Raw genomic sequence first — 57671 nt, 5'->3', positions numbered from 1 at the left:
TCAATGGCAGGCTGTCGCCGGCGCCATCGAGCAGCACCTGCAGGCGCCCGGCGCGCACGTCCTCGCGGAGATCCAGCCACGACTTGAACACGATGCCTTCGCCGGCCACGGCCCAGCGCCGCACCACGTCGGCATCGTCGCAGATCATGTTGCCCCGCACCGGCACCACCACCCGGCGGCCGTCCGCCTCGAAGTTCCAGCGGTCGTAGGCACGGCCGGCGAGCTGGTAGAGCAGGCAGTGATGGTCCTTGAGCGCCTCCAGGCTGGTGGGCGTGCCGTGCCGGGCCAGGTAGCCGGGTGCGGCCGCCAGCACCCGGCGGTTGCCGGGCAGCAGCGGCAGCGCCACGTAGCTGGCGTCATCGAAGCGACCAAGGCGGAAGGCGATGTCGACCGGATCGCGGAACACGTCGGCGACCTGGTCGGACAACCGCAGCCGCAGCTGCAGCTTGGGATGCGTGGCGCGGAACTCGGTCAACCACGGCAGCAGCAGGTGGCGGCCCAGGTCCGACGGCGCGGCCACCTGCAGTACCCCGCGAAGTTCGGCATCCTCGCCGCGCACCCGTGCCTGGCCTTCGCTCAGGGTGGCCAGCACATCCTGGGCGTAGGGCAGGTACAGCGCGCCTTCGGCGGTCAGGCGCAGGCTGCGGGTGGAGCGCACGAACAGCCGCAGATCCAGTTCGCGTTCCAGCCGCGCCACCGCCGCGGCAACCTGGCCGGGCAGCAGGTCGGCTTCGCGCGCTGCATTGGAGAAGCTGCCCAGTGCCGCGGTGCGGACGAACAGGGCCAGGTCGTCAACACGGACCATTTTCATTCCAGGAGTGAAAGTGCTGAACGATTTTGCGCCTTTTCCGGCGCGCCGGTGAAGCGCACGCTGTGCGCCTCTTTCCAACGGACCGCGCTTCGATGAAAGCCGTCGCCTACACCCAACATGGCCTGCCGATCAGCGACCCGCGCGCGCTGGTGGACATCACCCTCCCGCTGCCCGAGCCGGGGCCGCGCGATCTGCGCGTGCAGGTCCGTGCGATCTCGGTCAACCCGGTCGATACCAAGGTACGCAACGGCGTGGCCGTGGACGGGCCGCGGGTGCTCGGCTGGGACGCGGTCGGCATCGTCGACGCGGTCGGCAGCGAGGTCCGCCTGTTCCAGCCCGGCGACGCGGTCTTCTATGCCGGGGCGATCGGCCGGGCCGGCAGCAATGCCGAGTACCAGCTGGTGGACGAGCGCATCGTCGGCCGCAAGCCGGCCAGCCTGGACGATGCCGCCACCGCGGCGCTGCCCCTGACCGCGATCACCGCCTGGGAGCTGCTCTTCGACCGCTTGCGCATCGCCGAGGGCGATGGCGAGGGCCAGACCCTGCTGGTGGTCGGCGCGGCCGGTGGCGTGGGCTCGATCCTGGTGCAGCTGGCGCGCCAGCTGACCCGGCTCACGGTGATCGGCACCGCCTCGCGACCGGATACCCAGGACTGGGTATATGCACTGGGCGCGCACCATGTGATCGACCACACCCAGCCGCTGACCGAGGGCCTGGCGCGACTGGGCATCGCGGCGGTGGACCATGTGGCCAGCCTCACCCATACCGACCAGCACTACGACCAGATCGTGGCCGCGCTGGCGCCGCAGGGCCAGCTGGCCCTGATCGACGACCCCGGCCAACTGGATGTGATGGCGCTCAAGCGCAAGAGCCTGTCGCTGCACTGGGAGTCGATGTTCACCCGGTCCAGCTTCACCACGCCCGATCTGGAGCGCCAGCATGCGCTGCTCGACCGCGTGGCCGACCTGGTGGATGCCGGCGTGCTGCGCACCACCCTCGGTGAGCACTACGGCCGCATCAATGCCGCCAACCTGCGCCGTGCCCATGCCCTGATCGAGAGCCACCGCGCGCGCGGCAAGCTGGTCCTCGAAGGCTTCTGACCCCCTTGCCGACCCTGTACCGGACCCTGTTCCCATGACCCTCGCTTCTGTTGCCCTTCGCCGGCACACCACCAAGGCCTACGACCCCACCCGCACGCTGCCGCCGGCGGTGCTGGAAGACCTGCTCGAGGTGCTGCACCACGCGCCGTCGTCGGTGAACGCGCAGCCGTGGCACTTCCTGGTGGCGGGCAGCGCCGAGGCGCGCGCCCGCATCGCGCGCGCCACCCAGCCCAACCAGCCGTACAACACCGCCAAGATCACCGATGCCTCGCACGTGATCGTGTTCGCCACGCGCACCGCCATTGACGATGCGTACCTGGCGCAGGTGATCGAGCAGGAAGCCGCCGATGGCCGCTACCCGACGCCGCAGGCGCGCGAGGGCCAGCGCGGCGCGCTGCACCACTACGTGGACCTGCACCGCCACACGCTGGGCGATGTGCAGCACTGGATGCAGAAGCAGACCTACCTGGCGGTGGGCACGCTGCTGCTGGCGGCGGGGGTGCACGGCATCGACGCCACCCCGATGGAAGGGTTCGATGCGGCCGTGCTGGATGCCGAGCTCGGCCTGGCCGAACGCGGTCTGACCAGTGTGGTGCTGGTGGCGCTGGGATACGGCAGCGAGGCCAACTTCAACGCCCACCTGCCGAAGTCGCGGCTGCCCCGCGACCAGGTGATCACCCACCTGTAACCCGGCCGCGCCTGCGGTGACGGCTGCGGCCCGGTTCGCCGGGTCCGCAGCGGCGCAGCCATTGAGACCGGCACGGCCTACACTTGCCGGCATGCAAACCGAATTCCTTCTGCTTGGCGGCCTGCTGTGCGCCGTCCTCATCCTGCAGCTGATCCTCCTGCTGCGGCGTTCCCAGCACGGCGGCCTGGAGCAGGCCCTGCGCGATGAAGCCCGGGTCGGGCGTGGCGAGCTGCGCGAGCAGCTCGAAGGGCTGGGCCGGCAACAGGATGCGCGGCTGGAGAGCTTCGCCCGCGCGCTGACCGATCTGTCCACCCGCACCGACCAGCGCCTGGACCTGCTGCGCGACGCGCTGGGCGAAGACGCGCGCAAGGCGCGCGAGGAACATGGCCTGGCCCAGCAGCGCACCGGCGATCTGCTGGCGCAGCGGCTGCACGACGTGCGCCTGCAGCTGGAAGCGTTCGGCCAGCAGCAGCAGGCGCGCATCGACGCGTTCGGCCAGCAGCTGCTGGAGCTGACCACGCGCACCGATGGGCACATGGCCGCGCTGCGCCAGACCCTGGCCGAGGACGCGCGCAAGGGCCGTGAGGAGAACGTACAGTCGCAGCAGCGCCTCGGCGACACCCTGGGCCAGCGCCTGCAGGACATGACCCAGCGCAACGAACAGCGCATCGGCGAAATGCGTGCCACCCTGGAGCAACAGCTCAGGAGCCTGCAGACCGACAATGCCGAGAAGCTCGACCAGATGCGCGTGACCGTGGACGAGAAACTGCAGACCACGCTCGAAGCGCGCCTGGGCGCATCGTTCCAGCTGGTCTCCGACCGGCTCGAGCAGGTCCAGCGCGGGCTGGGCGAGATGCAGCAGCTGGCCACCGGCGTCGGCGATCTCAAGCGCGTGCTGACCAACGTCAAGAACCGCGGCAGCTGGGGCGAAGTGCAGCTGGACAACATCCTCGAGCAGACCCTCACCCAGGAGCAGTACGCGCGTGGGGTGAAGGTGCGTCCGGACAGCGGTGAGATGGTCGACATCGCCGTGCGCCTGCCCGGCCGTGGTCATGAGGACACCCCGGTGTGGCTGCCGATCGACTCCAAGTTCCCGCGTGAGGACTACGAGCGCCTGCTTGATGCCCAGGAGCAGGGCGATGCCGAGGGCGTGCGCGTGCAGGGCGCGCAGCTGGAACGCGCGATCCGAGTCCAGGCCAGGTCGATCTGCGACAAGTACATCGTGCCGCCGCACACCACCGACTTCGCGGTGATGTTCCTGCCCACCGAAGGGCTGTATGCGGAGGTGATCCGCCGCCCGGGCCTGGTGGACCTGCTGCAGCGCGAGCACCGCGTGGTGGTGGCCGGGCCGACCACGGTCACCGCGCTGCTCAACAGCCTGCAGATGGGCTTCCGCACGCTGGCCATCGAACAGCGCTCCAGCGAGGTGTGGAGCCTGCTGGGCGCGGTGAAGAGCGAGTTCGGCAAGTTCGCCGGCATCCTGGAAAAGGCCGAAAAGCAGATCAGTACGGTCGGGCGCAGCCTGGGCGAAGCCAGCCGCAAGACCCGCACCATCGAACGGCGACTGCGCGGCGTGGAATCGCTGGGCAGCGAGCAGACCGACCTGCTGCTGGCCGATGCGGCCGGTGATGACGACGACACCGGCGTGGACGACACCACGTCGGCACCGACATGAGGAATGCGCCGATGCGCAGTGTATTGATGATGTTCCTGCTGTGGGTGCTGGCCGGGTGCAGCAGTGCGCCACATGCCACCGGTTCCGGCGTGCCTGCGGCCAGCGTGGAGACCGCCGCGACGACCGCCCAGCGTGCCGAATGCGAGGCCGCCGGCGGTGACGCCAGACCGCTCGGCCGCCTGCAGCATGTCCACTGCGTGGTGCCCTATGCCGATGCCGGCAAGGCCTGCGGCGGCAAGGCCGACTGCAACGGCCAGTGCCTTGCCCCGGAGGGCGCCGGGCTGGTGGCCGGTGCCACCGCGCGCGGTGTCTGCCAGCGCGACATCAGCCAGAACTTCGGCTGCCACCAGCGCATCGACAACGGCGTGGCACAGGGCACGATCTGCGTCGACTGACCCGTCGCCGGCACGGGTATGCTGTGCCGCCAACCTGCCATTGCAAGGATCTCCCGTGAGCCAGACCGTCTACGACATTCCCGTCACCACCATCGAAGGCCAGCCGTCCTCGCTGGCCGATTACCGCGGCAAGGTGCTGCTGGTGGTCAATGTCGCCTCCAAGTGCGGCCTGACCCCGCAGTACGAAGGCCTGCAGGCGCTGTATGCCGAGAAGCAGCCGGCCGGCCTGGAAGTGCTGGGTTTCCCGGCCAACAACTTCCTGGCCCAGGAGCCGGGCAGCGAGTCGGAAATCCAGCAGTTCTGCCAGCTGGAATACAACGTCGGCTTCCCGCTGTTTGCCAAGATCAGCGTCGCCGGTGATGACATCCACCCGCTGTACCAGCAACTCACCGCCGCCCAGCCGGCTGCCACGGGCGAAGGCCCGATGCGCGAGAAGCTGCAGGGTGCCGTGGCCAAGTACCCGGATCTGGTGGTCAATCCGGCGCCGGCCGTGCTGTGGAACTTCGAGAAGTTCCTGATCGGCCGCGACGGCCAGGTCATCGCGCGCTTCGCCCCGGATGTGCCGGCCGATGACGCCCGTCTGGTGGCGGCGATCGACGCTGCGCTGGCCGCGTGATGCCCCTGCGTGCAGGCGCACCACGCGCCTGCACGCACCTTGCGCGCGGCACGCGCAGCAACGAGGATGATCGCCGCCGCGACGCGCGGTGTGCCGACAGGGGACAGGGCATGGAACTGCTGACGCTGGAACATTTTGCAGGCTGCGTGGATGAAACGTTCGCCGTGGACCTGCAGGGCATGCAGGTGGACTTCGTGCTGGTCGAGGCGCGGCCGCTGAAACACGCACGCCCCGATGCGCTGCGCGTGCCGTTCTCGCTGCTGTTCCGCAATGCGGCCCCGATCGTGTTCCCGCAACAGATCTTCGCGATGCGCCATGCGCGCGTGGGCGAGGTGGGCATCTTTCTGGTCCCGATCGCGCAGGAGCGCGCCGGCTTTCTTTACCAGGCCGTGTTCAACTGAGGCCGGACCAGCGCATCGCCACATGGGTCTGCTGGCCTGAATCGCCGCCGGCAACGAAGCCCAGCCGTTCGTAGAGTCGGCGTGCCGCCGGATTGTGGACCTGCACATGCAGGCGCAAGCCGCGTCCCCGCATCGCCGCGGCCTGCTGCAGCCGCCGGATCAGCGCCGTGCCCAGCCCGCGCCCACGCCAGGCCGGCAACAGGCTGATGTCCACCAGCAGATCATCCTCACCGCATTCGTCGAGATACACACGGCCCACGGCCTGCCCGTCGACGTCGATGGCCAGATAGTGCGCCTGCGGGTACTGGCCCAGGTAGTGCTGGTGCTGAGCCACGAACTGCTGGGCCAGAAACTGCTGCTTGACCGTCTCCGGCCAAGGCACGGGCTGCAGTTCCTGCGCGCGGGTGGTGGCGTACAGCGCCACCAGCCACGGCAGGTCGGCGCGGCCCAGCGCGCGCCAGGCCCACGTCGTGTCGCCGGCGACGCCGGCCAGTGCAGGGCGCCGTTCCGGCGGGAACGGCGCCAGGGTGTCCGCCTGGATCATTCGAAGTAGGGGAACTGGCCTTCAAGGGCGATGCAGAAATTGACCGCCAGGTACGGCTGCCGGTTCTCATGTGCGCCACCGCCGCCGCTGGGCGCCAGCATGTTGGGCGCCATTGACGTATTCGGCGGCGCACTGCTGAAGGACTTGATGGCGTTTGAGCCAGGCATCGACAGCGCGCCGTTGGCGACCGGCGTCGCCACGCGCTTCGCCGCGGCCTGCGCGTAAGCGACCAGGTCATGCGTGTGGGCGGGCAGCTCGTTGAGCGTCAGGCTGACGCCGGCGACGCCGAACGCCTCGCCCATGTCGCGCTGGGTCAGCCCGGGGCCGCTGCCCTGCGAGGTGGCCGCGCGGGTGGTCAGGTTGGGCAGTTGGAACGTGTTCTGCCCATCGCCGCCGAAGCGGGTGCCGATCAGGGAGTACAGGGCCGGATTCTGCCGGAGCGGTACCATCGCACCGTTGCAGAAGGCCCAGCCACTGGGGTTGTAGGGGAATCCGAACATCTGGATTTCGCCGAGGAAGCAATCGCTCATGGTGTGATCTCTGCGCCTTGCGAAGGAGGAAGTCAGCTCTGCGTCGGGTAGATGCCGAGGGTGGCAATGAAGTACTGCACGGTGAGGGTGGGCATGCAGTTCTCATGCGGCAGGTTGCCGCCTGCAGCGGTCACCGACGCTGGCGCCAGTGTCATTGCCAAGCCGCCGGTGGTATCGCTGACGTAATAGGTTTCGCCGCTGACAGAGCCGGGTACCACAGACGGCGAGGGCAGGTCGGCGGTGGCGGCTGCGGTGGTCAACGACAACGCATGGGTATGCGCGGGCATCTGCGCCTGGGTCAGAGTGACCTGCTCGGCGCCGCCCACCTGGCCGATGGAACGGGGCGTGAGACCGACACCGGTTCCCTGATGGAGGGGCAGGCGGCCACGCAGGTCGGGCAGGGCGAAGTTGGTGGAACCGTTGCCGCCGTAAGTGGTGCCCAGCAGCGTGTACAGCACTTCATTGTCCGCGATGGACAGGACGCGGCCATCGCAGGGCAGCCATCCGGCAGGAACGCGGTTGAATCCGAACATGCGGATTTCGCCGACAAAAGGCGTGGTCATCGGTGCGTGCTCCTGGAAAGATCAGCTGCGCGGCGGATAGATGCCCGCCTGCGCGCAGATGAAGAAGTTGATGACCGCGAACGGCTGCATGTTCGTGTGCGGCTGGGTGCTGCCGGCCAAGCCCACCGTTTCCGGGGCCTGCGCAACCCGCGTGTTGCCTGGAGCGGCATACAGCTTGGGGCCGGTACCGGTGCCGGCATAGACGCCGCCGGTCGGATTGCGGACGGTACCGGGGGCGTTCACACCAAGGACCGGGTGCGAATGGGCCGGCATCTGGGTCGAGAGCAGGGTGATGTTCTCCGCGCCGCCGCTATTGCCGGCCTGGAGAGGTTGCGGTTGCCAGGTGGCATCGACGGAAGGACCTGCCGACACCGGCACCCGGCCGCGAAGATCCGGCAGGCCGAAGGTCGTGCGTCCATCTCCCCCGTACTGGACGCCAAGCAGCGAGAACAGGGCCTGATTGGTCGAGATCGGCAGCAGCTGGCCGTTGCAGGGCAAAAAGGACCTCGGTGCAAAATTGAAGCCGGCCATGACAATCTGGCCCAGATAGTATTCGCCCATCTATTCCCCCTTGGATGGTGAGCGCGCGGCGCCGGACTGGCGCCCGCGTACTCTGAACGCCATTCAGGTTGTTCACAAGTCCCTGCCGTTGCAGCGATGCGACCGTACGTTGCACCTATCTTCCACGCCGGGAGTCTGTTCCAATGGCGCCAACGGGGGAGGCGTGGATGGCCTACCGCTGGCAGCGCCGGGGATCGGCAGGGGATTGGGTTCTCCGGAAGCACGCCAGTTGGGACGCGCACCTCGATGTTGTTCCGCATCCAGGTGGGATTCTTCTAAGGGGGAAGAGTCATGTCGTTCCTTTCCGGTACCGCGCGTTCCGCGCGTCTGTTCGCCTTTGTCTCGTTGTTGTCCTGCCTGGCCCTGTTCTGGCCCGGCGCGGCGCGCGCGGCCCATACCTCGCTGCTGTGCGGACCGCAGACGGTCCATGTGCCCAGCGGCGGCAGCGTGGCGATCAACGTCACCGCCTGTGCAGGCAGCAACATCTTTCTCGCCGGCGACGGTCCCGTGGACGGGCCAGCGCTGCCACAGCGCGGCAGCGCCATCCTGCGCATCGACGATCCCAACTGGTATGTGGACTACAGCCACAACGGCGTCAACACCACCGGCGATGTTTTCGAGTTCTCCGACACGGCCAACCGCACGGTGCGGGTGACGATGATCGTCGACCCGCCGGCCTCGTCGATCGTGGTCAGCCCGGCCACCCTCGACACGATGACCGCCGGCACGGCGTTTGCGCAGACCCTCAGCGCCACCGGCGGTACGTCGCCGTACACCTACACCACCAACACCGCGCAGCTCCCGCCAGGGATCACCCTCTCCAGCGCCGGGCTGCTGTCGGGTACCCCGTCCGCACGCGGTGCCTTCAGTTTCACCGTGCGTGCCACCGACAACACGGGCGCCGTGGTCGACAAGGCGTACGCGTTGACGGTGCAGAACCCCAGCCTGTCGCTCAGCCCGAGCTCGGCCACCGCCGTGCAGAACGTCCCGTTCTCGCTGACGCTGGGCGGCCAGGGCGGCGTGGCGCCGTACATCATCGCGCTGGAAAGCGGTTCCCTGCCCACCGGCATTTCGCTGGCCGGCGGCGTGCTGTCCGGCACGCCGACCGGTGCCGTACAGGGATACCCCGTGACCTTCCGGGTCACCGACAGCAGTGCCGGTGCCGCGCCTTACTACGAACTGGAGAGCTTCACCTTGACGGTCAGTTCGGCGCCGTCGGTCAGCATCGCCGTGGCACCGTCCAGCGTGCTCGAGGACAGCGGCCTGCCGCTGGTCTACACCGTCACGCGCAGCGCCAGCCTGCCCACGCCGACCACGGTGACTCTGGCCACCTCCGGCACGGCGACCAGCGGTGACTACACCGGTGCGGTACCGAGCGTGGTCATTCCGGCCAACGCCACCAGTGCCACGGTCAGCATCACTCCGGTGGCCGATACCGCAGTGGAGGCCAATGAAACGGTGATCGTGACCGTGGCGGCCGGTGCCGGCTACACCGTGGGCGCGCCGGCGTCCGCGACCGGGACCATCCTCAACGACGACCTGCCCGTTGCGAGCATCGCCGTCTCGCCCGCCTCGGTGGATGAAGACAGCGGCACGCCGCTGGTCTACACCGTCACCCTGGACCGCCCCAATCCGGTTCCCCTCACGGTGCCGATTTCGGTGGGCGGCACGGGTACGTTCGGCGTGGACTACACCGGTGTCGTGGCAGCGGTGGCGATCGCCGCCGGCAGCACCACCGGCACGCTCACGTTGTTCCCCATCGCCGACAGCGTGGCGGAATCCAACAAGACCGTCGTGGTCACTCTGCTGCCGAGCGCCGGTTACACGATCGGCACGCCGGGCAGCGCCACCGGCACCATCCGCGATGACGACCTGCCGGTGCTGCGCGTCAACGACGTCACCGCCACGGAAGGAGACAGCGGGGCCAGCGCCTTCATCTTCACTGTGTCGCTGGACGTACCCGCAGGCCCGGGCGGGGTGACGTTCGACATCGCCACCGCCGATGGCACCGCCACGGCCGGCTCGGACTACGTGGCGCGCAGCCTGGTCGGCCAGACCATTCCGGCCGGCGCCCAGAGCTACACCTTCGCCGTGCAGGTCAACGGCGACACGCTCTATGAGCTCAACGAGAGCTTCACGGTGAATGTGAGCAACGTCGTGGGCGCGACCGTCGCCGATGCGCAGGGCGTGGGCACGATCGTCAACGACGATCCGCTGCCGACGGTGTCCATCGCCGATCTCGCCCTCAACGAAGGCAACAGCGGCTCCACCCCCGCACTGCTGACCGTTACGTTGTCGGCTCCCAGCTCGCGGCCGGTCGCGGTCCAGTACGCCTCCGCCGACGGAACCGCCACGGCGTCCAGCGACTACACGGCCGTGAGCGGCATCCTGGTCTTCCCGGCCGGGACCACCACGATGTCGATCAGTGTCCAGATCCACGGCGATACCACCGTGGAGCTGGATGAGACCTTCCAGGTGAACCTGAGCAATCCGGTCAACGCCGTCCTTGGCGACGCGTCGGCCGTGGTGACCATCCTCAACGACGACCAGCCGGTGGTGCTCTCGCCCGGCAGCCTGCCGATGCCGACGGCGGGCGTTCCCTACGCGCAGGCGGTCTCGGCCAGCGGGGGTACCGCGCCGTACTCCTACGCCATCATCGCCGGCAGCCTGCCGCCCGGCATCAATCTCAACACCGCTTCGGGGGCCCTCAGCGGCACGCCCACCACCGTGGGCAGCTACGCATTCCAGGTACGTGCCACCGACAACAGCGCGGTACCGAATTCCAGCATGCAGCCCTACACGCTGCTCGTCGCCGCGCCCACGTTGACGCTGCCGGGCGCCGCCCTGCCGCAGGCGATCCGAGGCCAGTCGTTCACCAGCGACCGCGGCCCCGTCGATGGCGGCAACGGGCCGTACACCTTCAACGCCATCGGCGTGCTGCCGCCGGGACTGAGCCTGAGCCCGACCGGTGTGCTCAGCGGCACGCCGACCCTGGCGGGCAGCCATACCTTCACCGTCAGCGCGCAGGACAGCACGCTCGGGCTTGGTGCACCGTACCGCGTCAGCGAGACCCTCACGCTGACCGTGGCAGAACCGGTGCCGCTTGCGGGCAACGTCACGCTGCTGACCAGCTACAACGCCCCGGCCATCCCGGTGAACCTGGCGCTGTCCGGTGGTGCGGCCACCACGGTGACGGTGGCCACGGCCCCGTTGCACGGCACGGCGGTGATCATCAATGCCGGCGTGATCTCCTACCAGCCGACGACCGGTTACGCCGGCCCGGACAGCTTCACCTACACGGCCACCGGCCCGGGCGGCACCTCCACGCCGGGTACCGTCGACATCACGGTGGGCAACCCCGTCATCTCCGTCACTGCCAGCGGCAGTCTGGCTGCCGAGGCCGGCACGCCGTACAGCCAGACGTTCACCTGGACCGGTGGCGCGTTGCCGTATGGCAGCCACCAGGTGGCCAACCTGCCGGATGGCCTGTCGATCACCGCCACCAGCGCCAACAGCGTGACCGTCAGCGGCACACCGACCCGCTCGGGCAGCTTCTCCCTGGTGCCCAGCGCCACGGACAGCAGCACCGGCGCGGGCCCGTTCACCGTGGACGGCACCTTCACCCTGGTGGTGGGCAGCCCGGTGCTGTCGGCCACGCCGGCCGTCCTGCCTGCCGGCACCGCCGGCAGCGCCTACCAGCAGACGATCGCGGCCACCGGCGGCATCGCGCCGTACCAGGTGGCGCTGAGCGGCACGCTGCCGGCCGGCCTCAGCTTCAACGCCGCCACCGGCACCCTGTCCGGCACGCCGACCCAGTCGGGCAGCTTCGCGCTCACGGCCACCCTCACCGACAGCACGGCCGGCACCCCGGCCAGCCTGGTGCAGAGCTATACCCTGGTGGTGGCCAGCCCGACCCTGTCGGCCACGCCCGTCGCGCTCCCCGCCGGCACCGCCGGCAGCGCCTACCAGCAGACGATCACGGCCACCGGCGGCATCGCGCCGTACCAGGTGGCGCTGAGCGGCACATTGCCGGCCGGCCTCAGCTTCAACGCCGCCACCGGCACGTTGTCCGGCACGCCGACCCAGTCGGGCAGCTTCGCGCTCACCGCGACCGTCACCGACAGCACCAGCGGTACGCCAGCCAGTGTTGCCCAGGGCTACACCCTGGTGGTGGCCAGTCCGACGTTGTCGGCCACCCCGGCCGCGTTGCCGGCCGGTACCGCCGGCAGTGCCTACCAGCAGGCGATCACGGCCACCGGCGGCATCGCGCCGTACCAGGTCACGCTGAGCGGCATGCTGCCGACCGGCGTCACCTTCGATGCGGCCACCGGCACGCTGTCGGGCACGCCGCTGCAGTCGGGCACCTTTGCCCTGACGGCGACGATCACCGACAGCACCGGCGGCACCCCGGCCAGCACCACCCAGGCCTACAGTCTGGTGGTGGCCAGCCCGGTGCTGGTGGCCACGCCGTCGGCGCTCGCCGGTGGCACCGCGGGAACCCCATACCAGCAGGCGATCACCGCGACCGGTGGCATCGCGCCCTACCAGGTGGCATTGAGCGGCACGCTGCCGACCGGCGTCAGCTTCGATGCCGCTACCGGCATGGTGTCGGGCACGCCGCTGCAGTCGGGCACCTTCGCCCTGACGGTGACGATCACCGACAGTACCGGCGGCACCCCGGCCAGCGTCACCCAGCCCTACAGCCTGGTCGTGGCCAGCCCGGTGCTGGCGACCCCGCTGACGGCCCTGCCGGGCGGCACCGCCGGCAGCGTCTACCAGCAGGCATTCACTGCCACCGGCGGCATCGCGCCGTACCACGTGGCGCTCTCCGGTGCGCTGCCGGCCGGCCTGTCGTTTGATGCCGGCACCGGCACGCTGTCCGGCACGCCGACCCAGTCGGGGACGTTCGCGCTGACGGTCACCATCACCGACAGCACGGGCGGCACCCCGGCCAGCCTCACCCAGCCCTACAGCCTGGTGGTGGCCAGCCCGGTGCTGGTGGCGACGCCGGCGGCACTGGCGGCTGCCACGGCAGGCACGCCCTACCAGCAGGTGTTCTCTGCCACGGGCGGCATCGCGCCGTACCGCGTGGTGCTGTCCGGCGCCCTGCCGGCCGGCCTGTCGTTCGATGCCGGTACCGGTACGCTGTCCGGTACACCGACCCAGTCGGGCAGCTTCGCGCTGACCGCCACGGTCACCGACAGCACCGGTGGCACCCCGGCCAGCCTGGTACAGGTCTACACGCTGACCGTGGCCGCGCCTGCCCTGTCGTTGAGTCCGGTTGCGGGCGCGCTGCCGGCGTCCACCGCCGGCAGCAGCTACACGCTGGCCTTCACCACCCAGGGCGGGCTCGCGCCTTACCGCTACACGCTCGCCACCGGTGCACTGCCGACGGGCCTGGTGCTCGACGCGGCCACTGGCCGGGTCGCCGGCACACCGAGCGTGGCGGGCAGCTTCGCCTTCAGCGTGACCGTCACCGACGCCACCGCCGGCGGTGCCGGCTCGCTCACCCAGGCCTACACGCTGAGCGTGTCGGCACCGGCGCTCGTGCTCACCCCGGCCTCGCTGCCGGCCGGGCTGTTCGGCAACCGTTACGAGCAGGGCCTGACCGCCACCGGGGGTACCGCACCGTACCGCTATGCGGTGAGTGCCGGTGCGTTGCCGGAAGGGATGACGCTGGAGGCTGCCGGACTGCTGGCAGGCACGCCGACCGCAGCGGGCGCGTTCGCGTTCACCGTCACCGCCACCGATGCGCTGGGCTTCACCGGCAGCCAGAACTACGTTGTGCAGATCGCCCAGCGTCCCGATCCGACCCGCGATCCGGAAGTGCGGGGTCTGCTGACGGCCCAGCGCGATGCGGCACGCCGGTTTGCGCACTCGCAGATCGAGAACTTCCAGCAGCGCATGCAACGCCTGCACGGCGCCAGCGGCAGCAACGGGTTCAGCAACAGTCTGAGCCTGTCCTACGCACCGCGCCGCTGCGAGCCGATGGTGGGCAACGTGCCGGGGCCGGACTGCGACGCGCAGCGCCGCCAGCCGTTCGACCGCGAGACCGGGCTGGAGCAGCCGGCATCCCGCGTCGATACCGGCTCGCAGGCTCCGTTGGGGCTGTGGGTAGGCGGCACCCTGCGCTCCGGCCGCAGCGAGGGCGGCCAGCGTGCCGGTACCGACTTCGAGACCGATGGCGTCACCGTCGGTAGCGACCTGCGGATCAGCGAAGCCTTCGCCGTCGGCGCCGGGCTCGGCTACGGCCGCGATCGCAGCGACGTCGGCGAAAGCGGCAGCCGCAGCGATGGCCAGGCCTACAGCATGGCGGTGTACGCCAGCTACAGCCCGGGCCGCAGCCTGTTCGTGGACGCCCTGCTGGGCCACCAGCTGCTGGACTACAGCCTGCGCCGCTACGTGACCGGCGACGGCGGCTTCGTGCATGCACGTCGCAACGGCAGCCAGTGGTTCGGTTCGCTCGCCTTCGGTGCCGATCTGGCCCGTGGCAACTGGCAGTTCACCCCGTACGCCCGCCTGGATGCATCGCAGGGCTCGCTGGACCGCTACGTGGAGCAGGGCAACGACCTGTTCGCGCTGCGCTACGGCGACCAGGACGTGGACGCCACCACCGGCAATGCCGGCCTGCGCGTGGAAATGCGCCAGACCGCCACATGGGGTGCATGGACACCGCAGCTGCGCGTGGAATACCAGCACGACTTCAGCGGCAGTGGCCTGGCCACCCTGCAGTACGCCGATCTGGTCGACGTGCCGTTCTACCGCACCCCGCTGGACGGGTTCGACCGCAGCCGCTGGATGCTGGGTGCCGGGGTGATGTTCGACGTCGGCCGCACCTGGGGTCTGCGCGTGGACTACCGCGGGTTGGTGGGCAGTGGCAACGACCGCGACCACGGCGTGCAGATCAGCCTGGACAAGGAGCTGTAAGGAGTACAAAAAAAAACCCCGCCAAGGCGGGGTTTTTTACTTTCTTCAGTTGCTCCAGTCCGGCATCGGCATCGCATCGACCGGGATCGGGGAGGTGTCGTCGGCATCCTTGCCGCGCGCGTGCTTGCCGCGCAGGTCGTTCTCGATCTGGTAGTTGCGGCGCTGCAGCCAGGCATCCCGGGTCAGGGCGTACTCGTCCACCGCGTTGTCGCGGATGTCGTCCAGCGCCATCAGCTGCGAGCGCATGTCCACCAGCTGCAGACCCTGCAGGCCGATGCGGACCTTGTCCTCTTCGATCGTACGGATCGGCGAGAGCGGGATGTCGCCGGCCAGGCCGAACACATCGCGCACGGTACGCGGCCCGAAGAAGGGCAGCTCCACGTAGCGCGACCGGCGCCAGCCCCAGGCACCCAGGGTCTGGCCGAAGTCTTCGCTGCGACGTGGCACCAGCGCTTTGCTGGCCGGATCGAACAGGCCACCGATACCCAGCGTGGTGTTCATCAGGAAGCGGCCCAGGGTGTCCCACGCATCGTCCGCGCGCCCCTGCAGCAGCTGGTTGGTCATGGTGACCGGTGCACGCAGGTTGCTGAAGAAGTTGGTCACGCCGGTACGGGCGAAGCGCGGCACCACCTTGGTGTAGGCCGTGGCCAGCGGACGGGCGACCGCGCGGTCGACCACGTTGTTGAAGCTGTGCACGCGGCGGTTGAACGGTTCCCACGGATCGTACGGCGCGCTGGCCGCCAAGGTGCCATCGGCGCTCGGCGCCGGGCCGCCGTACAGCGCGGCGAAGTCGTCTTCGGCATCGGTCGGGGCCGTGCCGCCCGCGCTGGCCGGCGACGTGCCGTCGGCTCCGGACTGCGCCGGATCCCCGACGGCATCGGCCGGCACCGGCGCCGGCACTTCGGATTGCGGCAGGGCGTCGGCGGGTGCGTCGAGCGCTGCATCGGCGGCGGTCGGTGTCACCGGCACGCTGGTCGGCGCACTGTCGCGCGCGGGCTTGCCGGCACACGCGGTCAGCGCCGTGGCGAGCACAAGGAGGGGAAGGGTGCGTAGGACGTTCATGTCAGCTCGCCGCAGAAGGGGCATTGAAATCCAGGGTGGGCGCCAGCCGGTAGGCGGCACACAGTTCGTTGAAGCCGGCCGGCGAACCGACGATGGTCGGCGCACCGCCGCGGTCGCGCAGACGCGCGGCCAGTTCGGCCAGCAGCGCCACACCGGCGCTGTCGACCCGCGTCACCGCGGTCAGATCCAGCTGCAGCACGCCGTCGAGCGAGGTCAGCGACGGCCACAGGGCCGTTGCCGCCGCGCGGTCGAGCACCCCGCTGAACACCAGCGCGGTGCCGTCGCGACGGGCGCTGGCCGCATTACTTGCCACGGGGCGCCTGTCCGGCCTGCATGGTGCCGTTGCGCAGTTCGGCAGCCACCTGCTGGATGGTCTTCTGGCGCAGCGGGGCGTCGAACTGGGTCTTGAACGTCTGCACGTAGGAGATGCCCTCGATCATCACGTCGAAGATCTTCCACTGGCCGCTCACGTTGCGCATCAGGTAGTCGACCGGGGTCGGCTCGCTGCCGGCGCGGATCAGCTCGGTGGACACGCGCACGCCCCGGTTGCCGGGCAACGGGGACTCGGACTTCAGGCGGAACGTCGGCTTGCCCTGGATTTCCAGCAGGGCCGAGCCGTAGCGCTGCATCAGGTTGTCGGCCATCGCGTCGGCAAACAGCTTCACATCGGCATCGGACGCGCCGCGGCCGTGCACGCCGAGGACCAGGCGCGCGGCATAGTCGCGGTCGAAGGTCTTGTTCAGCTCGCTGTTGATGAAACCGCGCAGCGCGGTCGGATTGCCGCGGAACTCGGTGCGGCGCGCCTGCAGCGTGGTCAGGATGCGGGTGCTGGCGTCGAGTACGGCGCTGCCGGCCTGGCCCTGCTGGGCGCCGGCGGCGGCCGGGGCGGCCTGGGCCATCGACAGCGACGGCAGCGAGGCGAGCAGGGCCGTGGCGAGCAGGGCGGGGATCAGTCTGGTTTTCATGGTTGCGGTTCCTTTGCAGGCGCCTGTGCGCCATTGCCCTCGTGGGAATCAGCGCCGCCGGCGTTGCCCGGGCCACTGAACATGTATTTGCCGACCAGTTGCAGCAGGTCTACCGCCGGCTGGGTGAAGACGATCTCATCGCCGGACTTGAGCACGTCCGGATCGCCGCCCGGCTGCAGACCGATATAGCTCTCGCCCAGCAAACCGCTGGTGAATATGCCGGCGGAGGTGTCGGCCGGCAGGTCCTTGAACTTGCCGTCCAGCGTCAGGGTGACGATCGAATCGAACTTGGTCGGATCCAGCTCGATCTGCGCGACCTGGCCGACGGTGACGCCGCCGATCTTGACCGGCGCCTGTTTGCGCAGCTGGCCGATCTGGGTGAAGCGCGCCTTCAGTTCGTAGCCGCTGCTGCCCAGCTCCCACCGCTGGTTGGTGGACGCCACGGCCAGCACCAGCAGCGAGGCCAGCGCCAGCAGCAGGAACGCGCCGACGGAAAATTCGAGTCTGGGACCGCGGATGGCCATGTCGTGTCTCACTGTTCTTTGTCAGGTGCCCGGACAGCTCGCCGGGCGGGAGGATCTGCATGCGTGAAGCAGTACCGGCCGGTTCAATGGCCGGTGGGTATCTACTGGAACATCATTGCCGACAGCACGAAGTTGAACATCAGCACCAGCAGCGAGGCGTTGACCACCGCACGCGTGGTGGCCACCGAAGTACCTTCGATGGTGGGCTCGGCGTTGAACCCCACGTACGAGGCCACCAGCGCCGCCGTGCCGCCGAAGATCGCCGACTTGAGCATCGCCACGCCGAAGTCGTCCCAGAAATCCACGCTGTTGCTCAGCGCCGACCAGAACACGCCGTTGTCCAGCCCGAGCACGTGCACGGCCTCGAAGTAGCTGGCGCTGATCGCCAGCGAACAGAAAATGCCGGTCAGCAGCGGCACGGTCAGCACCGCGGCCCAGAAGCGCGGCGCCACCGCCTTGGCAATCGGATCGATGGCCATCAGCTCCAGCGCCTTGATCTGGTCGGTGGCACGCATCAGGCCCAGCTCGGCGGCGATGGAACTGCCCGCGCGGCCGATGAACAGCAGCGCGGTCAGCACCGGGGCCAGCTCGCGGTACAGCGACAGGCCGAGCAGCGTGGACAGCGCATCGGCGGCACCGAAGGTGGTCAGTGTGCGATAGCCCTGCAGGGTCAGCACCAGCCCGACGAAGGCGCCGCCCACGGCGATGATCGGCAGCGAACGCGCACCGATCTTGTAGATCTCGCGGGTCAGTTCGGCGAGGAAATCGGCGGTCGGCACCGAGCCGCGCAGTACCGTCAGGGAGAACAGGCCGGCGCGGCCGAGCGAACGGGTGGCTTCAACGAACGGCATCAGGCAACCCTCGCGCGCGGTGCGGCATCGAATGGAATCGGGCCATCCGGTTCGCCGTGCAGGAACTGGCGCAGCAGCGGGTCCTGGCTGGATTCCAGATCGGCCGGGCTGCCCTGGAACACGATCCCACCGTTGGCGATCGCGATCACCTGATCGCAGATCGGCAGGGTCTCGTGCACATGGTGGCTGACAATGATGCTGGTCAGCCCCAGGCTGTGGTTGAGGCGCTGGATCAGGCTCATGATCACCCCGCTGGCGATCGGGTCCAGCCCGGTCAGCGGCTCGTCGTAGATCATCAGCGGCGGATCCAGAGCCAGCGCGCGGGCCAGCGCGACGCGGCGCGCCATGCCGCCGGACAGCTCGCGCGGCCAGGCATCGGCGGCGGCCAGCAGGCCCACCGCGTGCAGCTTCATCTGCACCAGGCGGCGCAGCACCGGCGTCGGCAGGCGGGTATGGGTGCGCAGCGGCAGCGCGACGTTTTCGGCCACGGTCAGGTCGGTGAGCAGGCCATTGCCCTGCAGCAGCACGCCGACGCTGCGGCGCATCTCGCGCAGCGCGCTGCTGCCGGTGGGGATCGGCTTGCCGAACAGCGTGACGCTGCCGGCCACCGGACGCAGCTCACCGGTCAGCGCGGCCAGCAGGGTGGACTTGCCGCTGCCGGACGGGCCAAGCACGGCGGTGATGCTGCCACGGGGTACGGACATCGAGACGTCGCGCAGGATCGTGCGCCCGCCGCGGTCGATCCGCACGTTGGACAACTGCACCAGATCATCTTCGGAAGCCGTCATGGGCACCATTAACAAATTTCCAACGTTGTAAGATCGTGGTGAACGGCTGAACATAACCGAACTGGACCGTGCAGTATTGTCGCACGCCCCCATGCCGGAACAACGGCCGTGGCCCTGACGGGCGCTGCAACACACCGTGTCGGCCGGCGATGGAACACGCCATTCCTCCTCCGTGCGTGCCGCCGCGCTGCGTCGGTGCGCCCGCTGCGGCACACTCCTGCGATGACCCACGCTGTTTCCGATTTCCGCCTGTACCACTCCAACGCGCTCGATGTGCTGGCCGCCCTGCTGGCTGCCGAAGTGCGCACGCCGGTACCGGGCCAATCCGTGCTCGAACCGGAGGTGGTGCTGATCCCGCAGGTGGCCATGCGCCGCTGGCTGCAGTCCACGCTGGCGGCCGAGTATGGCATCGCCGCCAACCTGACCTTCCTCACCCCGGGTGAGTTCGTGGCGCGCGCGCTCAACGCCAACGTGCCGGGCGAACACGACGATCTCAACGCCGAAGGGCTGCGCTGGCGGCTGTACGCGGCGCTGCAGGACGCCACGCTGATGGCGCGCCCGCCGATGCGCGCGCTGCAGGCGTACCTGTCGGCGGCCGATCCGCTCAAGCCGTGGGCGCTGGCCGGCGAGCTGGCGGCGGTGTTCGAGAAGTACCAGGCCTGGCGTCGCGATTGGCTGCTGCGCTGGGAAGCCGGTGCCGAACCGAACGATCCGCAGGCCATCCTGTGGCGGCACATCGCCAGTGGCGAGCAGTACCGCGCGCGCCGCATCCACGCCTACCTGGAGCGGTTCGAGGGCGCAGGCAAGCCGGTGCCGCAGGGCCTGCCCGCGCGCGTGTTCGCCTTCGCCACGCTCAACATCTCGCCGGACGTGCTGCGGGTGATGGCGACCCAGGCGCGGGTCGGCACGATGCATTTCTACCTGCCCACGCCGACCCAGGCGTACTGGGGCGACCTTCAGACCCTGGGCGAGAAGCTGCGCAGCGGCGCGGCCGATCCGTTCGGCGGCAGCGCCGGCGAGAACCGCCTGCTGCAGGCGTGGGGTGCGGCAGGCCGCGACTTCATGGCCGTGCTGGGCAGCTACGAGGTGGTGCACCCGGCCGGTGAGATCGCCGCCTACGACGATCCCGAGGAAGATACCGGCCCCACGCTGGACCAGGGCGGGCTGTCGGACAGCCTGCTGCATCGCCTGCAGCGCGACCTGTTCCACCGCCGCGGCGAACCGGCCGGCCCGCGTCGCCAGGCGCTGCGCCATGACGATCCCAGCCTGCAGGTGCATGCCTGCCATACGCGCCTGCGTGAACTGCAGGTGCTGCATGACCAGCTGCGCGGCCTGCTGCAGGACAACCGGTTCGATCCACCGCTGCAGGCCCGCGACATCGCGGTGCTGGCCCCGGACATCGACCCCTATGTGCCGTACCTGGAAGCGGTGTTCGGCGGGCGCAGCGGTGGCGAAGAGCACATTCCCTATGCGCTGGCCGATACCAGCCCGCTGGCCGGTGAGCCGCTGGCCGATGTGTTCGTGCACCTGCTCGGCCTGCCGGTGTCGCGCTTCGGGGTGAACGAAGTGCTCGACCTGCTCGCCAGCGCGCCGCTGGCCGACGCCGCCGGTCTGGACGCAGCGGCGTTCGACCGCCTGCACGACTGGCTGGACGCGGCGGGCGCGCGCTGGGGGCTGGATGCCGCGCACCGCCGCGAGCACCAGGCACCGGACGATGACGCTTTCACCTGGCAGTTCGCGCTCGACCGGCTGCTGCTCGGCCATGCCAGCGGCAGCGACGACGACATCGCCGGCGTGGCGCCGTGGCCGGAGCTGGAAGGCAGTGCGCTGGACGCGCTGGACCGGCTGCTTGGCCTGCTGCGCGTGCTGGCGCGCTATCAGAAGGCGCTTGGCCAGGCGCTGTCGCCGGCGCAGTGGCGCCAGCGGTTGCTGGCCATGCTGGATGCGCTGCTGCCCGACCCGCCGCAGGCGGCCAACAGCCAGCGCGCGCTGGAGCGCCTGCGCAAGCTGATCAACGACTTCGCCCGTGACGCGGCCACCGCCGGCTATCAGGGCGAGGTGCCGCCGGAGGTGGTGCGCGCGCACTTCGCCGGCGCGCTGGCCCAGGCCGATACCCGCGCACCGCTGCTGACCGGCGGCGTCAGCTTCGGCCGCATGGTGCCGATGCGTCTGCTGCCGTTCCGGGTGATCTGCGTGCTGGGATTGAACGACGGCGACTTCCCGCGGCGCGATCCGGCCGCCGGCCTCAACCAGCTCACCGCCGAACTGGGCACGGACAAGCGCCGGCATGGCGACCGATCGCTGCGCGAGGATGACCGTTTCCTGTTCCTGCAGCTGTTCGCCTCGGCGCAGGACGTGTTCTACCTGAGCTACCTTGGCGCCGACCCGCGCGATGGCAGCGTGCGCGAACCGTCGGTGCTGGTCAGCGAACTGATCGACGCGGCGGCCGAGTACCACCAGGCGCCGGCGACGGTGGCCCGGCAGATGACCGTGCGGCATTCGCTGCAGCCCTTCGCCCCGGCTGCCTTCGGCGGCGGCGATGAGCCCCGGCGCTTCAGCTACCGCCAGCAGTGGCACCCCGCGGCCGGGTCGCTGGGCGGTACCCGCCGCGCGCTGGCGCCGTGGTTCGCCCAGGCGCTGCCGCCGTCGGAGACCGCAGGCCTGGAAGCCGACCTGGGCCTGGACGCGCTGCGCCGCTTCCTCACCGATCCGGCCAGCCAGTTCCTGTCCCAGCGCCTTGGCCTGCGCCTGCCCGACGAGGTGGGCAGTGCCGACGACGTCGAGCCGCTGGTGATGGCGTCGCGTGGCCACGACAAGGTCCACCTGCAGCACGCGGTGATCGCCGCCACGCTGGCCGGGGACGAAGCGCCGTTGTATCCCCGCCTGCGCGCCCGCGCTCTGGTGCCGTCCGGCGCGCTGGGCGAGCGCCAGTTCGCGGCGCTGCAGGCGCAGACCGAACCCTATGCAGACGCGTTGGCGGCCTGGCAGGCCGGCAGCGTGGCCGACAGCCGCCGCTACGAGGTGGACATTGATGGCATGCGCCTGCACGGGCGCGTGGATGACGTGTACCCGCATGGGCTGGCGCGCCTGCGCGCGGATCGCCTGAACGGTCGCGCGGCCATCCGCCAGGGACTGGACTGGCTGCTTGCCAACGCGGCGGGCGATGCGTTGCCGCTGGTCCAGTTCCACGATGCCGGCGACGAGGGGCTGGGCCCGCACGTGCTGGCGCCGCTGCCTGCCGACCAGGCACGCGCCGCCCTGCGCCGCCTGCTGCAGCTGCGCAGTGAGGGCCTGCGTGCGCCGTTGCTGTACGGCCCGTCCACCGGCTGGGCGCTGTACACCGCCGCGGAGGCCAAGCGTGCCACCGAGGGCTATGCCAAGTGGCATGGCAGCGAGCGCAGTTGGGCCGAATCCAGCGGCGCCAGCTACCAGCTGGCCCTGCGCGGTCGCGATCCGTTCGCCACCGCCGACAGTTACCGCCAACTGCTGCACACCAGCTTCGTGGTGTTCACCGCGGTGCGCGAAGGCCGGGTCTTCCCGGGCTTCGATGAGGAAGGAGCCGCGCAATGAACGACCACACCCTGCTCGATGATCCCTACCTGGCGCTGCCGCTGGACGGCGTGCGCCTGATCGAGGCCAGTGCCGGCACCGGCAAGACCTTCACCCTGGCCACGCTGTTCACCCGCCTGGTGGTGGAGAAGGGCTGGCGCATCGGCCAGATCCTGGCGGTGACCTTCACCGATGCGGCCACCCAGGAACTGCGCAAGCGCATCCGCGAGCGGCTGGCCCTGGCGGCCCAACTGGTCGAGCGCGCGCCATCCCCCGACGACGGCCCCGACGTGGTGCTGACCCGCGCCCTCCTGCAGCGCCAGCTGGCGCGCGGCGAGGAAACCCCGGCCGCACTCGCGCGGCGGCTGCAGACTGCGGCCGACGAAATCGACCTCGCCGCGATCTTCACCATCCACGGCTTCTGCACCCGTGTGCTGCGCGAGCACGCCCTGGAGAGCGGGCACACCTTCGACCCACCGACGCTGCTGCCGAGCGAACGCGAGCTGCACGACGAACTGGCGGCCGACCTGTGGCGCGTCCATGCCAACGACCCGGCCACCGTCGAGGCGCTGACCTGGCTGTGGTCCACGCCCGATGCGCTGGCCGGCGATCTGGCGACCCTGATCAAACCGTTGCCGCTGCTGCCGGCGGCACCGACCCAGACCTGCCCCGATCCCGCGCCGCAGCTGGACGCCGCGGCCGCCGCGCTGGCCGAGGCGATCCCGGCGCATGCAGAAGACGCGCAGGCGCAGATCGCGAGCGCCTTCGACCGCAAGGTGTTTGATGGCCGCCGCGCGAAACGGCCGAGCTTCGACAAGGCCTTCGGCGAGCTGTTCGCCGGCGTGGCCACGCAGCACTGGGCCCGCGGCGACAAGACCCACCTGGGCAAGCTGCTGCCGGTGAACCTGCTGGCGTTCTGCCGGGACGCCGAGCAGGGGCAGTGCCCGAGCTCGCCCCTGTTCGACGCGCTGCAGCGCTGGTGGCATGCCGCCGATGCCCGTGAACAGTGGCTGCGGCAGGCGGCCATCGTGTTCCTGCACGCGTTGCGCGCCGAGGCGCGCGCGCGCCTGGCCGAGCTCAAGCGGATCGGCCGCGTGCAGACCTACGACGATCTGATCGAGGGCGTGGCCGATGCGCTCGACGGCCCGCACCGCGCCACGCTGGTGCGGCAGCTGCGGGCGCAGTACGCGATCGCGCTGGTGGACGAATTCCAGGATACCGACGATCGCCAGTGGGGCATCTTCCAGCGGGTGTTCGGCCGCTCCGAGGAGACGGAGGACGCCGGACTGGCCCCGGCGCTGTTCCTGATCGGCGATCCGAAGCAGGCCATCTACGGGTTCCGCGGCGGCGATATCCACACCTACCTCAAGGCCAAGCGACAGGCGGACGCCGCCCCCGCGCTGGACCGCAACTTCCGCTCGCGTCCGGCCGTGCTGCATGCGATCGAAGCGCTGTACGCCCATGCCGGCGAGCGCGCGTTCCTGGAAGAGGACATCGCCTTCGAACCGGTGCACCCGGGCAGCACCCGCAGCGACGACGACTTCCTGCGTGACGGCGCGCCCGCACCGGGCCTGACCGTGCGCGTGCTGCACAACCCCGACGGTGGCGCGCTCAAGGCCGATGCGTCGCGCCAGCAGGCCAGCGATGCCTGCGTGGCCGAGATCCACCGCATTCTCGTCCAGGCGCGGCAGGGCCGCGCGCTGCTGCGTGGGCATCCGGTACAGCCCGGCGACATCGCCGTACTGGTGCGCTCGCACAAGGAAGCCACGCGCATCCAGCAGGCGCTGGGCGCGGTTGGTATTCCTGCCGTGGCCGCCGGCAAGCAGAGCCTGTACGCCACCGACGAGGCCCACGAACTGCGCCTGCTGCTGCTCGCGCTGCTGCAACCTGCCGATGAAGGGCGCCTGCGCGCGGCGCTCTCCACTGTGCTGCTGGGCGAAGACGCACAGGCCATCGACGCGATGGAACGCGAGGGTGAGTCGCAGCGCACCTTCCAGCTGCGCCTGCTGCTGTGGCGCGAGCGCTGGCAGCGCGGCGGCCCGTTCGCGGTGATCGCCGATCTGTGCGCCGAGCACGCCGAGCGTCTGCTCGGCCTGCTCGATGGCGAGCGTCGCCTGACCAATTACCTGCAGCTGGGCGAACTGCTGCAGCAGGCGGCCGGGCACACCCTGGGCATGCATGGCCTGCTGGACTGGCTGCAGGTCCAGATGGCGCACGCCGACCAGAACGACGAGCAGCAGCTGCTGCGGCTCGAATCGGATGCGCGCCGCGTGCAGATCATCACCCTGCACAAGAGCAAGGGCCTGGAGTATCCGCTGGTGTTCCTGCCGTTCGTGGGCATCGATGGCGGTGGCAACCGTGCCGATTCCAACTGCACCGTGCACGCCAACGGCCGCCGCGAGCTGCACTGGAAACTGGACCACGACGAGGCGTGGAACGCGGCCGTCGAGCGCGCCGCGCTGGAGCAGAACGCCGAAGACGCGCGGCTGCTGTACGTGGGTCTGACCCGGGCCGAACACGCGCTGTGGATCGCCGCCGGCGACCTCACCGGCCTGGCCAGAACCCGCCTGGCACCGATGCTGTCGGACCTGGATGCGCTGCGTTCGCACCCGGACATCGCTGTGGTCGAGGGACCCGCCGAGCCGCGCCCGGCCCAGCTTGCGTTCGTTGCCGAGGGCGAACTGCCGCCGGTGCGCGCGCTGACCCGGCGCGTGCCGCACGATTGGTGGGTGTACAGCTTCACCCAGTTGGCGCACGCCGACGCCGGGCACGACACCGAAGCCGCCGCGACCGAAGCGCCGGCGCCTGCGGCAGACGAACCGGCCGGCATCGACCCGGCGGTCGAGGCCGGGCCGGACACCGTCGCCGGCGCGGACCCGGTCGACCCGCGCTTCACGGGCAGCCGCTTCGGCAATGTCCTGCACGATGCGCTGGAGAACACCGACTTCGCGCGCTGGGCGGGCTGGCAGCCCGGGCAACCGGCGCCGGAAGAGCAGGCGCAGGTACTGCGCGATGCCCTGGCGCAGGAAGGCTATGCCGACGAAGACCTCGACGATGGCGTGGACATGCTGACCGCACTGGTGGGGCAGACGTTGACCGTGGCCCTGCCCGAGGGGGGCGCGCTGCACGACGTGCCTGCCGACGCGCGCCGCGCCGAAATCGAGTTCCACTTCGCCATGCAGCCCACCGCCGTGCCGGCACTGCTCGACCTGCTGCACGCGCACGGCCTGGTGCGCGAGCGGCGGGGCTTCGGCACGCGGCGCCGGCTGGAGGGCCTGATGACCGGCAAGATCGATCTCACCTACGTGCGCGATGGCCGCTGGTACGTGCTCGACTACAAATCCAACCGGCTGCCCGGCTACGACCCGGCACGGCTGGCCACCGCCATGCAGCACAGCGAGTACGACCTGCAGGCGCTGATCTACACCGTGGCGCTGCACCGGTGGCTGCGCTTCCGGCTGGGCGCGCAGTATGACCTGGCGCGCGACATGGGCGGCATCCGCTACCTGTTCTGCCGTGGCCTGGATGCCACCCGCGCCGACAGCCCCGGGGTGTATGCGCACCGATTCGACCCGGTGCTGGTCGATGCGATGGACGCCCTGTTCGCCGGGGGCGAGCATGCCCAGGCACGCATGGCTGCACGCGCACGGGGGGAGGCATGAGCCTGCTCGCCGCGCTCTACCGCAGCAACGCGCTGCGTACCCTCGACCACGCATTGGCGAACAGCCTGCGCCGGCTGCGTCCGGACACCCCGGACAGCGTCCTGGCGGCGGCCGCGCTGGCCTCGCTGGCGGTGTCGCAGGGCCACGCCGGCTTCGACCCTTGCTGTCCGCAGCGGCTGGTGGACACGCCCGCCGATTGGCCCCCTGCAGCGGCATGGCTGGCGCAGCTGCGCGCCTCGCCCTGGGTGGAGGTGCCCGACACGGCCGATGCCGACGCGGGCGATGTTCCGCTGGTGCTGGAGAATGGGTTGCTCTACCTGCGCCGCTACCGCGAGTACGAGCGCCGCCTGGCCACCGGCCTGCAGCGCATCGCCTCGCACACGCTGGCCACGGACGAACCGGCCGCGCTCGCGGCGCTGTTTGCCCAGCTGTTCCCGCAGGCGCACGATGGCATCGACCACCAGGCGCGCGCCGCCGCCATCGCGCTGCGCCACCCGCTGGTACTGGTCACCGGTGGACCCGGTACCGGCAAGACCACCACCATCGCGCGGCTGCTGGTGCTGCTTGCCGCACAGGCCGTGCAGGCCGATCGACCGGTGCCGCGCGTGGCCCTGGCGGCACCGACCGGACGCGCCGCCGAGCGCATGGCCGAGAGCCTGCGGCTGGCCGTGCAGCGCCTGCGCCTGGTCGGCATCGCACCGGCCCTGTGCGACGCCATGCCCGCGACCGGCACCACCCTGCATCGCCTGCTCGGCGTGATCCCCGATTCGCCGCGCTTCCGCCACCACCGCGACAATCCGCTGCCGTTCGACGTGGTGGTGGTCGACGAAGCGTCGATGATCGATCTGCCGTTGATGACCAAGCTGGTCGACGCGGTGGCCTCCGGCACCCGGCTGGTGCTGCTCGGCGATCCGGACCAGCTGCCCTCGGTGGAAGCCGGCGATGTGCTCAGCGCGATCCTGCGTGCCAGCGGCGATGGCCTGGGCACCCAGGCCGACGATGCGCAGGCCCTGCGCACGCTGCTGGCACCGGCCGCCCTGCAACCGCTGGCGGCGGCCACGCCGTTTGCCGGCCGCCGCGTGCAGCTGCAGCGCGGCTACCGTCAGACCGACGCGCTCGACCTGGCACCGCTGGCACATGCCGTGCGCGAGGGCGACAGCGCCACCGCCGTGGCGCTGCTGCGCGGCAGCGCGCTGGCCGGCGTGCACTTCCACGACGACCAGAGCGATCCCCTGCAGCACCACCGCGAGCACCTGCTGGCGCATTGGCGCGGGCTGGGTGAGGCGGCCGACCCCGGCCAGGCGCTGGCCAATGCCGGTCGCATCCGCCTGTTGACCGCAGTGCGTGAGGGGCCGCAGGGCGCACGCGGGCTCAACGCGCGCATCGAAGCGATGCTGGCCGGCGTGCCGCGCCCGGGCGCGGCGCCCGGCTACTTCCACGGCCGCCTGCTGCTCATTACCGAGAACAGCTATCGCCACCGTCTGTTCAACGGCGACATCGGCATCTGCCTGGGCGACCGGCATGGCGCGGTGACGGCCTGGTTCCCCGGCGAGACCGCCGACCAGCCACGCGGCTTCCATCCCGGTGCGCTGCCGGCGCACGAGAGCGCTTTTGCGATGACCGTGCACAAGGCGCAGGGCTCGGAGTTCGACGAGGTCTGGCTGCAGCTGCCGCGCCGCGACAACCGCGTGCTCTCGCGCGAGCTGATCTACACCGGCATGACCCGCGCACGCCACGCCCTGCACGTGCTGGGCAGCGCAGAGGTCATGGAGGCGGCACTGGCGCGGCATGCCAGCCGCCTGTCGGGGCTGGCAATGCGGTTGCAGGGAGAGAACACCGATACGGCGGCGGTGCCACCGGGACAGCATGCCGAGCCGCCGCCGTCACAAGGCGCGTTGTTCTAGACCGACGGCTTACGCCGGGATCAGGGTGGTGCCATCGGGATACACGATGGCACCGTCGCCACTCACGTCGAAGAAGCCCAGGCCGTGCTGGTGGGCAAGTTCCTGCACCCGGCCGTGCGCATGCTCGGCCACCGAGTGCGCGAAGGCGGCGTAGATCACCTGGCGGCCGACGCTGTAGTCGGTGACCTGCGGCCGATCGTCGTCGTCATCGGCGAGCGGTCCGTTCATCGGCGGATACTCGGTGGTGATATCGGTGTACCACGCCTGCAGCGCCGGCGCACTGACCGATGCGTCGTCGTAGTCGTGGTCTTCATTCCACTCGGCCTGGCGTTCGAACCAGGCGATGAAGGCGGCCACCTCGCGCGGGGCGGCTGCGGGATCAAAAACCATCACGTCATAACTCATGGGGCGTCCTTCACATCGGAGAATGCGGCGGCGTTGGTCCGCCGCCGCGCAAGCCTAGCTGACGGCGGCGCCTGCGCCCATCGTGCGCTGCAGTGATGCCTTCACAACGCCTGCGATCACGCGAGGCGCGCCCTTCTTCACAGAAGCAAATGTGCTGAAATGCGCACTTCACAGGTGCTCTGCATCACAAATGATGTCAGGGCCTCGCGATGCAGATACCCAAAGCCGATCCAGTATCGCGGCGGATCTGCCGATAAAGAAGCGCCTGCAACGATCTGACAAGTATCTGCAACGCGTCGCCAAATCTGCGAACGCCGCTCCGGTTACACCGGTACTCAAGGAACTGCGATGTCGTTTTCGACGCACTCGCAGTGGGGATCCCGCGTAGTCGCGCATGCCCGGACGCGCCATCGGCCGCCCGTGAGCGGGGTCCGTCGATACACCGGCCCGGCTTATCAGCAGAAGGAAGCGGCAATTCTATGGACGTGATCGAGCGTGGATTGAATCTCCCCGACAGCAGCGCGACGCCCGGTGCCGGGTACGTGGACGGGGCCGATGATGGGGATGGTCATCTGCTGGCGTGGAGCCTGGCGCTGCTGACCCGCATGCGGCACTGCAGTTGCCACGGCACGTTGGGCGAAGGCGTGGGAGGCAGTCGCGAAGAGGTGTTGGCGCGTGCACGGATCCGGCCGCAGGGCGCTGCGGCGTCGCGCCTGGTCGAGCGTGCCCGCGACTGGATCGAACGCCACATCGATGATGAAGACCTGTCGGTGGACCGGCTTGCCTTCGCGCTGAACATGTCGCGCACCAGCCTGCATCGCAAGCTGGTGGCGAGCATCGGCCATCCGCCGGGAGAGTTGATCCGGCTGGTGCGTCTGCAGCTGGCGCACCGGCTGCTGCGCGATGGCGAGGGCAATGTATCGGAGGTGGCCTACGCGGTGGGCTTTGTGAGCCTGTCCGGTTTCAGCCGCGCCTATCGCCATCACTACGGTGAGCCGCCCTCCAGCATGCGCGGCGGCTGCTGCGCGCGACCGGCACCGCGTCGCGCCGTTGCAACGGACGGTTGAACCCCCGCAACACCGCGCCGCGCGTGCGCGCGGCCTGCCCGCTATCAATAACCCTGTGGCTTCGCACTGCCATCGCATCACCGCGGTGGGCAGTGCGCCACGACCAGGAGCAGAGGCGAAATGAGCCGGACCATGTCGTTCCACACATTGATCGAAGCGCTGGCCGGGGCCGTCATCGAGGCCCAGGACAGCGTGGAGATGCATCAGATTTCCCATCTGCGCCATTACTTCGACGAAGACAACCGGCCCCGGAGCGTCACCATCCGCCTGCCCTCGCTGCACCCGCAGGCCGAGGAAGGCGATGAAGACCTGTACCGCGCACCGCTGTTGCCGCTGGTCTCCACCAACACCCTGCGCATCCGGGAAGTGGAGATCAGTTTCGACGCGGACCTCGCGGACCTGGGCCACGAGGACCCTGAAGCGCCTGCGCCGGGCGCGACGGAGGCCTGGGAGTCGCCGCGGCCGGCGGCGCGACACGTTGGACTGGATACCGGCCGTGGCAAGGGCGTGGGCAACGTACACGTGCAGCTGCGTGTCGAAGGAACCGAACCGACCGATGGCGCGGCGCGGTTGATCAACCACCTGGCGCAGTGCCAGGGGGTGTTCAAGACCATCAAAGCCACTTGACCCACACCGCCAACCAACAGGAGTAATCCGCAATGAGCGACCTGGTCAATATTTCCAGTCAGTTCAAGGGCCTGCCGATGGGCGATCTCATCGGCGGCCCGCTTACCGCCGCCTGCGATTCGCAGATCAAGCTCGCCCAGGCCACCGCCAGCTTCATCCGCTCCGTCGGCTTCCTGCCGCCGGACCCGGCCAACACCGATCCCAACGCAGTGGGGGCCACCCGCACCGCGCTGTTCCGCTTCAAGCGTCCGGTCGACAACCTGGACCCGGCCACCAAAGCCGCCCAGCCGTTCGCCGAGGAAGAAGTGGAACTGGAAGTGCCGCTGCTGGCGATCGTCAAGGTGCCCAACCTGAGCATCCAGAAAGTGGACATCAACTTCGAGATGGAAGTGAAGTCCTCGTTCTCGACCAAGGAATCCAGCGACTACGCGGCCAGCATGCAGGCCGAGATGAAGGTCGGCTGGGGCATCTTCTCGGCCAAGGTGAACATCCAGGGCTCGGTGGCCGCGCACAAGGAAACCGCGCGTGCCTCGGACAACTCGGCCAAGTACACCGTGTCGGTGCTGGCCGAGGATCGCGGCATGCCCGAAGGCCTGGCCCGGGTGATGGACATCCTGCAGACCGCGTCGGCACCGCGCAAGGTGGGCGCTCCGGTTCCGGTGTGAGGCCGGCGTCGCCCGGCATGGCAGCGTCATGGCCCGTCGTGTCGCGATGATGCGGCGGGTCCGTTTGTTCCATCGCAGCGGAGTCTTCCATGTTCGACCTCAACGACGTCAAGTTCGTCAAACGCATCGTGGTGGGCAGCAACAACCCGACCCAGATGCTCACCGACGATGACCTGGCCAGCGCCCAGGACCTGCTCAACCGCTGCCTGAGCGACACGCCCAAGGGGGCCATCCTCGGCATCGAGCGCAGCTTCACCATCCTGCAGATCGGCGAGCACCAGGTGGTGCTGCAGTGGCTGGCCTACCACGTGGGTTTCCCGCGCAAACCGATCTGGATGGTTGACTGACCCTACCTGGAGCATGCGCATGGCCGACCACCGGCTGGATGATCTGATCGAGACCCTGGCCCACGCCCTGGCCCGCACCCGCGGACGCTGCGCGCGCGAGCACCTGCACCGCCTGCAGCAGCGCTGGGGCGCACGCGGCCTGGACGTGGCGACCCTCGTCGATGGGCACTGGGAGCAACGCACGCTGCCGCTGGCCGACCTGGTCAAACCGCGCGGCATCATGGCGATGGCGCTGGAAGTCCAGATCGACTGCCGCATCGAAGAACTGCGCGGCACGCGCGGCCAGCCGCCCGGACTTGCCCTGTGCCCGTGCAGCGACCGGGCCGACCACCGCCTCACCATCTGTCTGCAGGGCGGCAACCCGATGCATGGGCAACTGCTGCTGGACGGGCAACCGCTGCGGACCTTCAGCGTGCCCCTGGATACCGGCGGGGCGGCCTGACCGTGGCCCGCCGCGACCGGGTGCGCCTGCTGCTTTCCGCTGACGACACCCAACAGGTGCAGCAGTGGCTCGGCCCGCTGCTGGCGCGCCGCCGTGCCGCCGCCCGGCGCCGCCGCCAGCGCCTGCTGGCCACCTTGTGGCTGACCGCGCTGGCGGTGGCGCTGCTGACCCGCGGCTTCTGAGCCGCCGTCCCTTCACCCTGGAGCACCTGATGAACACAGTTCTTTCCTCACGCGTGTGCGGCCTGCTGGCACTGCTGGCCCCCGCGCTGGTCACGGCGCAATCATCCTCGCCCCCTCCACTGACCTGGGTCGGCACCGATCTGGTGAACGGGCGGCCGTCGTCGGTGCGCTTCACTGCGGCCGATGCCGCCGCGCCGACACTGATCGCGTTCGGTGCCGGGCGCGCGTGCCGCCTCGAGGCACGCTTCGTCACCCACGATGGCAACCAGTTCCACTACGACGTGACGGCCGGCAACGGCGGCTGGTGCGATCGGTTCCAGCCGGGACGCGTAGTGCTGCGGGTTGACGGCCGGAAGGCGACGCTGCAGGTGCGAACCCAGGGCGCGCCCCTGCAGGTGGCGATGTGGCCGGTGGGCGATGCCACGCGCGCGCCACCGCCGCGCGGTACGTGGACCGGTCTGGCCAATCCGGCCGATCCGGACGCGTCGCTGGCGTCGCTGCAACTGGCCGACCACGATCCCGGCGACACCCGCAGCCGCCTGGTGTTCGGCAGCCCGGACAGTTGCCGGCTCAGCCTGCGCTACGAAGGCGCCACCCCCGCCGGTGCGTGGTACGCGCCGTTGCCGGGCAATGGCGGCGCCCGCTGCGATCGCCTGCTGGATCAGTGGGTGGTCGTGCGCGAGGCCGGGGATGCCGCCACCGTCCATGTCGAACCGACACCCGGCGACTGTGCCGACGGCTGTCGTTGGACGCGGTCGTCGCGTTGAGGTCGCGTGCCGCCACGGTCGCGTATGACCGTGGCGGCACGCAGGGCCTCACCAGTGCGCGTAGCTGCCGCTGTCGTACATGCGCCATTCGGCGGCGCGCCGGTTGACCAGGCCCTGCATCACCTTGCCCTGCGAGCGGGTCCAGGCCATCCACGCGGCCTGCAGGCTTGCGTAGGACGTCGGGGCCTGCGGGCGGTTGATCATCCGCACCACCGAAGACGCCTTGAAGCTGCCGCCGCCGATGTTGAAGCACAGGATGGTCAACGCATCGAACTGGCATTGGGTCAGCGTGGTGCCGATGCAGCCGCGCACGGTCGCCTCGAACGGCGCCAGGTCCTGGCGCAGCAATGCCTCTGCTTCCTCGAGCGTGATCACCCTGCCGAGCGTCTTCCATTCGGTTGCCACGATCAGATGGCCGTAGCCCACGGTGGCGCCGGGTACCCAGGCGGTGATCGCCTTTCCGGTCTGGTCGTCATAGGGTTGCAGACGTTGGCCTTCCACCCGCTTGAGCCAGTCGATTCCCTGCTGGCTGAGTGTCATCGTGTTCATCGTGGATCCTCGTGTGGTCTGGGTGCATCCAGGGGGAGGGGCCACGCCGGGGGGCGCGGGCTCATGTGCGGTCGGGGAACTTGAAGCCGATGTAGGTGCCCGAGCTCAGGCCCATCAGCCCCAGCAGCGTCGGGCTCAGCTCGGGCATGCTCAGGTTGTTGTAGACGTCGGCGATGAAGATCACGCCCAGAATCAATGTGAACGCAAAGATCTGGAAGCGATCGAAGCGGTAGCCCTGCGTGTCCGAGAGCAGGTCGTGCAGCAGCCCCTGCGAGCGGGCCGGCGGTGGTGTCGGCACCGGCGCTGCCGCGGGCGGATCGGCAGCAGGGTCGGTGTGCTGTGCTGACCGGCGCTGCGCGCTGCCGGCATCGATCATCGCCTCGCTGAGCGCGGTGCCGGCACTGATGCCCAGCAGAGCCAGCAGCGAGGCGTGGATGGTGTCGGTGGCGTCGGTGACCAGCCAGATCGCGGTGTAGGACACGTAGATCAGGAAGAACCAGACGGCCATCTGGAAGCGCCCGAGGTCGTAGGGCTGGTGCGGGCCCGGGCCCGGCTTGCGGATGATGCTGGTGGTGCGCGCCAGGTGCACGAAGACCGCCAGCATCAGCACCACCAGCACCAGCGCGATGGTGCCGTACACCGGGGAGATCACCGTCAGCAGCACGCGCTGGCTGGCATCGTGGTGAGTGTCGAACGGCGAGCCATCCACACGTCCCACACTGAACGTCACCGGGCGCCGCAGTCCGGCCGGCGAGCCAAGCAGATCCATCCACACCGCGCGGTTGTCATCGGTGATGCGCAGGTGGAACAGCAGCCGCCCGTGCGCCAGGTCGATTGCCTCGGGCGCGTTGCCGGGCAGGGCGCGTCCATCGATGTACGGCACCAGGTGGCGCGGGTCGTTGTGCTCGGCCCACGCCGCCAGGTTGTCCACGTGTACTTCCACGGTGTAGTCCAGCTCCAGGTGGCCATGCAGGCGGGTGACGCGGGGCAGGTCGTCGGCGTGGGCCGGCGCGGGCGGCGCGCACAACCCGAGCAGGACCGCGCACAACAGCGCGGCGATGCGTACCAGCGCCATCCGCACGAACGCGCGCCGCCGGCGCGCGGCATCCAGGGTGTCGGCGGGCGTCGGGTTGGCGGGCAATGGCATCGCGGCACTCCTTGCGGAAACGGATTCGGTGCGCCTGGCGTGCGCCAGCACAGATATAGGGCGCCGCCCAGCGCCGCGCCGGTCGTCGTGTTTCAGGGGTTTGCCGCGTCGTTCCAGCGGCGTGCGCGACGGGGCGTCGGCGTGCTCGCGGCGGGCATGGACCGCGCCGGCCGGCTGTCGGAGAGGATCACCACACTGGCCGCGCTGTACGGAAACACGCCCAGGTCGGAGATCTCGTCCGGGCCGGACTCGGGAAACACCTGGCGGCGTCGCCCGGCGATGATGCGCTCGACGGTGATCTGGTCAGCCATTGCGCCCATCTGCAGCGGCTGGGTGAACACTTCCACGGTGATGCCCAGCCGTCCGTGGCCCTGCACCGGCTGGGCGAACACCAGGTCCACCGAACGCCCCGGGTCGATGACGTGCCAGCCCGACGACTCCGCACCGAACGCGAAACGCGCGCTGCGCCCATCCCGCCCCGCTTCCAGGTGGAAGGGACGCAGTCCGATCGGCAGTGCGCCGGGTGTTTCCTGCAGCAGCGTGCTCTGCAGCCACGGCGCCTGCATGCCGTCGGCCAGCAGCAACCCGATCTGCACATCAAGCACCGCAAAGCTCAGCTCGCCCACGTTGCTGATGGTGATGGTGTGGCGGGTGTCGATCCCGGTGGCGTCCTCGGCCTCCAGTTCGCTGGCGATCGACAGCGACGCCAGCGCGCGCTGGTGCTCCCACAGCACCGGCCGCGCCGCCAACCATGCGTCGAGCGCGATCACGAACGAGACGCCGGCGATGGTCAGCGGCAGCGCCTGTTCGGCGACCAGATGCACCAGCCGCAGCAGCCGCGCGCGCCAGACCGACGGCGTGCGCCCGCGCCGCCCGGATGGCGGCCTCGCACGGCGCGGCGCGCTCATGCAGTCGCGTCGGGCAGGAGGTGGGCATCCACCCCGAGGATCATCCGATAGCCCTCGAACGCAGCCGCATCGGCATGGATCGTGCTGACCTCGTGCCACCAGGGCGAGCGCGTGTCCGGCTGGAAAATGCCTTCGCCTTCGGCCAGCGCGCGTTCCAGGTGCACCGGGCCGGTCGGACCGCGGCGCACCCGCGACACCCCGCCGTGAATGCCGCGCCGGCGCACCACCAGCGCCGACACGATGAAGTCCGCCCCGTCCTGGTGGATGCCTTCGGGGGCGGGTTCGGTGCCGCCGGCGAGGCCGGCGACCGTCAGCATCTGGTGCACCACCAACCGCAGCCGGGTGGCGGCGCGGCGGGCATGCACGGTTTCGGCGACGCAGGCGAGCAGCCGCAGCAGGCCCGGATGGTTGCTCAGCACGGGCGAGAGCGGTGCGAACTGCCGGCGCGCGATGCGATCGGCATTGCCGGGTTGCTCGAAGACCGTGTCGGGCAGAGGTTGCAGCCACCAGCTGCCGTCCACACGGCGGTCGGCCAGATACGTGCGCATGGCCCGTCGCCGGTGCGGTGCGACGCGGCGCAGGGCGTCGGCGAGGATGCCCGGCAACCCGTCCAGCAGGACCGGCCAGGCCGGGTGGCCGGCATCGCCATCGCAGGCATCAAGCAGGTCGCGCTGCGGCGCGGCCAGAATGCAGCGGTAGCGCTGCAGGACACGGCGCCGCCGCACCTGTACGTCGTAGGGATCCCAGCACAGGCTGTCGGCGTGGCTGGCGACGTCATCCAGAAACGAAGCGGGCAGGCCGAGCGTGTCCAGGGTGAACAGCTGTGGGCCCGGCGCGGCCGGCAAAGGCGCGGCCAGGCAATGCGCCGCGCGCAGCGGCGGGGGAGCGGGAAGCGGGACGGCGTGCATGCGCAGGTCTCCGGAAAGAGTCGCATCGCAGGCAGCGCGGTGCCCGATGCACCTGCTGTATAGCCAGCCCACGGCAGCGCCGGCGGGCAGGGCGTTGCACGCCGTTGTCGGCATCTGCCAACCCGTGCCGGTGACTCAGCGTGCGGCGGGTACCGCGCCCACCGGCGGCGGGGCCGGCACCGGCATGCGTTCGGGGAACAGGCCGTAGCGCAGGCCCAGCACGCCCATCAGTGCCTCGTCGCGGGCCTTGCCCGGGTCCACGGTCTGCACGCGCTTGAGCGAGGCATCCAGGCGCGCCTGCAGGCCTTCCGGCGCCGGCAGCGGACGCCGCTGCGCCACCTGCGCGCGGTAGTGCGCGGCCACATCGTCCAGGATCGCCTCGATCGCCTGCGCGCTCGCCTCGGGCAGGCCATGCCGGGCGCGGCGCAGCTGCAGGATGTTCAGGCCGACGCGCGCTTCGGTGAGCATATCCACCGAGGCGATGTCGCTGCCCTCCGGCGTGGCGGCCAGGCGCGGGGCGAGCAGGCCCAGCAGGTCCAGCATGCGTGCGGCAAACTGCTGGCGGTCCTGCTGGCCGCGCCCTTCGGCCGCTTCGGCCAACGTACTCCAGCCCTGGCGGACCAGTCGTCGTGCGGTCCATTCGGCACCGACGGAGCGGAACAGGCGGGTCATCACCACCGCGAACCCGATGCCGATGAACATCGCCACCGAAGAGTTGATGAAACTCTGGATGTTGGCGTTGTAGGTGTTCTGCACATTGAGCAGCGCCACCAGGTTGACCGTCAGCGGCAGCCCGATCAGGGCCGTCTGCGGCCGGTGCAGCAGCAGCCCCAATGGCAGGAAGATCACCGCCAGCACCAGGGCCAGGCTGCCGAAGTCGTGCACCGCCGGGAAGATGCCGAACAGGTACACGCCGGCGACCAGGCTGGCCACGATCGCCCACAGCAGGAAGGACAGCATGCTCGGCGCGGGGTCGTCCTGCGCGGCGAAGAAGGCGGCGGCCACCGCGGCCATCATCGCGCCGTTGCCACCGCCCTCCCAGCCCAGGCCGATCCACAGCGCGCAGTAGGTCATCAGCGCCACCCCGGCGCTGGTGGCCGAGAACAGCGCCATGCCGTAATCGACATGGCGCGCATCGCCGCCACGACGCGCACGGATGCGGTAGTGGGTGGCGTCGCGCGGCGCGCTGCCCGCTTCGATTGCCTGCTGCAGGGACGTGCAGTCCTGCCACAGGTCCACCAGCTCCTCCAGCCGCAGCAGCAGCGTGACCAGCAGCAGGTGGTCCAGTTCGCCGTCCACCGCCGGCTTCAGCGCGCGGATGCGCTCGCGCAGCGCCGCATACCCGCTGGCGCTGGAGCGCTCGGGGTGTTCCAGCCACTGCGCGATGTCGTCCACCAGCGGTTCCAGGCCCGGCGGCAGCGCGCGCCCGCCGGCGCGCAACGCGCCCAGCCGGTCGGCGATGGATGACAGCACCGGCAGCATCAGCAGCATGCGCTCGCGCAGGCGCTCCATCGACACCGCAGCCCCCGCGTGGCGCGGGTCATCGCGGCGCAGGAACTCGATCAGCGCCTCGAACTGCACCAGGTCAGCCGCCAGCCGGTTGCGTGGCGCATGCGCGTGCCCCCGGGTGAGGATCTGGCGGCACCATTGCGCCGCATCGCCCATCCAGTTGCCGATCCGCGAGCGCAGCATCGGCCGCACCGACGTCGGGAAGAACAGCGAAGCGAACAGCACCGCCACCACCGTGCCCAGGATGATCTCCTCGCTGCGCGCCACCACGGTGTCGAAGATGGTGTCCGGCGAGGTCACCGCCGGAAAACCGATGAACGCCGTGGTGTAGCCGGCCAGCAGGAACGCGTAGCCGCGCGGGCCCCGGTTGAGCAGGGCGATGAACAGGCAGGCCGACAGCCACAACGACATCGCCGCGCTCAGCAGCAGCGGCGTCTCCACCAGGTGCGGCAGCATCCACAGCGTGGCCGCGCCGGCGATCAGCGTGCCGACGATGCGGTACACGCCCTTGGCACGCGTTGGCCCGAGCATCGGCTGGGTCACGATGTACACCGTGGCCATCGCCCAGTACGGGCGCGACAGATTGCCGGCCAGGCCGATATAGAGCGCGGCGAGTGCGGCCAGGAAGGTCTTTACCGAGAACAGCCAGGCTTGGCGGTCGAGCAGCAGCATGGGTCAGTCCTGCCGACCAGCAACCGGCGCCTGGGCTACCGCATCGGCGTTCCAGCCGCCACCGAGGACCAGGAACAGCTGGATCTGGTCGCGCGAGACCTGCGCCTGCTGCTGTGCGAGCGTGGCGTCGGCCGAAACCAGGGTGCGGTCGGCGTCCAGGCTGGACAGGTACGGCGTGCGCCCGCCCTGGTACAGCCGGCGGTTCTGCTCGGCGGCCAGCGCCGCCTGGGCCTGCGCCTGCTGCAGCGACTGCAGGCGCTGCAGGTCGTGTGCGTAGCGGCTCAACGCGGTCTGGGTTTCGCGCAGCGCCTGCAGCACGCTGTGGTCGAACTCGGCCAGCGCCGCATCTGCCCCGGCTTCGGTGGCGTGGATGCGCGCGTGGGTACCCGAGGACGGCAGCGTCCACGAGATCAGCGGGCCGAACGACCACTGCCGGGTCAGCGGCTCGCCGACATCGGCGAGCAGGCCGGCCGCGCCAAGCGACGCGCCCAGGCGGATGTCCGGGTACAGCTCGGCGGTGGCCACGCCGATCCGCGCGGTGGCCGCAGCCAGCTTCCGTTCGGCCTGGCGGATGTCGGGGCGGCGCTGCAGCAGCGCGCGGCCATCGCCCACCGGCAGCGGCTGGGCCAGGGTCGGGGCGTGGTCGCACGCGTCCACGCCCTCGGGCAGCTGGCCCGGGGTGCGGCCGAGCAGGGCGGCCAGCTGATACTCCGAGGCCTGGCGGTGCGCGCGCAGCGGCGGCAGCGCCGCCTCCAGCATCGCGACCTGTGCGTTGGCGCGGGCCAGCTCCGGCGGCGTGCCGCGCCCGGCGCTGATCAGCCGCTGGGTCACCTCGCGGCTGCGCTGCTGCAGCTGCAGGGAATGTTCGGCCACGTGCAGTTCGTGGTTGGCGTGGCAGATCTCCACGTAGCTGCCGGCGACCTGGGCCACCAGCGAGACCCGTGCCAGGTCCATCGCCGCGGCCACCGACTGCTCATCGGCCCGCGCCGCTTCGGAGGCGCGCTTGAGCTTGCCGAACAGGTCGAACTGGTAGGACACCGCGAATGTGCCGTCGGCCAGGTTGATCGGCGGCAGCTCGTGCTCGAGCAGGAACGATTCCGCCGACAGCTGCGCGCGGCTCACCCCGGCCTCGGCTTCGTACTCGAAACCACCGGCATCCAGCGCCTGCTCGTACACGGCCGCAGCGCGACGCAGGTTGGCATCGGCGACCTTCAGTTCCACGTTGTCGCGCAGCGCCTGTTCCACCAGTCCATTGAGCGTGGCGTCCTGGTACAGCTCCCACCAGCGTGCCGGCAACTCGGCGCCAGGGGCCACCTGCGGGTTGGCGGTGTCGATGAACGCTGCGTTGGCCTCGGGGCGCTGGAAAGCCGAACCGGCCGGTACCGCGTAATCCGGGCCGACCGTGCGGCATGCCGCCAGGCTGCTGGTCAGCGCCAAGGCGAAGGCGATGCGGTGCAGGGCCGGGCGGTTCACAGTGCCGCCCGTGCCGGTTGCGCCGGGGTGGGAGTGGCGACGTCCGGCTCGATGGTCACCGTGGCGGTGCGCCCGGCGATCAGGTTCACGCCGGCCGGCACGCGGTCGATATGGATGCGCACCGGGATGCGCTGGGCCAGGCGTACCCAGTCGAACGCCGGGGTGACGTTCGGCAGCAGGCTGCTGCCTTCGCTGCGGTAACGGTCCTCGATGCCGGCGGCGATGCTCTGCACGTGGCCCTGCAGTGGCTGTGCCTCGCCCATCAGGCGGATATCGACCTTCTGCCCGGCATGCACGCCGCGCAGGCGGGTTTCCTCGAAGTAGCCGTCGATGCGGAAGGATCCGGTGTCCAGTACCGCCATCACCGGTCGCCCGGCAGTCACGTAGTCGCCGGCGCGCACGGTGCGGTCGTTGACGTGCCCGTCGCTCGGGCTTCGCACCTCGGTCCGGGCCAGGTTGAGCCGGGCCAGGTCGACGGCGGCCTGCGCGGTGGCCATCGACGCCTGCGCGGCCTGCAGCCTGGCGCGGCGCACTTCGGCGTCCTCGGCGGCCACCAGGTCGGCCAGGCTGCGGTCGCGGGCGATCTCGCGGCGCAGCTGTTCCAGCGTCGCGCGGCGTTCGCCGAGCGCGGCCTGCGCCTGTTCCAGCGCGATCCGGTAGCGCGCCTGGTCAACCACGAACAACACCTCGCCGCGCTTTACCGGCTGGTTGTCGGCCACCTTCACCGCTTCCACCAGCCCGGACACGTCCGGGGCCACCTGCACCACATCGGCGCTGACGTGCGCATCGCGCGTCCACGGCTCATCCATGTAGTACGCCCACAGATGGCGCAGCACCAGCACGGCGGCGAGCACCGCCACAACGGTCAGCACGACCGGGAAAGCACGCTTGAGGGTCTTGTTCACGATTGCATCCAACGCATCAGGGAGAACAACCCGCCAAGCACGATCACGTACACGGCCAGGTTGAACAGGGCGGGGTGCCAGATGTGGCGGTAGGCGCCGGTGCGCTGCAGAACCAGGCGCAGCCCGCTCTTGAGCAGGTAGGCCAGCAGCATCAGCCCGAGCAGAGTCGGGACGAACACACCATAGAGACTGAATTCACCGTACATCGAGGCAAGGGATTCGCAGGGAGAGCGGAAAGGGGATTGCCCGGCGTCGCAGGACGGCACCGGGCGGCACAACGGGGAAAGCGGCTTACGTCACGCGTTCGGCGGCATCGGCCAGCAGCTGCCAGAGCTTCAGCACGGTGCGCAGTTCGTCCATCGACAGCGCACCGAACACGTCCTCGCGCAACCCGATCAGCTGCGACTCCAGCTCGCTGACCAGGGCCTCGCCCTTGTCGGTCAGCCACAGCAGGTTGGCGCGGCGGTCGCTGGCATCGCATTCGCGGCGCACCAGATCGCTGGCTGCGAGTTTGTCCAGCAGACGCACCAGTGACGGGCCTTCCATGCCCAGTTGCTGGGCCAGCGTCACCTGGCGGATACCCCCACCGGCGCGCCCGATCATCAGCAGCGGCATGGTGCACGCGGCGGAAATGCCATAGCTGCCCAGGGCCTGGTCGGCCAGACGCTGCCACTGCCGCCCTGCGTAGAGCAGGCCGGAGCTGAGCTGCATCTGCAGCTGGGTACGTTCGTCGAGGATGCGTTTCATGGCAGATAGATAGGATACTACTAATTTCCATCCTATCAATAGCCGTGCCCCAACCGCCGCCCAACGGCAGCCCACCGGAACCGGGCGCCGGCGGCATGGCGGGGGACGCCCGAGGGGTCTCTCGGGTACGATGCTCGCCCCCCTTCGGGTGCTGTATGTAATGAGCGAAAAAGACAACGACGCCACCCCGGTCACCCAGGCCGATGCCGAATCGGCCGTGCGCACGCTGCTGCGCTGGGCCGGTGAAGACCCCACCCGCGAAGGCCTGTTGGATACGCCGCGGCGTGTCGCCGAGGCCTATGGCGACTGGTTCAGCGGCTACCGCGACGACCCGCGCGCCTACATGGAGCGTACCTTCGAGGAAGTGGCCGGCTACGACGAACTGATCGTGCTGCGCGACATCGAGTACGAAAGCCACTGTGAACACCACATGGCGCCGATCATCGGCCGCGTGCACGTCGGCTACCTGCCGGCGGGCAAGGTGGTGGGCATCAGCAAGCTGGCCCGCGTGGTCGAGGCGTATGCGCGCCGCTTCCAGGTCCAGGAAAAGATGACCGCGCAGATCGCCCAGTGCATCCAGGACGTGCTGCAGCCGGTCGGCGTGGGCGTGGTGGTGGAAGGTGCGCACGAGTGCATGACCACCCGCGGCATCCACAAGCGCGGCGTCAGCATGGTCACCTCCAAGATGCTGGGCAGCTTCCGCGAGGACGCGCGCACCCGCGCCGAGTTCCTGCGCTTCATCGAAGTGGGCGGCAAGCGCTGAACCTGCCGCGCGCCCGGCACCTTGGTGCCGGGCCGGTACCCTTCCTGCTGCGCGGCGTCTGGCTGCGCGGTGTTCTTCCGGATGTCCTGGCTGCATGAAGCACCGCGAACGCATCACCCGTTACCGCGCCCTGCGCGAACAGCCCCAGTGGAAGCTGCTGGCCGCTGCCAACGCCCCGGAGATCATCGGCCTGCTGCAGAGCCTGCTGATGGACGGCGAACGCACCCTGCCGGCGGCCGCACTGCATGAACGCCTGCAGCGCGCGCTGGACCAGCTCAACGGCGAGGAGCTGTCGCGCGAGCTGCCGCGTACCGCCCAGGCCTACATCGCCCATTGGCTTGCCCAGGGCTGGCTGGAGCGGCGCCTGCCCGACGGCGCCGACCAGGAGCAGTACGAACTGTCCACGCAGGCACTGCAGGCGATCCGCTTCGCCGACAGCCTGGAACAAAGCCGCGTGGCGGCCACCGAAAGCCGCCTGGCGCTGGTGATCGAGCAGCTCTCGCAGCTGGCCGCCCAGACCGAATCCAATCCCGATGCGCGCCTGTCGGCGCTGCGCGACGAACGCGACCGCATCGATGCGGAGATCGCACGGGTGGGTGAGGGCCGGGTGGTGGCCCTGGACGGCAAGCGCGCGCTGGAACGTGCGCGCCAGATCATCGGCCTGGCCGACGATCTCACCGAGGACTTCCGCCGCGTCCGCGATGATTTCGAGCGCCTCAACCGCGAGTTCCGCGAACGCATCATCGACGATGAAAGCGAGCGTGGCGACGTGCTCTCCAAGCTGTTCGAGGGCGTGGATGTGATCGGCGACAGTGATGCCGGGCGCAGTTTCCAGGCCTTCTGGCGGCTGCTCAACGACGCCGAGCAGAGCGCCCAGCTCGATGCCGCGCTGGAGGCGGTGCTGGCACGCGGCTTTGCCCGCAAGCTGGACCGCAACGAGCGCGCCTTCCTGCGCGGCTTCACCGGCACCATGCTCGACCGCGGCGGCCAGGTCCACGATGTGCTGCAGCATTTCGCGCGCAGTCTGCGCGGGTTCGTACAGAGCCGTGGCTACCTCGAGCAGCGCCGCCTCAACCAGCTGCTGAAGCAGGCACAATCGGAGGCCCTGGCGCTGCGCGATGATTTCGCCGCCCAGCGCCCGATCGGCCGCGATCTGCAGCTCACCACCAGCCGCCTGCGCTCGTGGTCGCAATGGAAGCTGCACGACCCGCGCAGCGCGCAGGTGGACGGCAGCGTGCAGCGCAACGACGCGGCCAGCATCAGTCTGGAAAGCGTCGGTGACCTGGTGGCGTCGTCGGAAATCGACTTCCGCACCCTGCGTCGCGACCTGCACGAACTGCTTGGCGCGCAGCCGCGGCTCAGCATCGCCCAGGCCCTGTCGCAGCGCGAGGCGCCGCAAGGGCTGGGCAGCGTGATCGGCTACCTGTCGCTGGGCACCCGCCACGGCACCGTGGTGCACGGCGAACAGGAAACCGCCCATTGGCGTGGCGGCGATGGACAGTGGCGACGCGCCCGCATCCCGCTGGTTTGGTTCACCCAGGAGAAACGCCATGAACTGGCATGAAGATTCCCATGACGTCGCCCCCATCGACGGGGCCGCAGACGATCACGATGCCGAACCGGTGGTGGTGACGCCGCTGCCGCGGCGAAGCAATGACGTGTTCTACATGGGCGACACCGGGCGTCTGCCGCTGGATGGGCGCCGCGCGCTGTGCCAGCTGCTGATCGGCCCGAGCATCGACCAGCTGCGCCACGCCAAGCTGTGGCCGGCGCTGATCCGCAATGAGGCCGCGATCCGCTCGGCGCTGTCGGACCTGTTCCTGGAACTGGTGCTGGATCGCGACAGCGGCGTGGCCTTCACCCGGCAGGCCGACACCGAGGACATCGATGCACCGGTGCTGCTGCGCAGCTCGCCGTTGACCTTCATCGACTCGGTGCTGCTGCTGTACCTGCGCCAGCAGCTGGCCGAGGCCGATGCGCGCGGCAACCGCGCGGTGGTGGCCGACAACGAGATGGCCGAGGCTCTGGCCATCTACGAAAAGAACCTGTCCACCGATCGCGCCGGCTTCAATCGACGCGTGGCCGCGGCGGTGCAGAAGATGAAGGAGAACCACATCCTGACCCGCCTCGCCGGACAGGACGACCGCCACGAAGTGTCGCCGGCATTGAAACTGCTGTTCTCCGCCGAAGACGTCTCCGCGCTGTCCCATGTGTACCGCCAGTTGCGCGACACCCCCGCAGCAAAAGCCTGAACGGACCACCGATAACGCATGGCCATTTCCAAGCACACCCCCGCCCTGTTCAATGACGGGCTGCCCGATCCGCGGCTGCAGCAGTTCCGCATGCGGCGCCTGCAGGTGCACAACTGGGGCACCTTCAACGGCCTGACCGAAGTGCCGATCGCCGAGCGCGGTTTCCTGTTCGTGGGCCGGTCCGGCTCGGGCAAGTCGACCTTGCTCGATGCCATGTCGGCGATGCTGGTGCCGCCGTCGATCGTCGACTTCAACGCCGCCGCGCGCGAAGCCGAACGCAGTGGCCGCGACCGCAATCTGGTGTCCTACGTGCGTGGCGCGTGGGCAGACCAGCAGGACCGCGGCACCGGTGAAATCGCCACGCAGTACCTGCGCAAGGGCGCCACCTGGACCGCCCTGGTGCTGGAATACCGCGCCGGTGATGGCCGCGTGGTCAGCCTGGTGCGCCTGTTCTGGATCGCCGGCAACGGCGCCGCCGCCGCCGACGTGCGCAAGCACTACCTGATCGCCGAACGGCCGTTCGACATCGCCAAGGACCTGGGGGGCTTCGACCTGGACCTGCGCAAGCTCAAGCAGCGCCTGGGCGACGTGCACCACTTCGACAGCTTCACCGGCTATGCCGAACGCTTCCGCCACCTGCTCGGCATCGACAACGACATGGCGCTGCGGCTGCTGCACAAGACGCAGTCGGCCAAGAACCTGGGCGATCTGAACGTCTTCCTGCGCGATTTCATGCTGGATACGCCGCGGACTTTTGATGCCGCCGAGCGCCTGGTCAGCGACTTCGCCGAGCTGGACGGCGCCCACAAGTCAGTCGTCACCGCCCGGCGCCAGGTCGAAACCCTCCTGCCGGCACGTGCCCTGTACGCCGAGCTGAAGGCCATGAACCTGCAGCGTGCCGATGAGGAAACGCTCAAGCTCGGCCTGGACAGCTTCCGCGAATCGCGACTGCAGCAGCTGCTGGAAAAGCGCCTGCAGGCCATCGACGTGCGCCACCGCGGGCTGCTGGGAGAAGAAACCCAGCGCCGCCAGGCGCTGGCGAACCACGAGGAGCACCTGGCCGGCCTGGAACTCCAACGTCGCCAGCAGGGCGGCGAGCGCATCGAGGAGCTGGAACGCGAGCATGGCCGCGCCCAGGCCGAGCGCGACCGGCGCCAGGCCAAGCGCGGGCAGGCGCAGCAGGCAGCCGAAGCGCTGCAGGCCGTCGTGCCCGATGACGCCCACGGCTTCGCACAGCTGATCGCCCGCGCACAGGCTGAGCTGGACAATCGCCAGCAGGCGGCGGCCGCGCTGGACGATGCCATCACCGAACGCCTGGCCGGCAAGCAGGACGACACCCGCCGCTTCGGCGAGGTCCGCGCCGAACTGGAGGCGATGGAGCGCAATCCGTCGAGCATCCCCGCGCCACTGCAGAAGCTGCGCAGCCGGCTGGCCGAGGAAACCGGCGTGCCCGAGGCGGCGCTGCCGTTTGTGGGCGAACTGATCCAGGTCCGCCAGGAGCAGGGCGCCTGGCAGGGCGCGATCGAGCGCGTGCTGTTCGGCTTCGCGCAGTCGCTGCTGGTGGAAGACAAGCACTACAACGAGGTCAACGCATGGGTGAACCGCACCCAGCTTGGCATGCGGCTTACCTATTACCGGGTGCGCCGCAACGACGACGCGATCGCCCGCGAGCCCTCCGCGCGCTCGCTGCTGCACAAGCTGGAGTTCCGCGACAGCGTGTTCGAGCCGTGGCTGCGCCGTGAACTGGGCAAGCGCTACGACTACGAGTGCGTGGACGCGAAGCAGCTGCGTGATGTGGACCGTGGCATTTCCCGCGAAGGCCAGGTCAAGCATCCGGGCGACCGGTTTGAAAAGGACGACCGCAACGCCATCAGCGACCGCCGGCGCTGGCTGCTCGGCTTCAGCAACAGCGACAAGCTGGCGCTGTTCCGCAAGGAAGCGCAGGCGCTGGCGCAGCGCATCGCCGAATGCGACGAGGATATCGCGCGGCTGCGCGGCCAGCGCGACCGCGACAACGACCGCCGCCTGGCCTGCAACCAGCTGGTCAACTTCGTGTGGGAGGAAGTGGACGTCGCCACGGCACTCCAGCGCCTGGACGACATCGCCTCCTCGCTGCGCGAACTGAAGGAAGGCAACGCCGATCTGGCCCGCCTGGCGCAGCAGATCGACCAGGCCCGCGCGGACATCGCGCAGGCCCGCCGCACCTACGAAGACACCCGCGTCGAACTCATCCAGCTCTCCCGCGAACGCGACAAGCTCGATGCCCAGCGCCAGCGCAGCCGCGCCCTGGTACTGCCGGCGCTCGGCGCCACGCAGGAAGCAGGGCTGCAGCAGCGCCTGGACCTGCTGGGTGGGCTCAGCCTGGAAACCCTCGAAGCGCACATGCGCGAGATCAGCAAGGGCATCAACGAAAGCCTGGCCGCCTCGCAGCACGAGGTGCATCGTGTCGAGACCCAACTGGTGGCCTGCTTCCGGCGCTTCGCCCAGGCGTGGCCGGAGGAATCGGGCGACTTCACCGCGTCGGTCGCCTCGGCCGACGACTTTCTGGCCCGCCTGCAGCGCCTGGAGCGCGACGGCCTGCCGCAGCACGAAGAGCGTTTCTTCGACCTGCTGCAGAACCAGAGCAAGAACAACCTGCTGGCCCTTCAGCGGCACAGTGCCGAGGCCCGCAAGTCGATCGGCCAGCGCCTGGACGAGGTCAACGCCTCGCTGGAGCAGGTGCCCTTCAACCGCGGCACCCTGCTGACCATCGAACTCAGTGACCGCCGCCTGCCGGAAGTGCTGGAGTTCCACCAGCAGCTGCGTGAAGTGCTCTCGCACCACCAGACCGAAGAGCGCGAGGTGGCCGAGGCACAGTTCGCCGTCCTGCGTGAGCTGGTCAAACGCCTTGGTTCACAGGAGGGCGAGGACCGGCGCTGGCGCGAGAACGTGCTCGACGTGCGCCTGCACGTGGAGTTCATCGGCGTCGAGCTGGACGCGGCCACCCGCCAGCAGGTGGAGATCTACCGCAGTGGCGCCGGCAAGTCCGGTGGCCAGCGGCAGAAGCTGGCCACCACCTGCCTGGCGGCCGCGCTGCGCTACCAGCTGGGTGGTGCCGAGAGCCAACTGCCCAGCTATGCCGCCGTGGTCCTGGACGAAGCATTCGACAAGGCCGACAACGAGTTCACCGCCCTGGCGATGAACATCTTCGAGAACTTCGGCTTCCAGATGGTGGTGGCCACGCCGCTGAAGTCGGTGATGACGCTGGAGCCGTTCATCGGCGGCGCCTGCTTCGTCGAGATCAGCGGCCGCCACGACTCCGGCGTGCTGCTGATCGAGTACGACGAAGAGGCCAAGCGGCTGAAGCTGCCCGAACGCAGCCGCCAGCAGGACGCCGAACCGGTCGCCTGACCGGCCGGCCACGCCCGCGCACCCCGGGGAGAGCCGACCGATGGGAGGCTCCAACCGGGCGGCGCCCCGCGCGACGGGGTTATCCGCCGAAGGTATCCCAGCCCATCCGGGCGATCAGCACCACTACCAGGCCGACGAACAGCTTGCGGATGAACGGCGTGCCGCCGCGCAGCGCCAGCCGCGTGCCGACCACCGAGCCGACGATGTTGGCGGCGGCCATCGGCACCGCGAACAGCCACAGGATGTTGCCGGTGGGCACGAAGAACGAAATGGCCGCCAGGTTGGTGGCCAGATTGACCACCTTCGACGCGGCCGAAGCGCGCAGAAAGTCCAGCCCGAAGAAGCGCACGAACAGGAAGATCAGGAAGCTGCCGGTGCCCGGTCCGAAGAAGCCGTCGTAGAAGCCGATCACCGCGCCGATGGCCAATGCGGCGGCCAGCTCCCTGCGGCCGATCTCGCGCGGCCGGTGCAGTGCGCCGAAGTCCTTCTTCCACAATGTATAGCCCAGCATCGCCACCAGCAGCACCAGCACCAGCGGGCGCACCGCATCCTTGGGCAGCAGGCTGACCGCTGTGGCCCCGGCAAACGAAAACACGAAGGCGGTGCCTGCCGCGAACAGCACCGGTCGCCACGGGAAGCGCACATTGCGCGCATAACGCACGGCCGCGGCCGCGGTGCCGAACATTGAACTGAACTTGTTGGTGCCAAACAGCATCGCCGGTGTCTGCTGCGGCAGCACCGTGAACAGGCCCGGCAGCTGCACCAGCCCGCCGCCACCGACGGCGGCATCGACCAGACCGGCGATGAAGGCAATCGCCACCAACCACAACAATTCAGGGGGAACCAGCTCGAACACGGCAGGGCATCGTGGCGTAAAGCGCGCCAGCATACGCCCGGCAGGACCCCGCAGGTAGAGCCGGTCGTTGGTCGGCAGCTCACCGGCGATGACGGTGGTCGACGCAACAGCGTCGCGTCACAATGTCCGCATGACCCATTCCGACCCCTGTCCCTGCGGCCGACCACTGGCGTATGTCGCCTGCTGCGGCCGCGTCCACGCCGGTGAGGCCGCAGCGGATGCCGAAGCGCTGATGCGCTCGCGCTACAGCGCCTATGTAAAGCAGTTGCCGGACTACCTGCTTGCCAGCTGGCACCCCGATACCCGCCCCCCCACGTTGTCGCTGGACGACGCGGACGGCCAACGCACCCGCTGGTTGGGCCTGACCGTCCACGAGCACACCGTATCGGACCCGGACCACGCCCGGGTACGTTTCACCGCACGCTACAAGGTGGGTGGCGGCAGCGCGGTCAAGATGCTCGAACACAGCCGTTTCGTCCGCGAGGACGGCCGCTGGTACTACCTCGACGCGCTGCCCTGAGCCGCCTCGCTGCTGCGTACCGCCACGGGGCGCTGCTGGCCGTGCGCGCGCACGCAATTGCGGCCGGCGTCCTTGGCCGCATACAGCGCCTGGTCGGCGGCCTTGATCACGGCCTGCGGGCTGTCGCCAACGCGGCTGTCGGCCACGCCGATGCTGACCGTCACCTGCACCACTTCGCCACCGCCGCCACGGCCGCGCTGCAGGCGGCCCACCGCGTCGTCGCGGGTCCGCGCCGCGCGGTCGCGCAGTGTCATGCGGGCGTCTTCCACCGTCGCCCGGATCGCCTCCACCGCTGCCACGCAGGCCGGGGCAGTGCGGTCCAGGAACACCAGCGCGAATTCTTCGCCGCCGTAGCGGAAGGCCCGCCCGCCGCCGCCCACACCTGCCAGCCGCGCCGCTACCAGCCGCAGCACGTCATCGCCGATGTCATGGCCGTGGGTGTCATTGAAGCGCTTGAAGTGGTCCACATCGACCATCGCGATCGTGTACGTGGCGCCCACGCGCTGCAGGCATTCGTTCAGCGCCCGCCGGCCGGGCAGGCCGGTCAGCTCGTCGCGGAAGGCCATGTGGAACGATTCCTGCACCATCGCCGATACCAGTGCCAGCAGCGCCACGCTGGTCAGCGCGGGCAGCAGCGCCGGCGACAGGAAGATCCGCGGCAGCATCGCCCACACTGCCAGCAGCGCCAGCAGCATCGCGGTATGCAGGGCGCGTGGTGCGCGCACGGCCTGCACCGACAGCGTGATCGCAGCGACCACGAAGGCCAGCGTCGGCAGTTGCGCCAGTCGGCTCAAGCCGGTCGGCAGCCACGCCCAATGGCGGTTGGACAGCAGATCGTGCATGCCCTGCGGCCCCTGCGCGGCCAACAGCGCGAAGATGCCCAACGCCAGGCCGCTCAGCACCGCGCGCAGCAGCAGGTCCTGGCGCAGGCGTCCGCGCTCGGGCCAGAGTCCATGCAGCACAAACAGAACGGGCAACCACAACGCGACCGCATGGAAGGTCAGCGGCGTGGTGGCAGAGACCACGCCATCGCGCAGGAAGCCGGCCACCAGACCGTGCAGCAACGCGAAGGCCAGCGCGATCGCCAGCAGCAGGCACAGCGCCCGCACCCGGTTGTAGACCAGGGCCACGCCCACGCCAAGGCAGGTCAGCAGCAGGGGCAGCAGGCGGTGCACCGGGCTGCCGACCTCCTGCGCCGGGGTGGCCGACCACAGCACCAGCCCGGCAAGCACGGCGGGCAGTACGAACAGATAGTGGCTGGGCTGGCGTAGCAGGTGATTCCGCAAGGACGGTTCCACAGAGCGGGCCGGCGCGCCGTGGCTGCATCGTGCAAACCGGACCACACAGGCGATGGTCCTCCCGGTAGCGGCCGATGCGCATTCAACTTGAGCTGCGTAACGCGGCGTGAGCCGTGCCATGACGTTGCGCTCACCCGCGCTGTTCGATCCTGATCGCGATGAATACCGCCGTCGCCCCACCGCCGCCGACCACCGACCCATTGGCCGCGGCACTGGCCGCCCGCTACGCCGGCATCCGTGCCCGCAGCGTCGCGCTGGCCGCACCGCTCAGCGCCGAAGATGCGATGGTGCAGAGCATGCCGGACGCCAGCCCGACCAAGTGGCACCTGGCCCACACCACCTGGTTCTTCGAGCGCTTTGTGCTGGCCAACCGCCCGGGCTATACGCCGTTCAACCCCGACTGGCACTACCTGTTCAACAGCTACTACCAGAGCATCGGCCCGGCGCACGCGCGCCCGCAGCGCGGCCTGCTCTCGCGCCCGTCGCTGCAGGAGGTGCTGCACTACCGTGCCGAGGTCGACCAGCAGGTGATCGCTCTGGTGCAGGCCGGTGTGCTCGATGCCACCACACACCATCAGCTGCTGCTCGGCCTGCAGCACGAACAACAGCATCAGGAGCTGCTGCTGACCGACATCAAGCACGCGCTGTGGTGCAACCCGCTGCAACCGGCCTACCGTGATGATCTCGCCTGTTCGCCCAGCACGGCCGTGCCGCTGCGCTGGCAGGAAAGCCCCGAGCAGATCGTGGAGATCGGCGCCCCGGCATGGCCAGCCCACGCCGGGTTCGCCTACGACAATGAGTCGCCCGTGCACCGGGTGCTGGTGCCCGCACACGCGCTGGCCAACCGGCCGGTGAGCAACGACGAGTACCGCCAGTTCGTGGCGGCCGGTGGCTATCGAGAGCCGGCGCACTGGATGAGCGAGGGCTGGGCGCTGTGCCAGGCCGAGCACTGGCAGCATCCGCTGTATTGGGACGATGCCCTGCAGCGCGAGTTCACCCTGGGCGGCTGGCGTGCGCTCGACCCGCACGCGCCGGTCTGCCACCTCAGTTATTACGAAGCCGATGCCTACGCGCGCTGGCGGGGCCTGCGCCTGCCCACCGAGTTCGAATGGGAGGCCGCCGCCGCAGGTCAGCCGGTCGACGGTCACTTCGCCGACGCCGATCGACTGCACCCTGCCGGCGGCCGCGAGGCCCCGCTGCAGCAGCTGTTCGGTGATGTCTGGGAATGGACCAGCAGCGCATATGGCGCCTATCCCGGCTTCCGCCCCTTCGCGGGCCATCTCGGCGAATACAACGGTAAATTCATGAACGGTCAATGGATCCTGCGCGGCGGCAGCTGCGCCACACCGGCCGGACACGTCCGCGCCAGTTACCGCAACTTCTTCGCCCCCTCGGCGCGCTGGCAGTTCGCCGGCCTGCGCCTGGCCCGGGACGCCGCATGAGCACGGTCAGCGACGCACTCGAAGCGCTCACCGACCTGCAGCCCGACCGCGCCCGCATCACCGCCGATATCGTGCAGGGCCTCTCCATCCGGCCGCGCCAGTTGCCGTCCAAGTACTTCTACGACACCCGTGGCTCGGCGCTGTTCGAGCAGATCACCCGCCAGCCCGAGTACTACCCGACACGCACCGAGCTGAAACTGCTGCAGGACTGCGCGCACGACATCGCCAAGGTGGTCGGCCCGCGCCTGCATGTGGTCGAGCTGGGCAGCGGCAGCGGCCGCAAGACCGAACTGCTGTTGCACGCGCTCACCGATCCGGTCGCCTATACCCCGATCGAAATCTCGCGTGCCGCCCTGCTGGCCAGCATCACGCGGCTTGCCCAGGCCTTGCCGGACATCGAGATGCTGCCGGTCTGCGCCGACTTCACCCGCCCGGTGCAGGTGCCGGCGCCGCAGCGCCCGCCGGCCCGTCGGCTGCTGTTCTTCCCCGGCTCCACGCTGGGCAATTTCGCCCATGCCGATGCCGTGGCGCTGCTGCGGGCCATGCGACAGACAATGGGCGCTGATGGCCTGGCCCTGATCGGCATCGACCTGCACAAGGATCCGGTGCTGATCGAATCGGCCTACAACGATGCCGCGGGTGTCACCGCCGACTTCACCCTCAACCTGCTGCGCCGGCTCAATCGCGAGATCGGCAGCGACTTCGACCTCGACGGCTTCCGCCACCGGGCCCGTTACAGCGTGCCGCGCCTGCGCATCGAGACCGAATTGGTCAGCACCCGCGCCCAGACCGTGCACGTCGACGGCCGTGCGTTCGACTTCGCCGACGGCGAGGCGATGACGGTCGAGTACAGCCACAAGTACACCGATGCGTCATTTGCGTCATTGGTCGCCGAGGCCGGCCTGCGCGCGAGCGCGGCGTGGAACGCTTTTGAGCCGGCCTTCGGCCTGCGACTGCTGCAGCCGGCTTGAACTGCGCGCGCACCGTTATGATGCAGGTCCACTTGGCTGCAAGGATTTCCGCCAATGAGGCTCTACACCGGCTGGCTGCTGGGCGCGATGTGCCTGGCCAGCGCCTCGGTTGCCGCCGCGCCGCAGGACGATCTGGACCGCTGCCTGGCCACACTGGAACCGCAGGCGCTCAAACAGGGCATCAGCGCTGACGGATTCACACGCCTCACCGCCGGTCTCACCCCGGACCTGAGCGTGTTGCCGCTCCTGGATGCCCAGCCCGAGTTCACCACGCCGCTGTGGGACTACCTCGCCGCGCTGGTGGACACCCAGCGCGTGGACGATGGCCGTGCGCGTCTCTCCCTGCATCGCGATCTGCTCGCCACGGTATCGGCGCAGTACGGTGTCGATCCCGCCACCATCGTGGCCGTGTGGGGGGTGGAAAGCGACTACGGTCGCGTCTTCGGCAAGCGCCCGCTGCTGCAGTCGCTGGCCACGCTGTCCTGCAACGGCCGTCGGCAACCGTTCTTCCGCGGCGAGCTGCTGGCCCTGCTCAGGCTGCTCGACGCCGGTGAGCTCCAGGCAGAGGGACTCACCGGCTCCTGGGCCGGTGCGTTCGGGCATACCCAGTTCATGCCGTCCACCTACGCTCGCATCGCGGTGGACGGTGATGGCGACGGTCGCCGCGATCTGGTCGCCAGCATCCCCGATGCCCTGGCCTCCACCGCCAACTACCTGGCCAAGGCCGGCTGGCGGACCGGCCAGCCCTGGGGCCTGGAGGTCAAACTCCCGACCGGCTTCAACGCATCGCTGGCCGGCCGCACCCAGCGCAAGCCACTGGCCGCCTGGCGCGCGCTGGGCATCGTCCCCGTGGCCGGCGGCGCGCTTGCCCCGGACGGCCTGCCCGCCGACAGCAACGCCGCCCTGCTGCTGCCGACCGGCGCCACGGGACCGGCCTGGCTGGTGTTCCGCAACTACGACGCGATCTACGCCTACAACGCCGCAGAGAGCTATGCCCTGGCCATCGCCACCCTGTCCGACCGTCTGCGCGGCGGGCCGGGCATCGTCGCGGCCTGGCCCACTGACGATCCCGGCATCGGCCGCAGCGAGCGCCGTGAGCTGCAGACCCTGCTGCTCGCACGTGGCCACGACATCGGCGCCGCCGATGGCATGATCGGCACCGCCACCCGCCGCGCCATCCAGATCGAACAGCAGCGCCTGGGCTGGACCGCCACCGACGGCCGCGCCGGCCAACGCATCCTCACTGCATTGCGCAGTGCGCCTCCCATTCCGATCCCTTCGACCACCACCATGCCCGCATCCACTGTGTTCACCCTCCCGCCCAACCACGCCCGCCTGGTGCAGTCTCCGGCCGGCCCTGGCGCCGCCCTGCCCAAGGTCGAGGGCCTGAGCCTGGGCACCGTGCAGGGCTTCCCCGTCTGGAAGGTGGACACCCCGTTTGCCAGCGCCGCCATATCGGTGTTCGGCGGGCAACTGCTGTCCTATGTTCCCAAGGGCGGCAAGGATCTCCTGTGGCTGTCTCCCAGCGCGCAGCCGATGCCCACCCCGATCCGGGGCGGCAGCCCGGTGTGCTGGCCGTACTTCGGCCGCCAGGGGCAGGGCACCGACGTGCCCTCGCATGGGTTCGTGCGCAACGTGGCGTGGACGCTCAAAGAGGCGCGCCGCGAAGCCGACGGCACCGTACTGCTCACCTTGACCCCGCCGCCGCTGGACAACCTGGTGCTGCGCCTGACCATGCAGTTGCGCATCGGCCGCACGCTGGAGCAGCGCCTGATCACCGAGAACAGCGGCAGCCAGCCGGTCAGCTTCACCCAGGCCCTCCACAATTACTTCCGGGTGGACGACGCCACGGCCGTGGACGTGCAGGGGCTGGATGGCCTCACCTATCTGGACAAGTTCGAGAACTACGCCACCCCGCGCGTGCAGCAGGGCGACTGGAACCTGCGCGACCCGCGCGATCCCGGCCGCAGCGACCGCATCTATACCGGCGCTGGCGGCCGCTACGTGCTCAAGGACCCCGGGCTGAAGCGGCGCATCGAAGTCACCACCCAGGGCAGCCGCTCGCTGGTGGCCTGGAACCCGGGCCAGGCGGGGGCGGCAGGCATGGCCGACGTCGGGGCAGGCTGGCGCAACTATGTGTGTCTGGAGGCCGCCAACGCCGGTCCGGATGTCATCACCCTGCCGGCCGGCGCCAGCCACACGCTCACCCAGACCTTCCGCGTGCTGCCCCTGTAATCCCCCAGCCGACGCCCGGACGGGCGAACCGGTGCTTCTCCCTCCAGGAACGAGTCATGTCCGATACCCCGTGGTACTACGCCGATCACCAGCAACAGCGGCAGGGACCGCTGCCCGCTGTGCAGCTCCAGCACCTGCTGGGGCAGGGCCAGATCACCGCCGACACCCTGGTCTGGCGGCAAGGCATGCCGCAATGGGAGCCCCTGCACAGCGTGGCCGAGCTGGCGATGACCGCGCCGACGCCGGTCGAGCCGTCCCAGGATCCCTATGCTGCGCCGGCATCTGCCGTCGATGCCCGCGCCATGCCGGCGCACGCCCCACTGGTGGACGGGCAGCAGGCGTATGCCGCCTTCGTCGGCAGCAACTTCCCGGTATACCGCCGCAAATGGCGGCTGGACCTGGCGCCCCACGGTCAGGCGGCCAGCGCCACCGCCTGGAGCTGGCCGGCCTTCCTGTTCGGCGCGTTCTGGATGTTGTATCGCCGCATGTACGCGCAGGCCGCCATGTGGATCGGCGCGCTCACCGTCCTGTCCATTCTGGAAACCCTGGCCGGGGCCAGCGACAGCGTATCGCTGGTGGTCACCGTGGCGACCAGCGTCGCGGCCGGTTCCGTGGGCAATTACCTGTATCTGCGGCATGCCCAGCGGATGATCGCGTTGGCCCAGGCACGTCATCCCGGTGACGCGACGGCCCAGCACGCCGCACTGGCTGGCCTGGGCGGCACCCGCTGGTCGGCGGTGTTCGTTGGCATGGCCATTTATGTGGTGCTGATCGGCGCGTTGACCTTCCTGCTGGATCCCTGATCCGGCTCAGCCGCGCGCTGCGGACGGCCGCAGCACCAGCAAGCAGATACCCCCGGCCACCAGTCCCCAGAAGGCCGAACCGATGCCGGCCAATGACAGCCCCGACGCGGTGACCAGGAACGTCACCAGGGCCGCTTCGCGGTCGGCCTCCTCCCGCAGCGCCATCGACAGGCTGTTGGCGATCGTGCCGAACAGGGCAATGCCGGCCACGCAGGCCACCAGCTCCTTGGGGAAGGCCGCGAACACCGCCGCCACCGTCGCACCGAACAGGCCCACCAGAATATAGAAGCCGCCGGCGGCCACCGCGGCGGTGTACCGGCGCGCGGGATCCTCATGCGCCTCCCGGCCCATGCAGATCGCGGCGGTGATCGCCGCCAGGTTGAGTCCGTAAGCACCGAAGGGCGCCAGCAGCGTGTTCACCACGCCGATCCAGCCGATCACCGGCGACACCGGCGTGTCGTAGCCGGATGCGCGGATGACGGCCACGCCGGGAATGTTCTGCGAAGCCATCGTCACCACGAACAGGGGCAGCGCAACGCCGATCACCGCCGCCCACGACAACGTGGGCCAGGTGAACACCGGCGTGGCCAGTTGCAGGCGGACATCCTGCAACTGCAGCAGTCCTTGGCCGGCAGCCACGGCAATACCCACGCCCAGCGTGGCGATCACGGCATAGCGCGGGAACAGCCGGCGCCCGATCAACCAGGTGGCGAACATGGCCAGTGCCATGCCCAACTGCGTCTGCATGGACACGAACACATCCAGCCCAAAGCGCAGCAGTACACCGGCCAGCATGCCTGCGGCCAACGCCATCGGTACCCGCTGCATCAGCCGCGCGAAGATCCCCGAGAAGCCGGCGATCATGCCCAGCACCGCTGCCAGCACGAAGGCACCGATCGCATCGCTGTAGCCCACCGCACCGGCACCGACCACCAGCATGGCCGCGCCTGGCGTCGACCATGCTGTCACCACGGGCACGCGGTAGCGCAGCGACAGGCCAATACAGGTGATGCCCATGCCCAGTCCAAGCGCCCACATCCACGAGGCGATCTGCGCCTGCGATGCGCCCATCGCGCGCGCGGCCTGGAACACGATCACCGCCGAGCTGGCAAAGCCCACCAACACCGTAATGAAGCCGGCCATCACCGCAGGCAACGACATATCGCGCAACAACGAACGCTTGGCTACCGCAGACATCGCATGCATCCCTGACGACAAGACATGCATTGTTAGCAAGCCTGCGGCAGCACGCGCAACGCGCGTGCTGCCGCGGCTGCAGATGAGCAGCACGCATTGATGACGCGTCGATGAAAAAGATCGAAGAAAAGCCTTGACGAATTTTCAGAAGTCTTTAGTATTCGCTCCCTCGCTGCGACGCGGTCTTCACCCCGGTGAACACCCAACCAAGGCGGCGGCAACATCCTTCGAAAGAAGGTGTTGACGGAAACGAAAAGTCTGACATAATAGGCGGCTCGCTTCGACGAAAAGACCTCCGGGTCGCACGACGAAGCAGCATCGGCAACAACGTCCACTTCGGTGGGACGACCTTGAAAAAAGGTGTTGACGAGGCGGAAAAGTCGGCTATAATGGGCGGCTCGCAACGACGGAAACGTCGGGGCACACGGAGGAAGGCGCTGAGGCCGACTCCAAGGTTCTTTGACAGTATGCGCAGGTATCTTGTGAAGGCGCCTGCAGGAAGGATGAT

At 69.6% G+C, this 57671-nt stretch carries 49 protein-coding genes and 1 pseudogene (1 of these 50 running past the window's edge); 26 read left to right on the top strand and 24 right to left on the bottom strand.

What is annotated here, in order from left to right:
* Window positions 1-811: pseudogene (locus tag GDJ08_RS19325) on the bottom strand (LysR family transcriptional regulator); its annotated part reaches 157 nt to the left of the window's first position; the annotation flags it as partial.
* Window positions 812-903: 92 nt separating this feature from the next.
* Here GDJ08_RS19325 and GDJ08_RS19320 point away from each other — a divergent pair.
* From GDJ08_RS19320 to GDJ08_RS19295, 6 genes are all read left to right on the top strand, one after another.
* Window positions 904-1911 (top strand): zinc-binding alcohol dehydrogenase family protein, encoded by a 1008-nt coding sequence (locus tag GDJ08_RS19320; RefSeq protein ID WP_153165522.1) that lies wholly within the window; start codon window positions 904-906, stop codon window positions 1909-1911.
* A gap of 34 nt (window positions 1912-1945) precedes the next feature.
* A complete protein-coding gene (gene nfsB / locus GDJ08_RS19315) occupies window positions 1946-2599 on the top strand; it encodes an oxygen-insensitive NAD(P)H nitroreductase (RefSeq protein WP_017355185.1) in 654 nt (217 codons plus the stop codon).
* A gap of 91 nt (window positions 2600-2690) precedes the next feature.
* Entirely contained in the window at window positions 2691-4274 is a 1584-nt protein-coding gene (locus GDJ08_RS19310; RefSeq protein ID WP_017355186.1) for a DNA recombination protein RmuC, read from the top strand.
* A gap of 11 nt (window positions 4275-4285) precedes the next feature.
* Entirely contained in the window at window positions 4286-4669 is a 384-nt protein-coding gene (locus GDJ08_RS19305; RefSeq protein ID WP_136006830.1) for a hypothetical protein, read from the top strand.
* A 55-nt stretch (window positions 4670-4724) separates the two neighbouring features.
* Complete coding sequence (locus GDJ08_RS19300) at window positions 4725-5285, top strand: glutathione peroxidase (RefSeq protein ID WP_017355188.1); 561 nt, start codon at window positions 4725-4727, stop codon at window positions 5283-5285.
* 110 nt (window positions 5286-5395) lie between these two features.
* Window positions 5396-5686, top strand: coding sequence for a DUF6916 family protein (locus tag GDJ08_RS19295; protein ID WP_017355189.1), 291 nt, complete (start codon window positions 5396-5398; stop codon window positions 5684-5686).
* On the opposite strand, the gene GDJ08_RS19290 is transcribed toward GDJ08_RS19295, so the two are convergent.
* Genes GDJ08_RS19290 through GDJ08_RS19275 form a run of 4 tightly spaced genes read right to left on the bottom strand, consistent with a single transcriptional unit; the run spans window position 5679 to window position 7884 of the window.
* Window positions 5679-6230, bottom strand: a complete 552-nt coding sequence (locus GDJ08_RS19290) for a GNAT family N-acetyltransferase (protein WP_017355190.1) — start codon at window positions 6228-6230, stop codon at window positions 5679-5681. The genes GDJ08_RS19295 and GDJ08_RS19290 overlap by 8 nt on opposite strands.
* Entirely contained in the window at window positions 6227-6760 is a 534-nt protein-coding gene (locus GDJ08_RS19285) for a phage tail protein (protein ID WP_153165521.1), read from the bottom strand. The genes GDJ08_RS19290 and GDJ08_RS19285 overlap by 4 nt, the downstream gene beginning before the upstream one ends.
* 32 nt (window positions 6761-6792) lie before the next feature.
* The gene (locus GDJ08_RS19280; RefSeq protein WP_017355192.1) at window positions 6793-7323 is read right to left on the bottom strand and encodes a phage tail protein; all 531 of its coding nucleotides are present in this window, start codon (window positions 7321-7323) and stop codon (window positions 6793-6795) included.
* Window positions 7324-7344: 21 nt separating this feature from the next.
* Complete coding sequence (locus GDJ08_RS19275) at window positions 7345-7884, bottom strand: phage tail protein (RefSeq protein WP_136006839.1); 540 nt, start codon at window positions 7882-7884, stop codon at window positions 7345-7347.
* A 291-nt stretch (window positions 7885-8175) separates the two neighbouring features.
* Here GDJ08_RS19275 and GDJ08_RS19270 point away from each other — a divergent pair, with 291 nt between their 5' ends.
* Entirely contained in the window at window positions 8176-14811 is a 6636-nt protein-coding gene (locus tag GDJ08_RS19270) for a putative Ig domain-containing protein (RefSeq protein WP_153165520.1), read from the top strand.
* A gap of 45 nt (window positions 14812-14856) precedes the next feature.
* Here GDJ08_RS19270 and GDJ08_RS19265 read toward each other — a convergent pair whose 3' ends face one another.
* From GDJ08_RS19265 to GDJ08_RS19240, 6 genes are all read right to left on the bottom strand, one after another.
* Window positions 14857-15873, bottom strand: a complete 1017-nt coding sequence (locus GDJ08_RS19265) for an MlaA family lipoprotein (RefSeq protein WP_153165519.1) — start codon at window positions 15871-15873, stop codon at window positions 14857-14859.
* 1 nt (window position 15874) lies between these two features.
* The gene (locus GDJ08_RS19260; RefSeq protein WP_136006848.1) at window positions 15875-16186 is read right to left on the bottom strand and encodes an STAS domain-containing protein; all 312 of its coding nucleotides are present in this window, start codon (window positions 16184-16186) and stop codon (window positions 15875-15877) included.
* Complete coding sequence (locus GDJ08_RS19255; protein WP_136006851.1) at window positions 16176-16838, bottom strand: MlaC/ttg2D family ABC transporter substrate-binding protein; 663 nt, start codon at window positions 16836-16838, stop codon at window positions 16176-16178. The genes GDJ08_RS19260 and GDJ08_RS19255 overlap by 11 nt, the downstream gene beginning before the upstream one ends.
* Window positions 16835-17362 (bottom strand): outer membrane lipid asymmetry maintenance protein MlaD, encoded by a 528-nt coding sequence (gene mlaD / locus GDJ08_RS19250; protein WP_153165518.1) that lies wholly within the window; start codon window positions 17360-17362, stop codon window positions 16835-16837. The genes GDJ08_RS19255 and mlaD overlap by 4 nt, the downstream gene beginning before the upstream one ends.
* A gap of 101 nt (window positions 17363-17463) precedes the next feature.
* The gene (locus tag GDJ08_RS19245) at window positions 17464-18213 is read right to left on the bottom strand and encodes an MlaE family lipid ABC transporter permease subunit (RefSeq protein ID WP_136006855.1); all 750 of its coding nucleotides are present in this window, start codon (window positions 18211-18213) and stop codon (window positions 17464-17466) included.
* A complete protein-coding gene (locus GDJ08_RS19240; protein WP_136006856.1) occupies window positions 18213-19001 on the bottom strand; it encodes an ABC transporter ATP-binding protein in 789 nt (262 codons plus the stop codon). The genes GDJ08_RS19245 and GDJ08_RS19240 overlap by 1 nt, the downstream gene beginning before the upstream one ends.
* 222 nt (window positions 19002-19223) lie before the next feature.
* Here GDJ08_RS19240 and recC point away from each other — a divergent pair, with 222 nt between their 5' ends.
* Genes recC through recD form a run of 3 tightly spaced genes read left to right on the top strand, consistent with a single transcriptional unit; the run spans window position 19224 to window position 28116 of the window.
* On the top strand, window positions 19224-22571 hold the full coding sequence (gene recC / locus GDJ08_RS19235; protein WP_153165517.1) for an exodeoxyribonuclease V subunit gamma: 3348 nt from the start codon (window positions 19224-19226) through the stop codon (window positions 22569-22571).
* Window positions 22568-26212, top strand: a complete 3645-nt coding sequence (gene recB, locus GDJ08_RS19230; protein ID WP_153165516.1) for an exodeoxyribonuclease V subunit beta — start codon at window positions 22568-22570, stop codon at window positions 26210-26212. Before recC ends, recB begins: the two co-directional genes overlap by 4 nt.
* Window positions 26209-28116 (top strand): exodeoxyribonuclease V subunit alpha, encoded by a 1908-nt coding sequence (gene recD / locus GDJ08_RS19225; protein ID WP_153165515.1) that lies wholly within the window; start codon window positions 26209-26211, stop codon window positions 28114-28116. The genes recB and recD overlap by 4 nt, the downstream gene beginning before the upstream one ends.
* A 9-nt stretch (window positions 28117-28125) precedes the next feature.
* On the opposite strand, the gene GDJ08_RS19220 is transcribed toward recD, so the two are convergent.
* The gene (locus tag GDJ08_RS19220; protein WP_153165514.1) at window positions 28126-28521 is read right to left on the bottom strand and encodes a hypothetical protein; all 396 of its coding nucleotides are present in this window, start codon (window positions 28519-28521) and stop codon (window positions 28126-28128) included.
* 479 nt (window positions 28522-29000) lie between these two features.
* Between GDJ08_RS19220 and GDJ08_RS19215 the strand changes: the two genes are divergently transcribed.
* The 7 genes from GDJ08_RS19215 (at window position 29001) to GDJ08_RS19185 (ending at window position 32618) form a co-directional block, all read left to right on the top strand.
* Window positions 29001-29588 carry a helix-turn-helix transcriptional regulator gene (locus tag GDJ08_RS19215; RefSeq protein ID WP_017355686.1) on the top strand — a complete coding sequence of 196 codons (588 nt, stop codon included), beginning with the start codon at window positions 29001-29003 and terminating at the stop codon, window positions 29586-29588.
* Between the two features lie 120 nt (window positions 29589-29708).
* Window positions 29709-30215: a DUF2589 domain-containing protein gene (locus GDJ08_RS19210; RefSeq protein ID WP_026070722.1), complete on the top strand. Its 507-nt coding sequence runs from the start codon at window positions 29709-29711 to the stop codon at window positions 30213-30215.
* Window positions 30216-30247: 32 nt separating this feature from the next.
* The gene (locus GDJ08_RS19205) at window positions 30248-30880 is read left to right on the top strand and encodes a DUF2589 domain-containing protein (RefSeq protein WP_017355688.1); all 633 of its coding nucleotides are present in this window, start codon (window positions 30248-30250) and stop codon (window positions 30878-30880) included.
* Window positions 30881-30969: 89 nt separating this feature from the next.
* Window positions 30970-31227: a hypothetical protein gene (locus GDJ08_RS19200; protein WP_017355689.1), complete on the top strand. Its 258-nt coding sequence runs from the start codon at window positions 30970-30972 to the stop codon at window positions 31225-31227.
* A gap of 19 nt (window positions 31228-31246) precedes the next feature.
* On the top strand, window positions 31247-31669 hold the full coding sequence (locus GDJ08_RS19195; RefSeq protein ID WP_037591072.1) for a hypothetical protein: 423 nt from the start codon (window positions 31247-31249) through the stop codon (window positions 31667-31669).
* Window positions 31670-31671: 2 nt separating this feature from the next.
* Entirely contained in the window at window positions 31672-31851 is a 180-nt protein-coding gene (locus GDJ08_RS19190) for a hypothetical protein (RefSeq protein WP_136006864.1), read from the top strand.
* A gap of 29 nt (window positions 31852-31880) precedes the next feature.
* Window positions 31881-32618, top strand: a complete 738-nt coding sequence (locus tag GDJ08_RS19185) for a hypothetical protein (protein ID WP_153165513.1) — start codon at window positions 31881-31883, stop codon at window positions 32616-32618.
* 48 nt (window positions 32619-32666) lie between these two features.
* Here GDJ08_RS19185 and GDJ08_RS19180 read toward each other — a convergent pair whose 3' ends face one another.
* From GDJ08_RS19180 to GDJ08_RS19140, 9 genes are all read right to left on the bottom strand, one after another.
* On the bottom strand, window positions 32667-33167 hold the full coding sequence (locus GDJ08_RS19180) for a lysozyme (RefSeq protein ID WP_017357512.1): 501 nt from the start codon (window positions 33165-33167) through the stop codon (window positions 32667-32669).
* A gap of 61 nt (window positions 33168-33228) precedes the next feature.
* Window positions 33229-34314: a hypothetical protein gene (locus GDJ08_RS19175; protein WP_037591828.1), complete on the bottom strand. Its 1086-nt coding sequence runs from the start codon at window positions 34312-34314 to the stop codon at window positions 33229-33231.
* Between the two features lie 92 nt (window positions 34315-34406).
* The gene (locus tag GDJ08_RS19170; protein ID WP_153165512.1) at window positions 34407-35222 is read right to left on the bottom strand and encodes a hypothetical protein; all 816 of its coding nucleotides are present in this window, start codon (window positions 35220-35222) and stop codon (window positions 34407-34409) included.
* Window positions 35219-36130 (bottom strand): 2OG-Fe dioxygenase family protein, encoded by a 912-nt coding sequence (locus tag GDJ08_RS19165; protein ID WP_165699851.1) that lies wholly within the window; start codon window positions 36128-36130, stop codon window positions 35219-35221. Before GDJ08_RS19165 ends, GDJ08_RS19170 begins: the two co-directional genes overlap by 4 nt.
* A gap of 135 nt (window positions 36131-36265) precedes the next feature.
* Window positions 36266-38311, bottom strand: coding sequence for an FUSC family protein (locus GDJ08_RS19160; RefSeq protein ID WP_153165510.1), 2046 nt, complete (start codon window positions 38309-38311; stop codon window positions 36266-36268).
* A gap of 3 nt (window positions 38312-38314) precedes the next feature.
* Window positions 38315-39784, bottom strand: a complete 1470-nt coding sequence (locus GDJ08_RS19155) for an efflux transporter outer membrane subunit (RefSeq protein ID WP_153165509.1) — start codon at window positions 39782-39784, stop codon at window positions 38315-38317.
* Window positions 39781-40689 (bottom strand): efflux RND transporter periplasmic adaptor subunit, encoded by a 909-nt coding sequence (locus tag GDJ08_RS19150; protein WP_017354741.1) that lies wholly within the window; start codon window positions 40687-40689, stop codon window positions 39781-39783. Before GDJ08_RS19150 ends, GDJ08_RS19155 begins: the two co-directional genes overlap by 4 nt.
* On the bottom strand, window positions 40686-40895 hold the full coding sequence (locus GDJ08_RS19145) for a DUF1656 domain-containing protein (protein ID WP_017354740.1): 210 nt from the start codon (window positions 40893-40895) through the stop codon (window positions 40686-40688). Before GDJ08_RS19145 ends, GDJ08_RS19150 begins: the two co-directional genes overlap by 4 nt.
* Before the next feature lie 85 nt (window positions 40896-40980).
* On the bottom strand, window positions 40981-41436 hold the full coding sequence (locus tag GDJ08_RS19140; RefSeq protein WP_017354739.1) for a MarR family winged helix-turn-helix transcriptional regulator: 456 nt from the start codon (window positions 41434-41436) through the stop codon (window positions 40981-40983).
* A gap of 160 nt (window positions 41437-41596) precedes the next feature.
* On the opposite strand from GDJ08_RS19140, the gene folE reads away from it, so the two are divergent.
* From folE to GDJ08_RS19120, 4 genes are all read left to right on the top strand, one after another.
* Entirely contained in the window at window positions 41597-42199 is a 603-nt protein-coding gene (gene folE / locus GDJ08_RS19135; RefSeq protein WP_017354738.1) for a GTP cyclohydrolase I FolE, read from the top strand.
* 94 nt (window positions 42200-42293) lie between these two features.
* A complete protein-coding gene (locus GDJ08_RS19130; RefSeq protein WP_017354737.1) occupies window positions 42294-43763 on the top strand; it encodes a DUF3375 domain-containing protein in 1470 nt (489 codons plus the stop codon).
* Window positions 43750-44451: a DUF4194 domain-containing protein gene (locus GDJ08_RS19125; RefSeq protein WP_017354736.1), complete on the top strand. Its 702-nt coding sequence runs from the start codon at window positions 43750-43752 to the stop codon at window positions 44449-44451. Before GDJ08_RS19130 ends, GDJ08_RS19125 begins: the two co-directional genes overlap by 14 nt.
* 18 nt (window positions 44452-44469) lie before the next feature.
* Window positions 44470-47841: an ATP-binding protein gene (locus GDJ08_RS19120; RefSeq protein WP_153165508.1), complete on the top strand. Its 3372-nt coding sequence runs from the start codon at window positions 44470-44472 to the stop codon at window positions 47839-47841.
* A gap of 79 nt (window positions 47842-47920) precedes the next feature.
* Here GDJ08_RS19120 and GDJ08_RS19115 read toward each other — a convergent pair whose 3' ends face one another.
* Window positions 47921-48697: a sulfite exporter TauE/SafE family protein gene (locus tag GDJ08_RS19115; protein ID WP_136006881.1), complete on the bottom strand. Its 777-nt coding sequence runs from the start codon at window positions 48695-48697 to the stop codon at window positions 47921-47923.
* Between the two features lie 130 nt (window positions 48698-48827).
* Between GDJ08_RS19115 and GDJ08_RS19110 the strand changes: the two genes are divergently transcribed.
* Window positions 48828-49217 (top strand): YchJ family metal-binding protein, encoded by a 390-nt coding sequence (locus GDJ08_RS19110; protein ID WP_153165507.1) that lies wholly within the window; start codon window positions 48828-48830, stop codon window positions 49215-49217.
* Here GDJ08_RS19110 and GDJ08_RS19105 read toward each other — a convergent pair.
* Complete coding sequence (locus tag GDJ08_RS19105; RefSeq protein WP_153165506.1) at window positions 49196-50503, bottom strand: GGDEF domain-containing protein; 1308 nt, start codon at window positions 50501-50503, stop codon at window positions 49196-49198. The genes GDJ08_RS19110 and GDJ08_RS19105 overlap by 22 nt on opposite strands.
* A gap of 170 nt (window positions 50504-50673) precedes the next feature.
* Here GDJ08_RS19105 and egtB point away from each other — a divergent pair, with 170 nt between their 5' ends.
* From egtB to GDJ08_RS19085, 4 genes are all read left to right on the top strand, one after another.
* Window positions 50674-51957 carry an ergothioneine biosynthesis protein EgtB gene (egtB, locus tag GDJ08_RS19100; RefSeq protein WP_229296585.1) on the top strand — a complete coding sequence of 428 codons (1284 nt, stop codon included), beginning with the start codon at window positions 50674-50676 and terminating at the stop codon, window positions 51955-51957.
* Window positions 51954-52928 (top strand): L-histidine N(alpha)-methyltransferase, encoded by a 975-nt coding sequence (gene egtD / locus GDJ08_RS19095; protein ID WP_153165505.1) that lies wholly within the window; start codon window positions 51954-51956, stop codon window positions 52926-52928. Before egtB ends, egtD begins: the two co-directional genes overlap by 4 nt.
* 87 nt (window positions 52929-53015) lie before the next feature.
* The gene (locus GDJ08_RS19090; RefSeq protein WP_153165533.1) at window positions 53016-55163 is read left to right on the top strand and encodes a lytic murein transglycosylase; all 2148 of its coding nucleotides are present in this window, start codon (window positions 53016-53018) and stop codon (window positions 55161-55163) included.
* Between the two features lie 56 nt (window positions 55164-55219).
* The gene (locus tag GDJ08_RS19085) at window positions 55220-55966 is read left to right on the top strand and encodes a GYF domain-containing protein (RefSeq protein WP_153165504.1); all 747 of its coding nucleotides are present in this window, start codon (window positions 55220-55222) and stop codon (window positions 55964-55966) included.
* Window positions 55967-55972: 6 nt separating this feature from the next.
* Here GDJ08_RS19085 and GDJ08_RS19080 read toward each other — a convergent pair whose 3' ends face one another.
* Window positions 55973-57163 carry a benzoate/H(+) symporter BenE family transporter gene (locus GDJ08_RS19080; protein ID WP_026070633.1) on the bottom strand — a complete coding sequence of 397 codons (1191 nt, stop codon included), beginning with the start codon at window positions 57161-57163 and terminating at the stop codon, window positions 55973-55975.
* Between the last annotated feature and the right edge of the window lie 508 nt (window positions 57164-57671).

It is taken from the genome of Stenotrophomonas nematodicola, assembly GCF_009467805.1.
GTDB lineage: Bacteria > Pseudomonadota > Gammaproteobacteria > Xanthomonadales > Xanthomonadaceae > Stenotrophomonas > Stenotrophomonas nematodicola.
The sequence above is the reverse complement of the archived record's forward strand: the minus strand, read 5'-3'. Positions and strand labels throughout refer to the sequence as shown.

Bases quoted from the DNA above. Each gene is read 5' to 3' on its own strand.
- GDJ08_RS19320 (WP_153165522.1), top strand. From the start codon at position 904: ATGAAAGCCGTCGCCTACACCCAACATGGCCTGCCGATCAGCGACCCG.
- nfsB (WP_017355185.1), top strand. From the start codon at position 1,946: ATGACCCTCGCTTCTGTTGCCCTTCGCCGGCACACCACCAAGGCCTAC.
- GDJ08_RS19310 (WP_017355186.1), top strand. From the start codon at position 2,691: ATGCAAACCGAATTCCTTCTGCTTGGCGGCCTGCTGTGCGCCGTCCTC.
- GDJ08_RS19305 (WP_136006830.1), top strand. From the start codon at position 4,286: ATGCGCAGTGTATTGATGATGTTCCTGCTGTGGGTGCTGGCCGGGTGC.
- GDJ08_RS19295 (WP_017355189.1), top strand. From the start codon at position 5,396: ATGGAACTGCTGACGCTGGAACATTTTGCAGGCTGCGTGGATGAAACG.
- GDJ08_RS19290 (WP_017355190.1), bottom strand. From the start codon at position 6,230: ATGATCCAGGCGGACACCCTGGCGCCGTTCCCGCCGGAACGGCGCCCT.
- GDJ08_RS19285 (WP_153165521.1), bottom strand. From the start codon at position 6,760: ATGAGCGATTGCTTCCTCGGCGAAATCCAGATGTTCGGATTCCCCTAC.
- GDJ08_RS19280 (WP_017355192.1), bottom strand. From the start codon at position 7,323: ATGACCACGCCTTTTGTCGGCGAAATCCGCATGTTCGGATTCAACCGC.
- GDJ08_RS19275 (WP_136006839.1), bottom strand. From the start codon at position 7,884: ATGGGCGAATACTATCTGGGCCAGATTGTCATGGCCGGCTTCAATTTT.
- GDJ08_RS19270 (WP_153165520.1), top strand. From the start codon at position 8,176: ATGTCGTTCCTTTCCGGTACCGCGCGTTCCGCGCGTCTGTTCGCCTTT.
- GDJ08_RS19265 (WP_153165519.1), bottom strand. From the start codon at position 15,873: ATGAACGTCCTACGCACCCTTCCCCTCCTTGTGCTCGCCACGGCGCTG.
- GDJ08_RS19255 (WP_136006851.1), bottom strand. From the start codon at position 16,838: ATGAAAACCAGACTGATCCCCGCCCTGCTCGCCACGGCCCTGCTCGCC.
- mlaD (WP_153165518.1), bottom strand. From the start codon at position 17,362: ATGGCCATCCGCGGTCCCAGACTCGAATTTTCCGTCGGCGCGTTCCTG.
- GDJ08_RS19245 (WP_136006855.1), bottom strand. From the start codon at position 18,213: ATGCCGTTCGTTGAAGCCACCCGTTCGCTCGGCCGCGCCGGCCTGTTC.
- GDJ08_RS19240 (WP_136006856.1), bottom strand. From the start codon at position 19,001: ATGACGGCTTCCGAAGATGATCTGGTGCAGTTGTCCAACGTGCGGATC.
- recC (WP_153165517.1), top strand. From the start codon at position 19,224: ATGACCCACGCTGTTTCCGATTTCCGCCTGTACCACTCCAACGCGCTC.
- recB (WP_153165516.1), top strand. From the start codon at position 22,568: ATGAACGACCACACCCTGCTCGATGATCCCTACCTGGCGCTGCCGCTG.
- recD (WP_153165515.1), top strand. From the start codon at position 26,209: ATGAGCCTGCTCGCCGCGCTCTACCGCAGCAACGCGCTGCGTACCCTC.
- GDJ08_RS19220 (WP_153165514.1), bottom strand. From the start codon at position 28,521: ATGAGTTATGACGTGATGGTTTTTGATCCCGCAGCCGCCCCGCGCGAG.
- GDJ08_RS19215 (WP_017355686.1), top strand. From the start codon at position 29,001: ATGGACGTGATCGAGCGTGGATTGAATCTCCCCGACAGCAGCGCGACG.
- GDJ08_RS19210 (WP_026070722.1), top strand. From the start codon at position 29,709: ATGAGCCGGACCATGTCGTTCCACACATTGATCGAAGCGCTGGCCGGG.
- GDJ08_RS19205 (WP_017355688.1), top strand. From the start codon at position 30,248: ATGAGCGACCTGGTCAATATTTCCAGTCAGTTCAAGGGCCTGCCGATG.
- GDJ08_RS19200 (WP_017355689.1), top strand. From the start codon at position 30,970: ATGTTCGACCTCAACGACGTCAAGTTCGTCAAACGCATCGTGGTGGGC.
- GDJ08_RS19195 (WP_037591072.1), top strand. From the start codon at position 31,247: ATGGCCGACCACCGGCTGGATGATCTGATCGAGACCCTGGCCCACGCC.
- GDJ08_RS19185 (WP_153165513.1), top strand. From the start codon at position 31,881: ATGAACACAGTTCTTTCCTCACGCGTGTGCGGCCTGCTGGCACTGCTG.
- GDJ08_RS19180 (WP_017357512.1), bottom strand. From the start codon at position 33,167: ATGAACACGATGACACTCAGCCAGCAGGGAATCGACTGGCTCAAGCGG.
- GDJ08_RS19175 (WP_037591828.1), bottom strand. From the start codon at position 34,314: ATGCCATTGCCCGCCAACCCGACGCCCGCCGACACCCTGGATGCCGCG.
- GDJ08_RS19170 (WP_153165512.1), bottom strand. From the start codon at position 35,222: ATGAGCGCGCCGCGCCGTGCGAGGCCGCCATCCGGGCGGCGCGGGCGC.
- GDJ08_RS19165 (WP_165699851.1), bottom strand. From the start codon at position 36,130: ATGCACGCCGTCCCGCTTCCCGCTCCCCCGCCGCTGCGCGCGGCGCAT.
- GDJ08_RS19160 (WP_153165510.1), bottom strand. From the start codon at position 38,311: ATGCTGCTGCTCGACCGCCAAGCCTGGCTGTTCTCGGTAAAGACCTTC.
- GDJ08_RS19145 (WP_017354740.1), bottom strand. From the start codon at position 40,895: ATGTACGGTGAATTCAGTCTCTATGGTGTGTTCGTCCCGACTCTGCTC.
- GDJ08_RS19140 (WP_017354739.1), bottom strand. From the start codon at position 41,436: ATGAAACGCATCCTCGACGAACGTACCCAGCTGCAGATGCAGCTCAGC.
- folE (WP_017354738.1), top strand. From the start codon at position 41,597: ATGAGCGAAAAAGACAACGACGCCACCCCGGTCACCCAGGCCGATGCC.
- GDJ08_RS19130 (WP_017354737.1), top strand. From the start codon at position 42,294: ATGAAGCACCGCGAACGCATCACCCGTTACCGCGCCCTGCGCGAACAG.
- GDJ08_RS19125 (WP_017354736.1), top strand. From the start codon at position 43,750: ATGAACTGGCATGAAGATTCCCATGACGTCGCCCCCATCGACGGGGCC.
- GDJ08_RS19120 (WP_153165508.1), top strand. From the start codon at position 44,470: ATGGCCATTTCCAAGCACACCCCCGCCCTGTTCAATGACGGGCTGCCC.
- GDJ08_RS19110 (WP_153165507.1), top strand. From the start codon at position 48,828: ATGACCCATTCCGACCCCTGTCCCTGCGGCCGACCACTGGCGTATGTC.
- egtB (WP_229296585.1), top strand. From the start codon at position 50,674: ATGAATACCGCCGTCGCCCCACCGCCGCCGACCACCGACCCATTGGCC.
- egtD (WP_153165505.1), top strand. From the start codon at position 51,954: ATGAGCACGGTCAGCGACGCACTCGAAGCGCTCACCGACCTGCAGCCC.
- GDJ08_RS19090 (WP_153165533.1), top strand. From the start codon at position 53,016: ATGTGCCTGGCCAGCGCCTCGGTTGCCGCCGCGCCGCAGGACGATCTG.
- GDJ08_RS19085 (WP_153165504.1), top strand. From the start codon at position 55,220: ATGTCCGATACCCCGTGGTACTACGCCGATCACCAGCAACAGCGGCAG.
- GDJ08_RS19080 (WP_026070633.1), bottom strand. From the start codon at position 57,163: ATGTCTGCGGTAGCCAAGCGTTCGTTGTTGCGCGATATGTCGTTGCCT.